This is a genomic window from Joostella sp. CR20 (assembly GCF_038433465.1).
Classification (GTDB): Bacteria; Bacteroidota; Bacteroidia; order Flavobacteriales; family Flavobacteriaceae; genus Galbibacter.
This window is the reverse complement of sequence record NZ_JAESVF010000001.1, coordinates 57207-114877: the sequence shown is the minus strand read 5'-3', so window position 1 is coordinate 114877 and position 57671 is coordinate 57207. Positions and strand designations below refer to the sequence as shown.

47 protein-coding genes (2 of these 47 cut by a window edge) are annotated in these 57671 nt (G+C 36.1%); 25 read left to right on the top strand and 22 right to left on the bottom strand.

Going from position 1 to position 57671, the window contains the following annotated elements; all coding sequences use genetic code 11:
* Positions 1-812: the final stretch of an outer membrane beta-barrel protein gene (locus JMA43_RS00545; protein ID WP_342153865.1), read on the top strand. Its footprint begins 1969 nt before the window's first position; 812 of the gene's 2781 nt are visible here — the last part of the coding sequence; its start codon lies off the left edge, out of view; the stop codon is at positions 810-812.
* Between the two features lie 80 nt (positions 813-892).
* On the opposite strand, the gene JMA43_RS00540 is transcribed toward JMA43_RS00545, so the two are convergent.
* The 5 genes from JMA43_RS00540 to JMA43_RS00520 form a co-directional block, all read right to left on the bottom strand.
* Positions 893-1717 (bottom strand): TPM domain-containing protein, encoded by an 825-nt coding sequence (locus JMA43_RS00540; protein ID WP_342153863.1) that lies wholly within the window; start codon positions 1715-1717, stop codon positions 893-895.
* Positions 1718-1723: 6 nt separating this feature from the next.
* A complete protein-coding gene (locus JMA43_RS00535; protein ID WP_342153861.1) occupies positions 1724-2167 on the bottom strand; it encodes a TPM domain-containing protein in 444 nt (147 codons plus the stop codon).
* A 113-nt stretch (positions 2168-2280) separates the two neighbouring features.
* Complete coding sequence (locus tag JMA43_RS00530) at positions 2281-2883, bottom strand: LemA family protein (RefSeq protein WP_342153859.1); 603 nt, start codon at positions 2881-2883, stop codon at positions 2281-2283.
* A 108-nt stretch (positions 2884-2991) separates the two neighbouring features.
* Positions 2992-3321, bottom strand: a complete 330-nt coding sequence (locus JMA43_RS00525; protein ID WP_342153856.1) for a MerR family transcriptional regulator — start codon at positions 3319-3321, stop codon at positions 2992-2994.
* Positions 3321-4298: a M23 family metallopeptidase gene (locus JMA43_RS00520; protein ID WP_342153854.1), complete on the bottom strand. Its 978-nt coding sequence runs from the start codon at positions 4296-4298 to the stop codon at positions 3321-3323. Before JMA43_RS00520 ends, JMA43_RS00525 begins: the two co-directional genes overlap by 1 nt.
* A 116-nt stretch (positions 4299-4414) precedes the next feature.
* On the opposite strand from JMA43_RS00520, the gene alaS reads away from it, so the two are divergent.
* The 4 genes from alaS (at position 4415) to JMA43_RS00500 (ending at position 9121) form a co-directional block, all read left to right on the top strand.
* The gene (gene alaS, locus JMA43_RS00515) at positions 4415-7030 is read left to right on the top strand and encodes an alanine--tRNA ligase (RefSeq protein ID WP_342155092.1); all 2616 of its coding nucleotides are present in this window, start codon (positions 4415-4417) and stop codon (positions 7028-7030) included.
* A 231-nt stretch (positions 7031-7261) separates the two neighbouring features.
* Positions 7262-7741, top strand: a complete 480-nt coding sequence (locus JMA43_RS00510; protein ID WP_342153852.1) for a hypothetical protein — start codon at positions 7262-7264, stop codon at positions 7739-7741.
* 93 nt (positions 7742-7834) lie between these two features.
* Positions 7835-8464: a hypothetical protein gene (locus tag JMA43_RS00505; RefSeq protein ID WP_342153850.1), complete on the top strand. Its 630-nt coding sequence runs from the start codon at positions 7835-7837 to the stop codon at positions 8462-8464.
* 102 nt (positions 8465-8566) lie between these two features.
* Positions 8567-9121, top strand: a complete 555-nt coding sequence (locus JMA43_RS00500) for a hypothetical protein (protein ID WP_342153848.1) — start codon at positions 8567-8569, stop codon at positions 9119-9121.
* A 78-nt stretch (positions 9122-9199) separates the two neighbouring features.
* On the opposite strand, the gene hemL is transcribed toward JMA43_RS00500, so the two are convergent.
* From hemL to JMA43_RS00475, 5 genes are all read right to left on the bottom strand, one after another.
* Positions 9200-10483, bottom strand: coding sequence for a glutamate-1-semialdehyde 2,1-aminomutase (hemL, locus tag JMA43_RS00495; protein WP_342153846.1), 1284 nt, complete (start codon positions 10481-10483; stop codon positions 9200-9202).
* Positions 10484-10493: 10 nt separating this feature from the next.
* The gene (locus JMA43_RS00490; protein ID WP_342153844.1) at positions 10494-11312 is read right to left on the bottom strand and encodes a glucosaminidase domain-containing protein; all 819 of its coding nucleotides are present in this window, start codon (positions 11310-11312) and stop codon (positions 10494-10496) included.
* Positions 11306-12205, bottom strand: a complete 900-nt coding sequence (locus JMA43_RS00485) for a 1-aminocyclopropane-1-carboxylate deaminase/D-cysteine desulfhydrase (RefSeq protein ID WP_342153841.1) — start codon at positions 12203-12205, stop codon at positions 11306-11308. The genes JMA43_RS00490 and JMA43_RS00485 overlap by 7 nt, the downstream gene beginning before the upstream one ends.
* 457 nt (positions 12206-12662) lie before the next feature.
* Positions 12663-13115 carry a hypothetical protein gene (locus JMA43_RS00480; protein ID WP_342153839.1) on the bottom strand — a complete coding sequence of 151 codons (453 nt, stop codon included), beginning with the start codon at positions 13113-13115 and terminating at the stop codon, positions 12663-12665.
* Positions 13116-13193: 78 nt separating this feature from the next.
* On the bottom strand, positions 13194-13529 hold the full coding sequence (locus JMA43_RS00475; RefSeq protein WP_342153837.1) for a hypothetical protein: 336 nt from the start codon (positions 13527-13529) through the stop codon (positions 13194-13196).
* Between the two features lie 146 nt (positions 13530-13675).
* Here JMA43_RS00475 and JMA43_RS00470 point away from each other — a divergent pair, with 146 nt between their 5' ends.
* The 5 genes from JMA43_RS00470 (at position 13676) to JMA43_RS00450 (ending at position 20076) form a co-directional block, all read left to right on the top strand.
* A complete protein-coding gene (locus tag JMA43_RS00470; protein ID WP_342153835.1) occupies positions 13676-13828 on the top strand; it encodes a DUF5522 domain-containing protein in 153 nt (50 codons plus the stop codon).
* 5 nt (positions 13829-13833) lie between these two features.
* Positions 13834-15864, top strand: coding sequence for a urocanate hydratase (locus tag JMA43_RS00465; protein WP_342153833.1), 2031 nt, complete (start codon positions 13834-13836; stop codon positions 15862-15864).
* 59 nt (positions 15865-15923) lie between these two features.
* On the top strand, positions 15924-16478 hold the full coding sequence (locus JMA43_RS00460; RefSeq protein ID WP_342153831.1) for a DUF4136 domain-containing protein: 555 nt from the start codon (positions 15924-15926) through the stop codon (positions 16476-16478).
* A 146-nt stretch (positions 16479-16624) separates the two neighbouring features.
* Positions 16625-18382, top strand: a complete 1758-nt coding sequence (locus tag JMA43_RS00455; RefSeq protein WP_342153829.1) for an aromatic amino acid hydroxylase — start codon at positions 16625-16627, stop codon at positions 18380-18382.
* Positions 18383-18399: 17 nt separating this feature from the next.
* Entirely contained in the window at positions 18400-20076 is a 1677-nt protein-coding gene (locus tag JMA43_RS00450; RefSeq protein ID WP_342153827.1) for an XAC2610-related protein, read from the top strand.
* Between the two features lie 6 nt (positions 20077-20082).
* Here JMA43_RS00450 and JMA43_RS00445 read toward each other — a convergent pair whose 3' ends face one another.
* The 5 genes from JMA43_RS00445 to JMA43_RS00425 all read right to left on the bottom strand — a co-directional run bounded on the left by JMA43_RS00445 (position 20083) and on the right by JMA43_RS00425 (position 25611).
* On the bottom strand, positions 20083-20697 hold the full coding sequence (locus JMA43_RS00445) for a DUF4230 domain-containing protein (protein WP_342153825.1): 615 nt from the start codon (positions 20695-20697) through the stop codon (positions 20083-20085).
* Position 20698: 1 nt separating this feature from the next.
* A complete protein-coding gene (locus tag JMA43_RS00440) occupies positions 20699-21646 on the bottom strand; it encodes a GSCFA domain-containing protein (RefSeq protein WP_342153823.1) in 948 nt (315 codons plus the stop codon).
* A 4-nt stretch (positions 21647-21650) separates the two neighbouring features.
* Positions 21651-23690 carry a M3 family metallopeptidase gene (locus JMA43_RS00435; RefSeq protein ID WP_342153821.1) on the bottom strand — a complete coding sequence of 680 codons (2040 nt, stop codon included), beginning with the start codon at positions 23688-23690 and terminating at the stop codon, positions 21651-21653.
* Positions 23691-23834: 144 nt separating this feature from the next.
* Positions 23835-24320, bottom strand: a complete 486-nt coding sequence (gene purE / locus JMA43_RS00430) for a 5-(carboxyamino)imidazole ribonucleotide mutase (protein ID WP_342153819.1) — start codon at positions 24318-24320, stop codon at positions 23835-23837.
* Between the two features lie 130 nt (positions 24321-24450).
* Positions 24451-25611 carry a 5-(carboxyamino)imidazole ribonucleotide synthase gene (locus JMA43_RS00425; RefSeq protein WP_342153817.1) on the bottom strand — a complete coding sequence of 387 codons (1161 nt, stop codon included), beginning with the start codon at positions 25609-25611 and terminating at the stop codon, positions 24451-24453.
* Positions 25612-25926: 315 nt separating this feature from the next.
* Between JMA43_RS00425 and hpt the strand changes: the two genes are divergently transcribed.
* From hpt to JMA43_RS00355, 14 genes are all read left to right on the top strand, one after another.
* Positions 25927-26457, top strand: a complete 531-nt coding sequence (gene hpt, locus JMA43_RS00420; protein ID WP_342153815.1) for a hypoxanthine phosphoribosyltransferase — start codon at positions 25927-25929, stop codon at positions 26455-26457.
* Positions 26458-26460: 3 nt separating this feature from the next.
* Entirely contained in the window at positions 26461-27033 is a 573-nt protein-coding gene (locus tag JMA43_RS00415) for an adenylate kinase (protein ID WP_342153814.1), read from the top strand.
* A 72-nt stretch (positions 27034-27105) separates the two neighbouring features.
* Positions 27106-27468, top strand: a complete 363-nt coding sequence (locus JMA43_RS00410; RefSeq protein WP_342155091.1) for a four helix bundle protein — start codon at positions 27106-27108, stop codon at positions 27466-27468.
* A gap of 73 nt (positions 27469-27541) precedes the next feature.
* Complete coding sequence (gene obgE / locus JMA43_RS00405) at positions 27542-28555, top strand: GTPase ObgE (protein WP_342153811.1); 1014 nt, start codon at positions 27542-27544, stop codon at positions 28553-28555.
* 71 nt (positions 28556-28626) lie between these two features.
* The gene (locus JMA43_RS00400) at positions 28627-29127 is read left to right on the top strand and encodes a GNAT family N-acetyltransferase (protein WP_342153809.1); all 501 of its coding nucleotides are present in this window, start codon (positions 28627-28629) and stop codon (positions 29125-29127) included.
* A 324-nt stretch (positions 29128-29451) separates the two neighbouring features.
* Positions 29452-29976 carry a DUF4136 domain-containing protein gene (locus JMA43_RS00395; RefSeq protein ID WP_342153807.1) on the top strand — a complete coding sequence of 175 codons (525 nt, stop codon included), beginning with the start codon at positions 29452-29454 and terminating at the stop codon, positions 29974-29976.
* Positions 29976-30887 carry a tetratricopeptide repeat protein gene (locus JMA43_RS00390; RefSeq protein WP_342153805.1) on the top strand — a complete coding sequence of 304 codons (912 nt, stop codon included), beginning with the start codon at positions 29976-29978 and terminating at the stop codon, positions 30885-30887. The genes JMA43_RS00395 and JMA43_RS00390 overlap by 1 nt, the downstream gene beginning before the upstream one ends.
* An 89-nt stretch (positions 30888-30976) precedes the next feature.
* Entirely contained in the window at positions 30977-32332 is a 1356-nt protein-coding gene (locus JMA43_RS00385) for a UDP-N-acetylmuramate--L-alanine ligase (protein ID WP_342153803.1), read from the top strand.
* A 103-nt stretch (positions 32333-32435) separates the two neighbouring features.
* The gene (gene radC, locus JMA43_RS00380; protein WP_342153801.1) at positions 32436-33134 is read left to right on the top strand and encodes a RadC family protein; all 699 of its coding nucleotides are present in this window, start codon (positions 32436-32438) and stop codon (positions 33132-33134) included.
* Positions 33135-33136: 2 nt separating this feature from the next.
* Positions 33137-34432, top strand: a complete 1296-nt coding sequence (locus JMA43_RS00375) for a polysaccharide deacetylase family protein (RefSeq protein ID WP_342153799.1) — start codon at positions 33137-33139, stop codon at positions 34430-34432.
* A gap of 1 nt (position 34433) precedes the next feature.
* The gene (locus JMA43_RS00370) at positions 34434-35123 is read left to right on the top strand and encodes a YjjG family noncanonical pyrimidine nucleotidase (protein WP_342153797.1); all 690 of its coding nucleotides are present in this window, start codon (positions 34434-34436) and stop codon (positions 35121-35123) included.
* A 36-nt stretch (positions 35124-35159) separates the two neighbouring features.
* On the top strand, positions 35160-35720 hold the full coding sequence (locus JMA43_RS00365) for a hypothetical protein (RefSeq protein ID WP_342153795.1): 561 nt from the start codon (positions 35160-35162) through the stop codon (positions 35718-35720).
* A 13-nt stretch (positions 35721-35733) separates the two neighbouring features.
* Positions 35734-37137 carry a DUF5723 family protein gene (locus JMA43_RS00360; protein WP_342153793.1) on the top strand — a complete coding sequence of 468 codons (1404 nt, stop codon included), beginning with the start codon at positions 35734-35736 and terminating at the stop codon, positions 37135-37137.
* Between the two features lie 138 nt (positions 37138-37275).
* Positions 37276-38094: a hypothetical protein gene (locus tag JMA43_RS00355; RefSeq protein WP_342153791.1), complete on the top strand. Its 819-nt coding sequence runs from the start codon at positions 37276-37278 to the stop codon at positions 38092-38094.
* Positions 38095-38203: 109 nt separating this feature from the next.
* Here the strand turns inward: JMA43_RS00355 and JMA43_RS00350 are convergent, their stop codons facing one another.
* Both JMA43_RS00350 and JMA43_RS00345 read right to left on the bottom strand, forming a co-directional pair.
* Positions 38204-45385 (bottom strand): Ig-like domain-containing protein, encoded by a 7182-nt coding sequence (locus JMA43_RS00350; RefSeq protein ID WP_342153789.1) that lies wholly within the window; start codon positions 45383-45385, stop codon positions 38204-38206.
* 141 nt (positions 45386-45526) lie between these two features.
* Positions 45527-46804 (bottom strand): replication-associated recombination protein A, encoded by a 1278-nt coding sequence (locus JMA43_RS00345; RefSeq protein ID WP_342153787.1) that lies wholly within the window; start codon positions 46802-46804, stop codon positions 45527-45529.
* A gap of 118 nt (positions 46805-46922) precedes the next feature.
* Between JMA43_RS00345 and JMA43_RS00340 the strand changes: the two genes are divergently transcribed.
* On the top strand, positions 46923-47666 hold the full coding sequence (locus JMA43_RS00340; protein WP_342153785.1) for a rhomboid family intramembrane serine protease: 744 nt from the start codon (positions 46923-46925) through the stop codon (positions 47664-47666).
* A gap of 73 nt (positions 47667-47739) precedes the next feature.
* Here JMA43_RS00340 and rlmB read toward each other — a convergent pair whose 3' ends face one another.
* The 5 genes from rlmB to JMA43_RS00315 all read right to left on the bottom strand — a co-directional run.
* Positions 47740-48474, bottom strand: coding sequence for a 23S rRNA (guanosine(2251)-2'-O)-methyltransferase RlmB (gene rlmB, locus JMA43_RS00335; RefSeq protein WP_342153783.1), 735 nt, complete (start codon positions 48472-48474; stop codon positions 47740-47742).
* Between the two features lie 66 nt (positions 48475-48540).
* Positions 48541-50004 (bottom strand): RagB/SusD family nutrient uptake outer membrane protein, encoded by a 1464-nt coding sequence (locus tag JMA43_RS00330; protein WP_342153781.1) that lies wholly within the window; start codon positions 50002-50004, stop codon positions 48541-48543.
* 16 nt (positions 50005-50020) lie between these two features.
* Complete coding sequence (locus tag JMA43_RS00325; protein WP_342153779.1) at positions 50021-53236, bottom strand: SusC/RagA family TonB-linked outer membrane protein; 3216 nt, start codon at positions 53234-53236, stop codon at positions 50021-50023.
* A 330-nt stretch (positions 53237-53566) separates the two neighbouring features.
* Complete coding sequence (locus JMA43_RS00320) at positions 53567-55012, bottom strand: SusD/RagB family nutrient-binding outer membrane lipoprotein (protein WP_342153777.1); 1446 nt, start codon at positions 55010-55012, stop codon at positions 53567-53569.
* Positions 55013-55022: 10 nt separating this feature from the next.
* Positions 55023-57671, bottom strand: partial view of a SusC/RagA family TonB-linked outer membrane protein gene (locus JMA43_RS00315; protein WP_342153775.1) — the 3' portion only. The gene runs 573 nt beyond the window's last position; 2649 of the gene's 3222 nt are visible here — the last part of the coding sequence; its start codon lies off the right edge, out of view; its stop codon occupies positions 55023-55025.

Sequence of the window (57671 nt, the reverse complement as noted above, 5' to 3'; positions counted from 1 at the left end):
TTTCTAAAACGCATCGACTGTCTTTAAACTTTAATAATTTCAATTGGCGTGAGCGTACCGGGATTTTTGTGTACGCAGGAGGAGAAATTCAAGATGATAAAGTGGTAAGTGTTACTACTACGGATGAAGATTTATTGAGAACAACTACTTTTACCAACGTTAACGGAAATTACAACGCATATTTAGGACTTGGATATACCAAGCAAATTAAAAAAGATACTACCTATACGGTGAAATTTAATTTCCGCCCGAATGTTAACTACAGTAGAGATGTAAGTTTTAATAACGGACAGGAGCTTGTTGCAAAACAATTTAGCGTTAGCCCGAGAATTAGTACAACTTTTAATTATTTAGAGTTGTTAGAAATCGAGCCAGGGTACAATATTTCGTACAACAATACCAAGTATAACATTGAGCGCTTTGAAGATATTGAGTTTATATCGCATACGGCTTCGTTAAGAACAACAACATATTGGCCAGAAAATGTGGTTTGGGGTAACGATATAAATTATAACTACAACGGGAATGTTTCCGATGACTTTGATAAAGATGCGCTGTTTTGGAATATGAGTTTAGGGTATCAGTTTTTGGATAAAAGAGCTACTTTTAAAGTCTTGGCATACGATTTATTAAATCAAAACAATAACGTATCAAGAACAACTGGAGCCGATTATATTCAAGATTACCAAAGTACGGTGTTAACACAATACTTTATGGCTAGTTTAAGTATAAAATTCGACCGATTTGGAGGAAAACCTGGTCCTGGAGGTCCTGGTGGTGGAAGAAGAAGACCGCCACCACCTAGAGGTTAAATTACATAAAAAAATCCGAAGTAAAATTTACTTCGGATTTTTTTATGTTATAAAATTTAATTTGAAAATGTTGTTTTAAATTACCAACTTCCTCCAGCACCGCCACCGCTAAAGCCACCACCGCCGAAGCCTCCACCAAATCCGCCTCCTCCGAAGCCACCTCCAGAAGAACCGCCAAAGCCACCGCCACCAAAGTTTCCGCCACCGCGCCCCATATTACTCAAAATAATCATATCGAGTAAATCTAAACCACCACCTTTACGAGTTCGGTTGCCACCATTTCCGCCACCACGGTTGTTCTTTGAAAATATGATAAGGATGATTATAAAAACGAAGAAAATAAAAATTATAGCTCCAAAACCACCACTGCCAGTAGAATTGTTTTTTCTTGCCTGTGGCGTTCCTTTGTATGTCCCAGCAAAAAGTTGAATTAAAGCATCTGTACCCTTATTGAGGCCACTATAATAGTTTCCCGTTTTAAATTCAGGAATAATAACATTTCTAATAATTTCTCCGTTTATACCTGCGGTAAGTTTCTGTTCGAGACCATATCCAGGAGCAATCCAAATTTTACGTTCTTGTTCTGTTAGGAGAATAAACACCCCGTTATCTTCTTTTGCCTGTCCAACGCCCCATTCGTGCGCCCATTTTGGAGCTAGCGTTCCAATATATTCCCCGTTAATTGTAGGTACTGTAGCAATTACAATTTGAGTACTTGTGGTATCGGCGTAATTAATCAGTTTTTGTTCTAAGGCTGTTTTTTCTGAACTCGAGAGAACATTTGCATAGTCGAATACACTGGTTTCGATATTCGGTTTTTTAGGAATATCAAATTGCGCATGTATCGATTGTAAAAAAATACATCCGAAGAGAAATAGTAGGAATACAATTTTTTGTTTTTGCATTAAAATTTAGCTTTTCGAGATTTGGTCTGGTAATTCGTTTACATCGTCGTGTTGCCAAGGAAAATGTTTTTGTAACTCTTCGCCAGCTTTTAAAATACCTTCTACAAGGCCGTCTTTAAAACGCTTGTTTCTAAAATGGTTTTGGATGATGTCTTTGGTGCTATTCCAAAAATCTTTTGGAACTACCTTGTCAATACCTTTGTCGCCGTAAATGGCAAATGTTTTATCGTTGGTAGCAACATAAATAAGCACTCCATTTTCATCTTTGGTGTTATCCATTTTTAGAAAATGAAATAACTCGTGCGCACGTTCTAAAGGTGTTTTTTTAGAAGTACCTTCAATGTGTACACGAATTTCTCCTGAAGTCTCTTTTTCTGCTTGCCTGATAGCGTTTACAACTTCGTTTTCTTCTTCGGAAGTTAAAAACGCCTCCACATTAGATGTTTTCATTTAAATGGAAAGTTGTTAGTTAAAAAGCTGCTTGAAGAATTGAATAAGTGTCATTCTGAATTTAGTTCAGTTTAACAAATAACGTTACCCTTCAAACAGCTTTTAAATGTATTTTATTCATCAAAATTAAAATCTACGTCAACAGGTTTTTCTGCACCTGCTTCTGCATCGAAATACGGTTTACCTTCAAAACCAAACCATCCAGCAAGAATGCTATTTGGAAATGTTTTTACGTGGTTGTTGTACGGTTTAATAGCCTCGTTATAGCGTACTCTGGCTGTTTGGATGCTGTTTTCTGTACTTGTAAGCTCGTCTTGTAATTTTAAGAAATTTTGATTTGCTTTAAGTTCTGGATAACGCTCAACGCTCACCAAAAGTCTGCTTAACGCACTACTTACACCCCCTTGCGCTTGGTTAAATTGCTCCAATTGCTCTGGTGTAATATTTTCTGGGTTGATGTTAACTTGTGTAGCTTTTGCACGTGCCTCGATAACATCTGTTAATGTTTTTCTTTCGAAGTCGGCTGCACCTTTAACTGTGTTTACAAGGTTCCCGATAAGGTCGTTTCTACGTTGGTAAGCTGTTTGTACATTTCCCCAAGCTTCCGAAACGTTTTCGTTTAATTGAACCGCTTTGTTGTTAAATCCTACAGCCCAATTGTAGAGCCCAAAACCAATAATTGCTAGGACAATTAAACCAATAATCCACTTTTTCATTTTACGTTACTTTTTTAAGTTGTTAATTTTTATTGTAGGTGGGGTGTGTTTTCGATTTAGAAAACTTTTTCAAAATTCAGTAATAAAATCGAAAATAGAGAAATAATTTTATAATTGATCTTTAATTTTGATCAATTCGGCTTTTACCCCTTCTAATTTACGAATTATCTCAAAATTAGAAAGTGCTTTTTGCTTTTGTTCTTTTAAATGAAGCTTTGCACCGTCGAGTGTAAACCCACGCTCTTTTACTAAATGGTAAATAAGGCTGAGGTTTTTTAAATCTTCTTGTGTAAACTTACGGTTGCCTTTTGCGTTTTTTTTAGGCTGAAGAATATCAAATTCCTTATCCCAGAAACGAATCAAAGAGGTGTTTACATCAAATGCTTTGGCAACTTCGCCAATACTGTAATATCGTTTTTCTGGAAGATTGATATGCATTAGTCAAGCGATTGGTTTTCTTGTGATGCAGCATGTAATAATGCTTCGTATTCTTCCGAAGATAAACTTCCGTAGTAGAAATTAATCGGGTTAATTCGGTTTCCGTCCTTCCAAACTTCGTAGTGGCAGTGTGGTGCTTGCGAGCGCCCAGTACTTCCAACCAAACCAATAAGGTCGCCTCTTTTTACTTTTTGCCCTTGGCGTACTTTGTATTTACTTAAATGTCCGTAAAGGCTCATATACCCAAAACCATGGTCTATACGGATATGCTCTCCATATCCCGAAGATTTATTGTCGGCACGGGTTACAACGCCATCGCCCGTAGCATAAACTGGAGTACCTCTAGGAGCGGTAAAGTCCATTCCGTAGTGCATTTTTCGAACCTTTGTAAATGGGTCGGAACGCCATCCATAACCAGAAGCCATACGTGTTAAATCTTCATTGCTTACAGGTTGAATAGCAGGGATAGCCGCCAAAAGTTTTTCTTTCTCTTTCGCGAGTTCGGTAATTTCATCAAGCGATTTCGACTGAATTACCATGCGCTTTTGAAGTTTTTCTAACTTTTTGGTAGCGTCTATAATTAAATCAGAATTGTTAAACCCTTCTAAGTTTTTATACCTGTTAATCCCTCCAAAACCCGCTGTTCGTTGTTCTTTAGGAATCGGACTCGCTTCAAAATACAGGCGGTAAATATTGTTGTCGCGATCTTCTATATTGGCAAGCACTTCTTCCATTTGCGCCATTTTGTTTTCCAATAACTCAAATTGAAACTCAAAGTTTTTTAATTCCCTCGCTTGCGATAGCTCTTTTGGAGTGTTCACCAAATTGGTGTTTAATAAAATAAGTAAGCAGATGCCGCCAAAAAGAAAAGCCGCCAAAATAAATAAGCTAATGTTTACAACCTTCTTACCTTTTTTAGGCTCAATCCTTCTATAAGATAAAGTTTCAGAATCGTAATAATATTTTACCTTCGCCATTAGTTTAAATATTCTATTTTTGCTACGTAAATTATTGTAGAGCTAATTGTGTAACGAGCAAATATATAAATTGTTTTTCAGTTAGTGTAATTTTTAGAAAAAGTTAAGATTTTATGATGAATTCCAAAGAGATAAGAAAGCAGTTTTTGAAGTTTTTTGAAGCTAAGGGTCACGAAATTGTCTCTTCTGCACCTATGGTAATTAAAGACGATCCAACACTGATGTTTACCAATGCAGGGATGAATCAGTTTAAAGAATATTTTTTAGGGAATAAAGTACCTAAAAATCCACGTGCAACCGACACCCAAAAGTGTTTGCGTGTAAGTGGAAAGCATAACGATTTGGAAGAAGTAGGGAAAGATACCTACCACCACACCATGTTTGAAATGCTCGGAAACTGGAGTTTTGGCGATTATTTTAAAAAAGAAGCCATACAGTGGGCGTGGGAATTGCTTACAGAAGTTTATAAAATAGACAAAGATATTTTATACGTTACTGTTTTTGAAGGTGAATCTTCGGAAGGGCTTCCGATTGACCAAGAAGCGTATGATTTTTGGAAAGAAATTATTCCTGAAGACCGAATTATCCTCGGAAATAAAAAAGATAATTTTTGGGAAATGGGTGACCAAGGACCATGCGGACCGTCGTCGGAAATTCATGTAGATATTCGTTCAGCAGAAGAAAAAGCAAAAATTTCTGGAGCTGAATTGGTAAATAAAGATCATCCGCAAGTTGTAGAGATTTGGAACTTGGTATTTATGGAATTTAACCGTAAAGCCGATGGTTCTCTCGAAAAATTACCTGCGCAACACGTAGATACGGGAATGGGATTTGAGCGTCTTTGTATGGTGCTTCAAGATAAAAAGAGTAATTACGACACCGATGTTTTTACCCCGCTTATTAGAGAGATAGAAACCATTACCAATTCTAAATATGCACAAACCGAAGAGGTTGATATTGCCATTCGTGTAATTGCCGACCACGTGCGAGCGGTTTCTTTTGCTATTGCCGATGGGCAGTTGCCAAGTAATACGGGTGCTGGTTATGTAATTAGAAGAATTTTGCGTCGTGCAATTCGCTACGGATTTACATTTTTAGATCAAAAAGAACCGTTTATCTACAAATTGGTAGATACACTTATCAAGCAAATGCATGAGTTCTTTCCGGAGTTACAAAAGGAAAAGAATATTATTATCAATGTAATTCGCGAAGAGGAAAACTCGTTTTTAAGAACTTTAGCACAAGGTTTGGTCTTGCTCGACAATATAATTGGAGCCAATAATGGTAAAACAATAGCAGGAAGCAAAGCTTTTGAGTTGTATGATACCTATGGTTTCCCAATCGATTTAACTGCGCTTATTCTTCAGGAAAAAGGATATCAGTTAGATGAAAAAGGATTTCAAGAAGAATTAGAAAAACAAAAAAATAGATCGAGAGCCGCTACCAAAGTCGAAACTGGCGATTGGGAAGTGTTAATCGACGACCCAATTGAAGAATTTGTTGGGTATGATACTTTAGAAACTCAAGTTCGTATTACGCGTTACCGAAAAGTAGAGAGTAAAAAAGATGGCGAGTTGTATCAGTTGGTGTTTAATATTACACCTTTTTATGCTGAAGGAGGAGGACAAGTAGGAGATAAAGGTTACTTGGAGTCTGCCAATGGCGATGTAGTGTATATCATCGACACCAAAAAAGAGAACAACTTAATTATCCACTTTTCTAAAAACTTACCTAAAAATCTAAACGATCCGTTTAGAGCGGTGGTCGATGAAAAACAACGTAGCCGTACAGCTGCAAATCATACCGCAACACATTTATTGCATCAGGCGTTGCGTAGTGTTTTAGGAACGCATGTAGAGCAAAAAGGAAGTATGGTCCATAGCGGATATTTGCGTTTTGATTTTTCGCATTTTGCAAAAGTTACTTCCGAAGAACTTACACATATTGAAGATTTTGTAAACGCTAGAATTCGCGAGCAATTGCCTTTACAAGAAAATAGACATATGCCATATCAAGAAGCAATCGATCAAGGAGCTATGGCTCTTTTTGGCGAAAAGTATGGCGATTTGGTGCGTGCCGTTAAGTTTGGTGAGAGTATGGAACTTTGTGGAGGAACGCATGTTGCAAATACTGGAGATATTTGGCATTTTATTATTACGAGTGAAGGCGCTGTAGCTGCTGGAGTTCGTAGAATTGAAGCAATATCTTTTGATGCTGCCAAAGAATATTTTGCAAAACAAACAGCTGCTTTTAATGAGGTGAAAGCGGTATTGAAAAATAATGCTACCGACCCAATAAAAGCGATTACTGCCTTGCAGGATGAAAACGCTGCGATGAAAAAACAAATCGAGCAGTTGTTAAAAGACAAAGCTAAAGGATTGAAAGGCGAACTAAAAGCAGAACTTGAAGAAATTAATGGTGTTAATTTCTTGGCTAAAAAAGTAGATTTAGACCAAGGAAGTATCAAAGATTTAGCATTCGAATTAGGAAGTGAGTTTAAAAACTTGTACTTGTTATTTGCTTCGGAAGCTGACGGAAAAGTGATGCTGACCTGTTATATTTCAAAAGAAATTGTAAAAGAGAAAGCACTCAACGCAGGGCAAATTGTTCGAGAATTAGGAAAGCTAATTCAAGGAGGTGGAGGTGGACAACCATTCTTCGCAACAGCTGGAGGAAGAAACCCAGAGGGAATTCCGCAGGTACTTGAAAATGCTAAAGGATATATTTCATAAAGTTGATAAATAATAGAGTGCGATAAAGGAGTTCGACTCGTTATCAATAAAATTAAGAGACTGTCTCAAAAGTTTAATTTAATGTCAAACTGAATTTGTTTTCAGAATGATGTATTAAATGCTTTTGAGGCAGTCTTTTTTTATTTTCCCTTTTGTTAAAATATTCTAAACAGTTAAACCTTTCTTCTAAAACAATGTCTTAGAGGTATAACAGTTTAAAATAATAAAAAGATGAAAAAGACACTAAGCTTATTATTACTAGTAATAATTACAGGAACAACATTTGCTCAAGACGGACCAAGAGAAAAACGTGGAGACGAAAATAGAAAAGAGCGTAGAGAAGATTTTAGAAAAGAATTTGCCGATTTATCTCCTGCACAAATAGCTACTTTACAGACTAAAAAAATGGCTTTGGAGTTAGACTTAACAGAGGCACAACAAAAAGATGTTTTGAGTTTGAATACGGAATTGGCAACAAGCCGTAAAGCGCAGATGGAAACAATGAAAGCTAAAAAAGAAAGCGGAGAGAAACCAACTTCTGATGAGCGCTACGCAATGATGAATAAAAGATTAGACGAGCAATTGGCGGTTCAAACCAAAATGAAAAAGATATTGAATGAAGATCAATACAAAATGTGGAAAAGAAACCAGCATAAAAAAGGTGGTAAAAAGCCAATGGGAAGAAAAGAAGGCATGCATGCTAGAAAATAATAGTTTGATTTGCTCACCACAGTGAGTTATAATAAACAAAACCCTCAAGATTCTATTTTGAGGGTTTTGTGTTTATAAGTTAATATAGAATTTATGAGAATTAACAATTTGAATGCTAAATATTTTCATGAATTTCCTTTAATTTATATAAACCAAAACCTTGTTATGATGATAAAAAACAACCTACTTCCAATTTTCTTAATGTTCTTTTTTATTGTATTTAGTTGTAGCAACGATGATGATACAGCTCCCCCTATTACTGCCGAAAATACATTTTCATGCAAAATAAATGGTAAGCTTTTTATTCCCAAAGATCACGGAGGATTTCCTGTAATATTAGATGGAACGAGTGTTAATTTAGCTCAGAATAATTCATGGCGATTCATCTTTGGAAATAGATCTACGGATGTTTACATCTATTTGCATGAAGTTGAAAAGACTGGTAGCTATTCATTGAGTACTTCAGAAGGGCGAGGGGATTTTTTTCAAAAGAATGAAAATCTTATAGAATTAGATTTAAGTCCATGGGACAGCAATATAGAACATATTTCTACACTGGAATCAGGAGAAATAGAAGTTTTGGAGCTAGAGGTTAATAAGCGTATAGTATTGGAGTTCGATAAGATAACTTTGGTTAATAAAGACGACGCTAGTGATAAGGTAGTTCTTACCGAAGGGAAGTTGAATATAAACCTAGAAACACTCTATGGTGAGAAGAATTAAATAGTGTAATTATATTGTTAATTTATTTTATAGTCTTGTTTTTTGGTTAAGAATTCCTTTATAAGAATTCCTTTAATTTATATAAACCAAAATCTTATTATAATGAAAAAAAATAGCCTACTTCCAATTTTCTTAATGTTCTTTTTTATTGTATTTAGTTGTAGCAACGATGATGATACAGCTCCCCCTATTACTGCCGAGAATACATTTTCATGCAAAATAAATGGTAAGCTTTTTATTCCCAAAGATCACGGAGGATTTCCTGTAATACAAGAAGGGATTTATTCTTTTGCTGATAATGATGGATCTTGGTTTTTTGAATTTGGGAATAGATCCGCAGATGTATATATTTATTTAGTAGAGGTTAATAAAACAGGAAGTTATACTTTAGGGTTGTCTGAAGGTAGAGCGCATTTTTATCAAAAAACAGAAAATCTTATGGAGGTTGATCTAGACAATGTCACTGGTTCTACCCATATTTCTACAATGCAATCAGGAGAAATAGAAGTTTTGGAGCTAGAGGTTAATAAGCGTATAGTATTGGAGTTCGATAAGATAACTTTGGTTAATAAAGACGATGCTAGCGATAAGGTAGTCCTTACCGACGGGAAGTTAAATATAAACCTAGAAACGCTCTATGGCGAAGAAAATAACTAGTTAAGCTTATGGATGATAATATCAAAAAAATATTTAAAACCTCTCTCAAATTTTACATTTTTAAGAGAGGTTTTTATGCTATAAACTCTTAACCACTTTGGCGGCAGCTTCAATGGTTTTGTCTAAATCTTCATAAGTTAATGCGTCATTTAAAAACCAGCTTTCAAAGGCGCTAGGCGGAAGGTAAATACCTTCGTTTAACATTCCGTGGAAAAACTTTTTAAAGTATTCGTTATTTCCTTTTGCTGAAGTTTCAAAATCGTATACTTCGTCTGTAAAGTGGACAGAAATCATCGATCCTAAGCGGTTAATGCAATAGGTAAGTTCTGTTTCTTCAAATACTTTTTCCAAACCTTTGTGTAGGTATGCCGTTTTATCGTCTAAGCTTTTGTAAATATCTTCATGTTCCGATAAGGCTTGAAGCATGGTAAGTCCGGCTGCCATAGCAAGTGGATTTCCGCTTAAAGTTCCGGCTTGGTACACAGGGCCAAGTGGCGCCAAATGGTTCATTATTTCATTTTTTGCAGCAAAAGCACCCACTGGTAAGCCGCCACCAATAACCTTTCCGAAGGTAACAATATCGGCTTTTATATTTAAGCGTTCTTGCGCACCACCTTTGGCAAGTCGGAAACCAGTCATTACTTCATCAAAAATAAGTAAAGTGTTATGGGCATCGCACAATTTGCGTAAACCTTCTAAAAAGCCTTTGTTAGGAATGATGCATCCCATGTTTCCGGCAACAGGTTCAATAATAATTGCTGCAACTTCATTTTTATTAGCTTCAAGAAGTGCTTTTACATTTTCTAAATCGTTGTAATTGGCGAGTAAAGTGTCTTTGGCAGTACCTTGCGTAACACCAGGACTATTTGGACTTCCGAAGGTGACAGCACCACTTCCTGCCTGAATTAAAAACGAATCTGAATGTCCGTGGTAGCAACCCGCAAATTTGATGATTTTATCTCTTCCGGTATAGCCTCGAGCCAATCTTACTGCACTCATACATGCTTCGGTTCCGCTATTTACAAATCGAATTTTATCGATGTTTGGCACCATAGCAACTGCAAGTTTAGCAATTTCGGTTTCTATTTCGGTTGGCATTCCGAAGGAAGTACCAAGTTCAGTTTTTTCGATAACAGCATTAACAACAGGTTGAAAGGCATGCCCTAAAATCATAGGTCCCCAAGATGCAATGTAGTCTATTAATTTATTTCCGTCCTCATCATATAGATAGGCGCCCTTTGCTTGTTTTACAAAAATTGGATCTCCGCCAACAGCATTAAATGCTCTTACAGGAGAATTTACACCGCCAGGGATGTATTTTTTAGCTTCAGCAAAAAGTGCACTACTTCTTTTGTATAACATGTGTTTTGTTTTAGTTAAGATATAATATTTGTCCGATTTGAATATTATTATCTTTTAATCCGTTTTTTCTTTTGATAGCATCGACAGATACATTGTAGCGTTTGGAAATAGAGTAAAGTGTATCTCCTTTTGAAACCCGATAAGTTTGTTCAGCTACTTGTTTTACACGTGCAGGGTTGGTACCCAGAACGGCAGCGTCGTATTTGTAAAGTTCGTATTTTTCTATTAAACTGATGAGTTTTTCAGGATATCGTCTGTCAGTTGCATAACCTGCATTTCGAAGTCCTTTTGCCCATCCTCGGTAATCGTCTTTGTCTAAATCAAACAAAAATGCATACCTACTTCGGGTTGTTAAAAACTCGGAGTGATCTTGATAGGAAAGTTCTGGGTATTTGTATTTTCTAAAACATTCGCCTCTTTCATCGTCGTCGTGATACGCCCGTTCGCCTGTCCATCCTGTGTGGCATTTTATTCCGAAGTGATTATTAGCTTTTCTTACCAATTCACCTTTTCCTGCACCACTTTCTAAAATTCCTTGTGATAAAATAATACTTGCTGGAATGCCGTAATTGCGCATTTGGCGTTGTGCAATCGGACTAAAAACATCGATATATTCTTCAACAGTGGCCGTATAAACAGTTGTTCTAGAAGTAGATTCTAGAGTTTCGGTATGATTGTAAGTAGGTTCTGTAGTTCGGTCTGTAGGTTTTGTACGCGTGTGGGTAGTGTGTTTTCTAGGGTGTTTTTTGGTAGCAACAGCTTTTTTTTTACTGTCGCAGCTAGCTAACGAAATTATAAGGAAAATAAAAATGAGGCGTTTTATTAGCATTGTATTAATGGTAAATTCTTTTGTTTTAAATGGCTATTCATCCCTGCGATTCCTTGTAGGCCGCCTGTATGAATGGCGAGTATTTGTGTGTTTTCTTCAAAATAACCTTTTTTTATCAGATCAATAATTCCGAAGAGCATTTTCCCAGTATAAATTGGGTCTAGCGGAATTGCGGTTCTTTCTTTGAAATGATTTATAAATTCAACCAAATCAGTATTTATTTTGGCATAACCACCAAAATGATAATCTGTAATAAGTTTCCAGTTACTCTGTGTGGCAAATTTACATATTTCTGTTTGTAAAAAATCACCTTTTAAGGCCGGAAAGCCCAAAACTTGTTGACGTAGTCGTGAACAATTTATAAGTCCAGCAATGGTGCCGCCTGTGCCAACTGCTGAGCAGACATAATCGAAATTGAAATCGGAGGTTTCTAAAATTTCTTCGCAACCTTTTACCGCATGCTTGTTGGTGCCACCTTCGGGTACTAAATAAAAATTGCCAAAAGTATTTTGTAGCGATTTTATAAAGTTCGAATCTTCTTTATTTCTGTAGTCTTCTCGGCTTACAAACTTAAATTCCATCCCGTGTTTTTGCGCAAAAGTGAGGGTTGGATTTTCATTGATTTTCGAAGCGATTTCTTCGCCTCTAATAATTCCAATAGTTTTATAACCTTGTTCAAATCCTGCGTAAGCGGTTGCAGCAATGTGGTTTGAAAAAGCACCTCCAAAAGTGAGTAGCGTAGTTTGATTTTGCTTTTTTGCTTCTTCAAGATTGTATTTTAATTTTCTGAATTTATTCCCAGAAATAAACGGATGAATAAGATCTTCTCTTTTGATAAAAAGTCGAACTTTCGCCTTTGTAGTTTCTTCTAAAATAACTTCTTGATTGTGCACAGCTATAGTGTTCTAAAAACAAAGATACAACAAACCAGTTATAGAAAAGCTGAACGATAAATTTTGAAAAAAAGCTGTTTGAAAAATTTAATTTTTTGTAAAACCGTGTTTAATTCGGTTACTCATTCTGCTAAAAACTAATATGATGAGTAAATGATAAAATTGACCTATTTAAAAAGCATGTGAAAATCAAGGAAGCAGCGTGGGCTGTTAGATAAAAAGCTGTTTGAGCGTAGCGAGTTCTTTTTATCTGTGGCGGTTGTTTCCGTAGATTTCTCATGCTTTTTTAATCAGTCTTGACTTTTTTGTTTCGTTTTTGTGTCAAGACAAAAATGAAAGTATTAATAAATAACTGAAATACAAATACTTAAATGTATCTATGTTGATATTTATATCGAACTGAGGTTAAGTATGAATGTTAATTTTTAAATACTTTTCAAACAGCCTTTTTTGCATTTTAGAGTTTTTGAGCTCCTTTTTGGTTGTTGAATTTTTGAAAATAAAGTTGCTGAAGCGAATCTGCCATTCGCATCATTTGTTGCATTTGTTTTTTAGGGTCTAAAAATTCATTTTGAAAGATTCTGTCATGAGAAAATGGCATTTGAAAAATAGTATCATTGTCAAAACTCATAAAGTCATCAAACAAATTAGCTGAAAACTTGCTCTGAAAACCTTGCATGATACTGTCCATTTGTTTGTCAGTAAAGTGCGAGTCGTTTGATGAGTACGACCATACATAAGTAGAATCCATACGGATAACATTACCATTTTCATCAACTTCTTTGTTTACTGTCCAACGTTCGTTGGGTTTGTTTTTAGAGATTTCTTCTGAAGAAGTTTCGTTATTTTTTTCTTGTGCAGTGCAAGAAATCATCATTAATAACGAACAAAATAAAACTGTTTTTTTCATGATATTTCGAAATTAATTAAACGTTTTAATAGCACAAAAATTCAGAAAAAAACAAGCAAAATAAATGCCAATTTGATGTTAAGAAGCGTTAAAAATATACCTAACAAAACTCCATAACCTACGGTTTTCGATGTAATCTAACCGATGTTCGTTTTGATATGCTTCTCTTTCAAAACTTATATTTCTATAGGCTTTGTGAAAACTTTTATAACGAATAAAACCAACAATCCATTCAAAAAAATACAAAATGTAAAAAGGGAGAATTAGCAGTTCTAATTGCTGCTGAAGGTGGATGCGCTCGTGATTAATCAAAATTTCATCGTGTTTTAAATTTTGTTCTTTCAAGATAATTACTGGCCATAATGTGAGCCCGATATATCTTTTGGGAAATATGTATTTAAAAATTAGAATCATAAAAACACTTGCTGGCAGAGCCGTAGTTTTCTGTTATCTTTGTAAAGATAGAAGGATTTGTTGTTGTAAAAATTTATTTCAAAAGTTTTTAAACAGAAATTATTAACAGCGTAAAATTAACACCCTTTTATTGAGTATATTATAAAATGAAGAAGATATTAAAACCAGAAGAAGGCGATTATTATTTGTCTCCACAAGGATACCGAGTTTTTACCGAACAATACCATTTAAAACGTGGTTATTGTTGCGAAAATGGTTGTAAACATTGCCCATATGGTTTTAAAAAGAACAAAAAATAATACAAATGATAACTACACAAAATACATTTTCGAGCGATATTTTAGAAGGAATTCCAACTAAATTACCACCAAAAAAAACGTATGATACGAGTGTAAATCATGCACCAAAACGCAAAGACATTTTAACTGCTGAAGAGAAAAAATTAGCGCTTAAAAATGCTTTGCGATATTTTGATAAAGAGTTTCATGCTGAATTATTACCGGAATTTAAAGAAGAATTAGAAACCTACGGACGTATTTATATGTATCGTTTGCGTCCAGATTACGATATGTATGCGCGACCAATTGACGCATATCCTGCAAAGTCTAAGCAAGCTGCCGCGATTATGCTGATGATTATGAATAATCTCGACCCAAAAGTGGCACAACATCCGCATGAATTAATTACCTACGGTGGTAATGGGGCTGTTTTTCAAAACTGGGCGCAATACCGTTTAACGATGCAATATTTGGCAACTATGAACGACGAACAAACATTGGTGATGTATAGCGGACATCCAATGGGGTTGTTTCCATCTCATAAAAATGCACCGCGTGTAGTGGTTACCAACGGGATGATGATACCTAATTATTCTAAGCAAGACGACTGGGAAAAGTTTAATGCTTTGGGAGTTACGCAATACGGACAAATGACTGCGGGAAGTTATATGTACATCGGTCCGCAAGGAATTGTTCATGGAACCACTATTACTGTTTTAAACGGATTTAGAAAGATTGGAAAAGACCCAAAGGGAAGTGTTTTTGTAACTTCTGGTTTAGGTGGAATGAGTGGAGCACAACCAAAAGCAGGAAACATTGCAGGTTGTATTACAGTTTGTGCTGAGGTCAATCCGAAAGCTATAGAAACACGTCATTCTCAAGGTTGGGTAGATGAAGTTATTACTGATGTTGATACCTTGGTAACTCGTGTGAAAAAAGCAAAAGCTGATAAAGAAACCGTTTCTATTGCTTACCAAGGAAATGTGGTTGAAGTATGGGAAGCATTTGATAAAGAAGAAATTCATATCGATTTAGGTTCCGACCAAACATCGTTACACAATCCTTGGGCTGGAGGGTATTATCCTGTGGATGTAAGTTTTGAAAACGCTCAAAAAATGATGGCTTCGGATGTTGAAACTTTCAAACTAAAAGTACAAGAAAGTTTACGCCGACAAGCTTCAGCAATAAATAAACACACGCAAAAGGGGACATACTTTTTCGATTACGGAAATGCCTTTTTGTTGGAAGCTTCTCGTGCTGGTGCCAAAATATATAAAAATGAGAATGGAGAGTTTGTAGACTCCTCTTCCCTTCGGGAAGGGGATGGGGGATGGGCTTATCCGAGTTATGTGCAAGATATCATGGGGCCAATGTGTTTTGATTATGGATTTGGACCTTTCAGATGGGTATGCGCAAGTGGTAATCAAGAAGATTTAAAAAAGACCGATGCCATAGCTTGTGAGGTTTTAGAGCGCATCAAATTAAACGCTCCAAAAGAAATTCAGCAGCAATTAGCCGACAATATTCAGTGGATAAAAGCAGCACAAGAAAATAAATTGGTGGTGGGGTCGCAAGCACGAATTTTATATGCCGATGCCGAAGGTAGAATTGAAATTGCTAAAGCTTTCAACAAAGCCATTTCAGAAAATAAAATAGGAGAAGTAATCTTAGGGCGCGACCATCACGATGTTAGTGGTACCGATTCTCCGTACAGAGAAACTTCAAATATTTACGACGGTTCTAGCTTTACAGCAGACATGGCTATTCATAATGTAATTGGCGATAGTTTTAGAGGAGCAACGTGGGTAAGCATACACAATGGTGGTGGTGTAGGTTGGGGCGAAGTAATAAATGGTGGTTTTGGTATGGTTCTTGATGGTACTGAAGAAGCAGCTAAACGTTTGCAATCCATGTTGTTTTGGGATGTGAATAACGGAATTGCTAGAAGAAGTTGGGCAAGGAATGAAGAAGCCGTTTTTGCAATAAAACGTGCCATGCAAAACGAACCGAATTTAAAAGTTACGTTGCCTAATTTTGTAGATGAAGAGCTGTTGTAAGATTTAAAACCAAATGCTTCGGCAAACACTAATACTATAAATTTTTAAAAGGAAACGATATGAAAACATTTAAACTATTCGCTGGAATATTGCTCTTAACTTTATTGATGAGCGCTTGTGCTTCAATAAATGTCTCAAGCGATTACGATCGTCAAGTAGATTTTAGTCAGTATAAAACTTTTGCATTTTACAAACCAGGTATTGATAAAGCAGGGATTTCTGATTTAGATAAGAAAAGAATTTTAAAAGCTATTCAATACGAATTACAAAACAGAGGCTACCGTTTATCGGAAAATCCAGATGTTTTGGTTAGTATTTTTACCAAAGAAGTAGATAGAGTAAATGTGTACAACAACGTTGGTTGGGGCTGGGGTTGGTATGGAAACCCTTATTGGGGAGGTGGTTATAACTCTGTTACCACAGAAACTGAAGGGTCTTTATATATCGATTTGATTGATGCTGGTAAAAAAGAATTAGTTTGGCAAGGAAAAGGTACAGGAAACCTTGTAACCAACGGAAACTTAGCAAAAAAAGAAGAGCGTATTTCTGAGTTTGTAAAAGAAATTTTAGCCCAATTCCCTCCAATGACAACACAAGTTGCAATGGCGAAATAAACGTTTGCCATTTATAATATGGTTTTAAACAATGAATAAAATAATGTGTTGATTTGTAAAATCTTCACTTAAGTTTTAAAAGCTACTTTTTTTAAGGTAGCTTTTTTTCTAGGTTTTTGTATTTTTAAAACATAAATGAAAAGTATATGGAAACTGCTTATAAAAGTAATCCCCTTTTAGATCGATTACCAGCGCATCTAAAACAGTTTATTAAGCCGCAAAATTACGATGATTACACATCAATTAATCAGGCGGTGTGGCGTTATGTAATGCGAAAAAATGTAGACTATTTGAGTAGAGTTGCACACGAATCGTATACTGAAGGATTACAAAAAACAGGGATTTCCATAAACAACATTCCGAGTATGTACGGAATGAATCGTATTTTAAAAAATATTGGTTGGGCAGCTGTTGCTGTGGATGGATTTATTCCACCAAATGCTTTTATGGAGTTTCAAGCGTACAATGTTTTGGTGATTGCTTCAGACATTCGTCAACTAGAAAATATAGAATACACTCCAGCTCCCGATATTATTCATGAAGGTGCTGGACATGCACCCATCATTGCAAATCCAGAGTATGCTGAGTATTTGAGACGTTTTGGTGAAATAGGTTGTAAAGCAATTTCGAGTGCTAAAGATTATGAAATGTATGAGGCTATTCGTCATTTGTCTATTATCAAAGAAGCCGAGGGAACGTCAGCTTCAGCAATAAAAGATGCCGAAGAAAAAGTAGCTTTCTTGCAAGAAAATATGGGGCAACCTAGCGAAATGGCATTGATTCGGAATTTACATTGGTGGACGGTAGAATACGGACTCATAGGAACGGTTGAAAACCCTAAAATATACGGCGCAGGATTATTGTCGTCTATCGGGGAAAGTAAGTGGTGTATGACCGATGAGGTGAAAAAAATACCGTATTCTTTAGATGCTGCTTATCAAGATTTTGATATTACCAAGCCGCAACCACAGCTATTTGTAACCCCCGATTTTGCGCATTTAAGTTTGATTTTAGAAGAATTTGCCAATACCATGGCATTGAGAAAAGGCGGATTGTCTGGACTTGAAAAACTTATAGAGTCGAAAGCTTTAGGGACTTTAGAGTTGAGTACAGGGATACAAATTTCTGGAGTTTTTAATAGAGTAATTGCTGCTGAAGGAAAACCAATTTATTTTCAAACTAGCGGGAAAACGGCACTTTCGTATAAAGATAAAGAGCTTGTTGGTCATGGAACTATTCAACATTCACAAGGTTTTGGTAGCCCTGTTGGGAAATTAAAAGGGATTAATCTTGCGATTGAAGATATGAGTCCGCGCGATTTAAAAGCGTATAATATTTATGAAGGGCACCAAGTAAATTTGGAGTTTGAAGGAGGTGTTACAGTTTCGGGAACCATCATTACAGGAACTCGAAACTTAATGGGGAAAATTATTCTGATAAGTTTTAAAGATTGTACGGTAACTTATAGGAATGAGGTTTTGTTTCAGCCGTCAAACGATATTTACAATATGGCGGTTGGGAAAGAGGCTATCTCGGCTTATAGTGGTCCTGCCGACATACAAAGTTTCGATTTAATTACGCATGTGCCTTCAGAAAAAACAATAAAACAAACCAAAACCGATACTACCAAAAAGTTAGAGGCGTTATACTTACAAGTGCGTGAATTTAGAGAGGGCAAAAACAGAACAATTTCAAGGCACAAAGTGTTTGAGCAAATACAAGAATTTTTTCCTGAAGATTGGTTGCTTTCGGTTGAATTATACGAGTTGGCACGAATGAGTGGAGACGATGAGTTTTCAGCAGAAATAAAAGCGCATTTAGAAACAGTGAAGCAAAATAAACCACGCGTAGGTCATTTAATAGATGACGGAATTTTGTTGGTTGACGGTGCTTTTGTTCAATAAAAATAAGAGAATTACAATTGAAAAAATATATATTTATTCTAGGGTTTATCTTGGCTCAGGTTGCGTGTAAAAACGACGATGTGCAAACTACAAAACTCACAACCGACGCCGATTCGCTACGTTTACAACAACGAAAAGAAAAGGTGCTTACAGACGAACAGCATATTAAAAATATGCTTCGTAAAAAGAACAATCAACTACAAACTAAAGATTCTGTTTTTTACACAGCTACCATAAAACGCCCTGTAGATTCTTCTTTTATTGTGATGAATTTATACGGAAAAGCCAAGCGTCAAGGAAAGTTGCAAGAGTTTAAAAAAACGGCAATTATTAAAGACGGAAAAACAATTACTTCTGAAATTTCAGGGAGTGTTTTCAGAATCGATAACGTAGCCAAAAATCAGTATAAAATATATACTCACGATGCTTCACAGCACAGTTATGCTGCATTTGATGTAGACTTTGATGAAGAGCCAGTAAGTATTAAAAAAGCGACAAAAACAGCCAATTTTTACTATAATTTACTTCCGAAGAAAACATTTACATATTCTATTGATAATAAAGATAAATTCTTCTCGATTCGGAAAGATAAGTTAGTTCTTAACGACACTATTTTGGATACATTGGCAAATGGCGGAAAAGTTTATAAGTCGGTTGCGTTACTGGATTCGCAAGAAGCTGCAGGCTTAAATACGTACTATTTTGTAGACAGTGTGAGTGTTTTGGAGAAACTCATTATTAGAGATACTGCGCGCGTTTTAACCAATATTACTTTAAGCGGAAAGCGTTTTGATGGAGTTTCTACTACCAACTACAGCAGTGCATTTGTCAACGATTCTATTTTTCAAAGTTATGAAGTAACCGAAAAGCAGACTAAAAACTCAGCGCATGTAGTAGCGTACGCAACCGATTCTGTTGTTCGGAATTATCGATACAATAAGAATTTTAATTTTTCGCTTCTCAACACCAACGCATACCAATCGGAGCAATCGTATCCGCAGTTTTACAAAGCGTTAATCGATTCTACTTTTTACGTGTATAGCAAGCCTTTTGCAATGAATAAACAAGAGCTTCGTTGGCGTTATTCGGTGCGATATACGCGAAAAACAGTTGCCAATCCTATGCCGATAGAAGTTTCAGTTTCTAAAAAAGAGTTGATAAAAAATGTGGATAGTAGTTTTGTTTTTGAAGCGCCTTTACAGCCGATAAAGAAACCAATTAAAATAGAAACTTTGTCGGAGCAAAATTATAAAGTATCCGATTTTGATATCAATTTTGATGGATATACTGATTTTAGTTTCCCTGAAGGCTTTGACTTAAACCAAAATGCTACTTACGCGGTGTATTTATATCGCCCAGAGAAGCAAACTTTTATTAAAAATAACACTTTTACAGGGCCATCTATGGCGCCGTATATTCTGATTGACAAGGACAATAAATCGGCTATTTACACTTCAAAAATTGGGAATAACAACTATAGCGCCCGAATTGTAAAAATAGGAGACGATGGTAAAGTGCTGTACAAAGAAACTTATTGGAGCACTCAAACAGGAGGGAAGATTAAAATTCATTATCAAAAAAGTCAAGGGAATGCCGTTGTTGAAAAGCAAAACGATATTGCCAAGTCTAAAAATTGGAATGCTAAAGATTTTAAAAATGAGTTTTTGAATTGGGTGAAGGAGCGAACACAGTAGCTTTTATTAGTCTTTTAAAAGCTGAATTTCTTTAGCTTGTTCAATAGTTTTTTGGTTATACACCAATTTCCAACCCATAGTATTGGTAAGAATATAAAATCGAGAAAGCTCTGTGATAAGTCGGTTTTCGGCGTTTTCTTCAAGCTTAGATTCTTTTATTTTTTTCTTTATCGCAATATTTACTTGGTCTTTTATCTTGTTAAAGTCGTTGGCGTTAAACGGATTTAAATAATCTCCAGAAACATCGTAATATTTTAAATCTGGAAAAATCTTCACTTCGGGTTCTGGAATATCAGTAATGTATAAGGTTTTGTTAGCCTCATCAACTTTAAAAGTTACTTTACTGAGGTCGTAAGCTATCGTTACATCTGCATTTGCGATAACCAAAGCTTTTTTTTCCGTAGTAAGTAAATTGGCAAAAATCTTTTCTGACTGTTGGTAATTAAACACCTGAGAAAAATGCCCTTCGGTAACTACTAATTTGCGAACATTTTTTATTTCTTGCTGAAGTAATGCCGTGTTTTCTTTTAAAAATTGCGCACGGTCGTCGTATCTTTTATAAACTTGATATGCCCATAAAATGAGCAAAGTAATGATAATCCCGAAAAGTACTTTTCGCATCTTAAAAAGTTATATGTGGATGTTTTTCTGAAAGATACATAATTTTCTGTTGAAGTTTTTCTTGAAACTTTTTAAACTCATCACTTTCAGTATTAAATGGTCGATGCTGAAGTCCGTTTTGAATTTTTTCAACATCTTTCATAGTAGTTTCAGCTTTAGAAGAAATCCAAATCTGCTGAAACTTCTCCCAGATATACGAAATAGCAGTTTTGTTTGGGTGAATCATGTCTTCAGCGTAAAAACGATAATCGCGTAATTCGTCCATCATAATCTCGTATGCAGGGAAATAATTAAACTTCGAACTTTTAGTAATGGTGCTTTGAACAGCCGAGATTAAATGCGCTTTACTGTGTTGGTTTTCCGTAAATCCATCTTTTAAATGGCGAACTGGAGAAACCGTAAAAATAATTTCTGCCTTCGGATTTAGTTGCTCGATAAGAGCAGTGATATTTGCTAAAGATGTTTCAGTTTCGGAAACCGAAAGCAACTGTTTCGAGAATTTGGTTTGTGGTACTTTATGGCAATTCGCAACCAATTTTTGAGTTTCTAAATGTTTATAACCCCAAGCGGTTCCTAGTGTAAAAACGATATGAGTGGCACTTTGAATGGATTTTAAAGTAGCTTCGAGCGCACTGTTGAGATTGTTTAGAAAAGCTTCTTTGTTTGGATTGCTTAATGCTGAATGAACTTCGAAACTATGCCAGCGTTCATTGAGGAAGAAAATATCGTTTTCGGTAAACTCTTTTTGTGTGACAATTCGCTCAATGTTATTTTCTAAAGCTTTCGGATGAAATAAAATTCCAAACGGATTTACAAGTGTTTGAAGCTTATAAAAATTAAGTTTCTCGCCTATGTTTTCCACAAAACAAGAGCCCATTAACAACACTTTAGATGTATAATCTATTTGATTGTTTGCTGTCGTTAACGGGACTTGTGTTTGTAGTTTCATCTGGTTACTTTTTTTCAATCAATCCTGCGCGTCTCAATAAAGCTTCTGGTTGAGGTTCTTTCCCTCTAAAGCGTTTGTACAATTCCATTGGGTTTTCGGTACCCCCTTGAGAAAGTACGTTGTCTTTAAATTTTTGCGCTACTTCTTTGCTGAAAATTCCTTTTTCTTTGAAAAATTCAAAAGCATCGGCATCGAGTACTTCTGCCCATTTATAACTGTAGTATCCTGCGGAATAACCTCCTTGGAAAATATGAGAAAACGCAACACTCATACAAGTTTCTGGAGTTTCAGGGTAAAGCCGTGTAGCATCAAAAACTTTACTTTCATGATTTTTTACATCTTCAATATGCGTTGGATTTATTCCGTGCCAACTCATATCGAGCATTCCAAAACTTAGCTGGCGTAAGGTTTGCATTCCTTCCATAAAGGTAGCCGACTCTTTTATTTTTTCGACATATTCCATTGGGATGACTTCTCCTGTTTGGTAGTGTTTTGCAAAAATCTCGAGTGCTTCTTTCTCGTAGCACCAATTTTCTAAAACCTGACTCGGAAGCTCTACAAAATCCCAATAAACACTCGTTCCGCTTAAACTTGGGTAAGTGGTATTGGCAAGCATTCCGTGTAGTGCATGTCCGAATTCGTGAAACAAAGTAGTAACTTCGTTAAAAGTTAATAACGATGGTTTTGAGCTCGTAGGCTTAGTGAAATTACAAACAATAGAAATATGCGGACGCGAATTTTCGCCGTCTTTTTTGTATTGCGATTTGTAACTCGTCATCCAAGCGCCATTTCTTTTTCCTTTTCGCGGATGGAAATCAGCATAAAAAACCGCGATAAAATTATTGTTCTCGTCAACTACTTTGTAGGTTTTTACATCTGAATGATACTTGTCTATTTCGGTAGTTTCTTCAAATTTTAAACCGTATAATTTTTCAGCAATGGTGAAAACCCCATTAATTACATTTTCTAATTTGAAGTATGGTTTAAGTTTTTCGTCATCTAAATCAAAAAGTTTTTGCTTTAGTTTTTCAGTATAAAACGAACCATCCCATTTTTGAAGTTGCTCGATATCATCTTCTTCTTTAGCAAAATTACTAAGCTGCTTAAACTCTTGTTCTGCTGCAGGTTTTGCTTTTTCAAGTAATTCAGCTAAAAACGAATTTACAGTTTCTGGAGTTTTAGCCATGCGCTCTTCGAGTACAAAATGTGCATGCGTTTTATAACCTAAGAGTTCGGCACGTTGCTGGCGTAAGCGTACAATTTGTTTTACATTTTCTCGGTTATCGTGGTCGTTTCCTTGAAAAGCTTTGCTTCCAAAGGCAAGCGACATTTTTTTGCGCAGGTCTCTGTTTTCAGCATACGTCATTAAAGGTAAATAACTTGGGTAGTTTAGCGTGAAAATCCAACCTTCCTTTTCGCGAGATTTAGCTTCATCGGCAGCGGCTTCTAAAGTACTTTCTGGAAGTCCTTTTAGTTCTTCGATATTTGTAATATGTAGTTCAAAAGCATTGGTTTCGGCTAAAACATTTTCGCCAAATTTCAAGCTCAACTGCGATAATTGCTTGTCGATACCTCTTAAAATTGCCTTTTTATCTTCTGGGAGATTTGCTCCATTTCTAGCAAAACCTTTATAGGTTTTATCCAAAAGCATTTTTTGTTCTTTAGTGAGCGAAAGTGTGTCTTTTGCTTCCCAAACGGTTTTAACACGCTTAAACAAAGCTTCATTTAAACGAATGTCGTTTCCGAATTCTGAAAGCAAAGGCGAAATTTGCTGTGCTAACTTCTGAATTTCTTCATTGGTTTCGGCACTATTTAAATTGAAAAAAATAGAGGTAATTCTGTCTAATTGTGCGCCTGAAAATTCTAGCGCTTCAATTGTATTTTCAAAAGTAGCAGCATCAGTATTTGAAGTAATCGCATCGATTTCAGCTTTAGTTTTATTTATTTCCTCTTGAATTGCAGGAAGGAAATCTTCATTTTTTATTGCTGAAAAGGGAGCCGTTTGAAAAGGCGTTGTAAAAGTATGATTAAGCAAATTTGCCATATTGTTTTAATTTATTCGAATTGTTTTACAAAGTAAAAAACTTTCGCCAAAAAAGAGAAAGCGCTTAAAGAATGATTAACATTTTAAACGCTTTTTAATTGATGTATTCTTACTGCGTTGCAATAAGATATTGGTTTTAAAGGATTATTGCTTTACGCTTTCAGCACCTTTGATAACCTTTTCTTTTAAAGATTCTTTGTAAGAAATAATATTGTTTTGCACAGCTTTGTCTGATGCGCCGATAATTTGCGCTGCAAGAATTCCTGCATTTTTTGCGCCATTTAAAGCTACCGTTGCAACAGGAACACCGCCTGGCATTTGAAGAATGGAAAGTACAGAATCCCAACCATCGATAGAATTACTACTTTTTACGGGCACCCCAATAACTGGAAGTGGCGATAAAGAAGCAACCATACCTGGTAAATGCGCCGCTCCACCTGCACCTGCAATTATTACAGAAATTCCGTTGGTGTGTGCGTTTTTTCCAAAGTCGTACATTTTTTCTGGAGTACGGTGTGCCGATACGATGTCTACAGTGGTTTCAACTCCTAATTCTTTTAAAACATCGATTGCGTCTTGCATTACTGGGAGGTCGCTAGTGCTCCCCATGATAACTGCTACTTTTGCCATTTTTTGTATTCGTTTTTAAAAGTGTAAAGGTACAAAGAAGCAAAAAGAAAGTCTATAATTAGTTGTAGGAATCTTTTTTCCATTTAAAAACCCCCAAGGTTTAAAAAACCTTGGGGGTTTTAAGCGTTGGTTATTTTTCTTCAGCAATAACCTTAATACTTTTCTTAACCTGCTCGGCAATTTCTCTTGCTTTTGCAATGTCTTCATTAACAATGGTTACGTGTCCCATTTTTCGAAACGGACGTGTTTCGCGCTTTCCGTAAATGTGTGGAGTTACGCCTTCCATCGCCATAATGTTTTCAATGTTTTTATACACTACGGGTCCTGTGTAATCTTCATCACCAACCAAATTCACCATAATACCAGCTACTTTGCTTTCGGTATTTCCTAGCGGAAGTCCTAAAATAGCACGTACTTGTTGTTCGAATTGATTGGTGTAACTAGCTTCGATACTGTAATGACCACTATTGTGAGGGCGTGGCGCTACTTCGTTTACTAAAATTTCGTCGTTTTCTGTTTGGAACATTTCAACAGCCAATAACCCAACGTGTTGGTAAGCTTGCGATACTTTTAGGGCAACCAACTGTGCTTTTTCAGCTACTTTTTTGTCGATTCGCGCAGGGCAAATTACATACTCAACTTGGTTGGCTTCTGGGTGAAACTCCATTTCAACAACAGGGTATGTTTTTACGTTTCCTTTGGTGTCGCGCGCTACAATTACCGCCAATTCGTTTTTAAAAGGAATCATTTTCTCCGCAATACATTCTCCTTCTGGTAACCCTTCCAAATCGGAATAAGTACGCACCACCTTTACCCCTTGACCGTCGTACCCAAAACGCGCACTTTTCCAAACAAAAGGAAAAGTAAGGGCTTCGTTTTTAACGGCATTAAGCATTTCTTCAGGGTAGGCAAAACGTGTAAACTCGGCCGTAGGAATATTGTTGTCAACATAGAACAACTTCTGTGTTGCTTTGTTGTTGATTGTTTTTAATGTTTTAGCTGAAGGAAATACAGTTTTTCCTTCTTTTTCAAGCTGTTCCAAAGCCTCAACATTAACATTCTCAATTTCAAAAGTAAGTACATCTACTTTTTTTCCGAAGTTATAAACGGTATCATAATCCATTAAATCTCCTTGGAAAAACTCATTGCAAGCTATTTTGCATGGAGCTTCATTGCTTGGGTCGAGTACAAGGGTTTGAATGTCAAACTTTCGAGTTTCGTACAGCATCATTTTACCGAGTTGTCCGCCTCCTAAAATACCTAATTTAAAATCAGAAGAAAAGTAGTTCATCTTGAAATTGTGTTTTAACTGAATGTTTCTAAACTTGATTTTGCAAAAGTATAGCTAAATATGAAATCTACATAATTTAGACGATGGCGAAGTTTATTTAAGCGAGAAATAGAATGAATTAAACGGTATCTAGATAATAAAGAATCTGAAAGAAGCAACAAAAGTAAAGCCAGCGTTTTGGTAACTATTTGTTTGTTAGGGCGCGAAAGCTATATTTTTTTGTGAAAAATCTGTAAATATTAACGAAAACAATTAAATTTAAAGGGAAAACAAAAATCTAAATGATATCTTTGCAACTTTATAATTTTTAGAAAATTGATTAAGCTTCACGATAAATATTTTGAGCCTTTTATTTCTGCGGAAGAAATTGATGTAGCCATTAAAAAAATGGTCGAAAAGGTAAAAGCCGATTTTAAAGACGAAACACCCATTTTTGTGTGCGTGCTTAATGGTGCTTTTATGTTTGCATCAGATTTTATGAAGCATTACGACCAAGATTGCGAAATTACGTTTGTAAAATTAAGTTCGTATCGCGGAATGTCTTCTACCGGAATTGTAAAAACACTTTTGGATGTTCCAGACACCGTAGAAAACAGAAGTGTTGTGATTTTAGAAGACGTTATAGACACCGGAAACACTGTAAAGGAGTTGGTGAATATGTTTTCTCAGATAAACGTAAAAAGGTTTAAAATTGCATCCATGTTTTACAAACCCGAAATGTATAGTGGCGAGTATAATATTGATTATGTAGGATTGGAAATTCCAGATGAATTTATTGTGGGATATGGGCTTGATTACGACGAGTTAGGAAGAAATTTACCAGAAGTATATAAAATAAAAGAATAACATATGATTAATTTAGTACTGTTCGGGAAACCAGGAGCAGGTAAAGGTACACAAGCTAATTTTTTAAAAGAGAAATACAATTTAAAGCACATATCTACCGGCGACGTTTTTAGGTTTAATATTAAAAACGGTACTGAATTAGGTACACTAGCAAAATCTTATATCGATAAAGGAGAATTGGTTCCAGACGAGGTAACTATTAACATGTTACGCGACGAAGTTGAGAAAAATCCTGATGCAAACGGATTTATTTTTGACGGTTTTCCAAGAACAAATGCGCAAGCAAAAGCTTTGGATAACTTGATGACCGATAAAAACATGAAGATTGATGCTACGATTGCTTTAGAAGCTGATGATGAAGTGCTAATTCAACGTTTGTTAGAGCGCGGAAAAGTAAGCGGAAGAAGCGATGACCAAGACGAAAATAAAATTAGAAACCGATTTGAAGAATACGCTGAAAAAACAGCTCCTTTAATCGAGTTTTACCAAGAACAAGGAAAGTTTCATAGTGTAAACGGAATTGGTTCTATCGAAGAAATTACAGAGCGTTTAAGTAAAGTTATAGCTACTTTGTAAAACTGTTAAATCGTTGAATTGTTTATACGAAGAACTGTTTACTTATCTGCTTTTTAAAAATAAGTAATAGTGATGTATAAACATTCTTTCGAAAAGCTTGAAGTGTGGAATGACGCTGTAGATTTAGTTGAATTAATTTATAAATTAACAGAAGGATTTCCAGATAGTGAGAAGTTCGGGTTGGTAAGTCAAATGAAGCGATGCTCTATATCAATATCTTCAAATTTAGCGGAAGGAACTTCAAGAAATTCAAAAAAAGATAAAGCTCACTTTTCAAATATTGCTTTTAGCTCGTGTATGGAGCTATTGAATCAATTAATCATTTCTTTTAGGTTAAACTTTATAGTTGAAAAGCAGTATTTAGAAATTAGAAATCAAATAATGAAGGTTTCTAATAAAGTTAATGCGCTTCGAAAATCTCAATTAAACAATTAACCGAATAAACGATTAACCAATTTAACATTTCAACAGCTCAACGATTCAACAATAAGAATAAAACATATTTAAAATGACAGAAGGAAATTTTACAGATTATGTAAAGATAAAAGTGGTATCTGGTAAAGGCGGACAAGGGTCGGCGCATTTACGCAGAGAAAAATATGTAGCTTATGGAGGTCCCGATGGTGGTGATGGAGGTCGAGGCGGACACATAATTATTAAAGGAAACAAAAACTTATGGACCTTGTTTCACTTTAAATTTAAAAGGAGTTTCCAAGCCGGTCATGGAGAACACGGGAGTAAACAAACCAGTACAGGAGCCGACGGTAGCGATGTTTTTATTGAAGTGCCGTTAGGAACGCAGGTAAAAGATGCGGAAACCAACGAAATCTTGTTTGAGATTACTGAAGATGGCGAAGAAAAAATCATAGCAAAAGGAGGAAAAGGTGGTTTAGGAAATAATCATTTCAAATCGGCTACCAATCAAACGCCTCGTTATGCACAACCTGGTCTTCCTGGCGAAGAAAAAGAGGTTTTATTAGAGCTTAAATTACTTGCCGATGTAGGTTTGGTTGGGTTTCCAAATGCAGGAAAATCAACATTACTTTCGGTAATTACCTCTGCAAAACCAAAAATTGCCGATTACGAGTTTACAACACTAAAACCAAACTTAGGAATTGTTCAATATCGCGACTATCGTACGTTTGTAATGGCCGATATCCCTGGGATTATCGAAGGAGCTTCTGAAGGGAAAGGACTTGGTTATTACTTTTTACGTCACATTGAACGTAACTCTACGCTGTTGTTTTTAATTCCTGCTGATGCAAAAGATATCTATAAGGAATACGAAATTCTTTTAAATGAACTGAAAAAATACAATCCGGAGTTACTCGATAAAGAGCGTTTGGTAGCCATTTCTAAGTCGGATATGTTGGATGAAGAATTGAAAGAAGAGTTAAAAGAAGAACTAGATAAAAGCTTTAAAGACACAAAATACATGTTTATTTCTTCCGTGGCGCAACAAGGAATTCAGCAATTAAAAGATAGGTTGTGGGAGATGATGAATAAAGATGAAACAGCATAGTTTCTTGTCATTTTTGTACACTTCAGCAGAAAAAAATATTTAGTTTTTTCAGAATATGAAAATAGAGATTGATGAAATTTCAGTTTAAAAAAATAGAAAAAGAAAATCTACCCCAGGTTTTACAACTATTTAAAGAAACTGCTGAGAAAATCGGGAAAATGAATGTTGACCATTGGCAGTATTGGAAAAATCCGCCAGAGGAGAAAATCACATGGGTAGCAGATGGTATCCAAAATGGCGAGTTTTTTTTCGTGACAGAACAAAGCGGAGAAACAATTGGCATGGTTCGGATTTTAACTGAAGATTTACTTTATTGGGGTGTTCAGCAAGAAAAAGCTACGTATGTACACTCTTTGGTGGTGAAAGAAAAATACAATGGGAAGGGAGTTGGAACTGAAATTTTACACGAAATTGCAAAAAACGCAAAGTCTGCCGGAAGTGTTTATTTAAGGTTGGATGCAGATGCTAAAAACCCAAAACTTTGTAGTTATTACGAAAAGATGGGTTTTGAAAAAGTAGGTGTAAAACAATTGTCTTTGTCGAACTACAATCTTTATCAAAAAGAAGTGTAGGTGCACCGCCTTAAGTTTTGTTTAAGACTAATAATGTTTTATTTCGACCTGCTTAAAAAAGTTTTAAAAATCAAGGAAGCAGCGTGGGGTGATAGATAAAAAGCTGTTTGAGCGTAGCGAGTTCTTTTTATCTGTGGAGGATGGTTCCGTAGATTTTTTATACTTTTTTCAGTTAGTCTTGACTTTTTTGTTTCGTTTTTGTGTCAAGACAAAAATGAAAGCTAACTTAATTTATATGGTATTTACAAGAATTAAGTTATTCCTTAAAATCATAGCTTCTATTTTGATATCGGTTTTTTTGTGTAATTTTAACTAAAAAAGAAGATGTACTTTAGATATTTAGCATTGCTTTGTTGTTTGTTTTTTTATGCCTGTGGAAGCGTGCAAGTAGCCTACGACTACGATAAAAAAACAGATTTCTCTCAGTTTAAAAGTTACGATTACTATCCAAATATGGAAAGCGGATTAAGCGAATTAGACAATAAAAGGTTGTTTAGGCACCTCGATAGTTTGTTGCAAACTCGCGGTTACGAATATTCTACTACACCAGATATTTACATCAATATAAAAACATCAAACAGACCAAAACCTAGTAATAGTTCGGTTGGAATTGGAATTGGTGGAACCGGTAGAAATATAGGCGGAGGCGTTTCGGTTGGAGTGCCTTTGGGTGGTAACGAGCAATATCGAGAAATTGTTTTTGACATTGTAAATGCTACCGAAGACGAACTTATCTGGCAAGCAGTGAGCGAAGGAACAATTTCCGAACAAATGACACCAGAAATTCGCGATGCAAAGCTAAAAGCAGTAGTCGATAAGGTGTTTTCTAATTATCCTCCAAAACAATAATGTTTCAAGTTGTTTATAAAAGTAAGTTGGTTGTAGCCATGTTGTTTTGCATGGTGTTTTATCCGTTAGCTGGGCAACAAAATGTGGTATTGGACCGTGCAAATCAGCTTATAAAAACGAATAAAATTTCCGAAGCAAAGAAAGTATTGTTACAAGCCTACAAAAAAAATGATACGCCAGCATTAACCGAACGTTTGGGAGATGTGTATGGTATTGAAAAGGCTTGGGATTCAGCTTCATTTTATTATAAAAAATTGGTGGATGCAAATCCGAAAAACGCTACATATCATTATAAATATGGTGGTGTTTTAGGTGTTATTTCGTTAGAAAATAAAATGAAAGCACTTACGCTTTTAGGCGATGTAAAAGAGCATTTTAAATTGGCATGCGAGCTTGATGATGAAAATTTAGATGCACGTTGGGCTTCGATTGATTTGTATTTAAAACTTCCAGGTATTTTGGGCGGAAGTAACGAAAAGGCATATCAATATGCGGAAGAACTTTATGCTATTGTTCCTATTGAGGGTTATATGTCGAAGTCGTATATCGAAGCGGAACGCAAAAATAAAGAATTAGCAGTAGTGTATGCGAAGCGAGCTTTGGATGTTGTGGCCAAAAATGATATTCCAGATGCTTCTTATAAACGTGAAGAAACACATTATCAAATAGGCGTTTTGGCTTCAACTTATAACTATCAGTTAAAAGCGGGAGTAAAACATTTGCTGATTTTTGAAAAGCTGTATACGCCTGAGTCTATCATTCCGCTGTCGGATGTTTATTACCAGTTAGCAAAGTTGTATCGCCTTCAGCAGGAAAAAGAAAAAGCAACAACTTATATTGAAAAGGCAGTAAAGTTGATGCCGAATTCCAAAGAAATTTTATCAGAAAAAAAAGAAATTCAAAAACTGTAAAAATAAACCGAGTAATATGTTTTACGGAAGTTTGGCTTTCGCAAGCGGAGATTTTATCTTTACAGTCTCAATAGTTTAAAAAGTACACATTGAATATACATTTTATCGCCATCGGAGGGAGTGCCATGCACAATTTAGCATTGGCTTTGCATTATAAAGGATACAAAATTACTGGGAGCGACGACGTTATTTTTGAGCCTTCAAAATCGCGTTTATCTGCGCAAGGTTTGTGTCCAGATACATTTGGTTGGTTTCCAGAAAAAATCACTACAGATCTTGATGCTGTAATTTTAGGGATGCATGCAAAACCCGACAATCCAGAATTGGCTAAGGCGAAGGAATTGGGCGTTAAAATTTATTCGTATCCAGAGTTTATCTACGAGCAAAGTAAGTTTAAGACCCGTGTAGTTATTGGTGGAAGTCACGGTAAAACAACGATTACTTCCATGATTTTACATGTGTTGCATTATCATGATATTGATGTAGATTATATGGTGGGTGCGCAATTGGAAGGGTTTGATACGATGGTGAAACTTACCGAAGACAATGACTTTATTGTACTTGAAGGAGATGAGTATTTGTCATCGCCAATAGATCGTCGTCCGAAGTTTCATTTATACCGACCAAATATTGCTTTGTTAAGCGGAATTGCTTGGGATCACATCAATGTATTTCCAACTTTTGAGAACTATGTAGAGCAATTTAAAATTTTCACCGATTCGATTGTTGAGGGTGGAAGTATTACCTATAATGAAGAAGATAAAGTTGTTGCTGAAGTGGTAGAGGCTTCTGAAAATCAGATTAGGAAAATTCCATACCAAACCCCAGCGTTTACTGTGGAAGATGGTGTAACGTATTTAGAAACGCCAGAAGGTGCTATGCCAATTGAAGTTTTTGGTCGTCATAATTTGAATAACTTGGCTGGAGCAAAATGGATTTGCCAACACATGGGTGTAGATGAAGACGACTTTTACGAAGCAATTGCTAGTTTTAAAGGTGCTTCGAAGCGTTTGGATAAATTAGCAGAAAAAAATAATAGTGTAATTTACAAAGACTTTGCCCATGCGCCAAGCAAGGTAAATGCCACTTTAACCGCAGTAAGAGAACAGTTTCCTACGCGCAAAGTTATAGCGTGTTTGGAACTTCATACCTATAGTAGTTTAAATGCTACATTTTTAAAAGAATACCAAAACACACTCGATAATACCGATGTTGCTGTTGTTTTCTTTTCTCCTGAAGCGGTTAAAATTAAGCAACTCGATACAGTTACAGCCGCACAAATCGAAGAAGCTTTTAACCGAAAAGATTTAATAGTTTTTACAAGTCCTGAAGAATTTAAAGCTTATCTATTCAATTTAAACCTCGAAAATACTGCACTACTTTTAATGAGTAGTGGTAATTATGGTGGTTTAGATTTTGAAGAGGTTAAAACGCTCGTAAAATAGTTTTAAAGAGAGCTTTTGTTATTGTTGTAATGAAGTTTTGAAGTAGCAACACTTTAATTTTTAAAAGTTTATAATGTATGTTGTTATTTCTTATCTTTATTATATGAAAGAAAAATCAACTTCTTTTTCGATTAAAAACTGGAGTATTCACGACCGTCCGCGAGAGAAACTGCTTGCAACGGGAAAGCAGTCATTAACCGATGCCGAGCTTATTGCAATACTTATTGGTAGCGGAAGTCGGAATGAAAGTGCTGTGCAACTCTCCAAACGAATTTTAGCTTCCGTAGATAATAATCTAAACGAGTTAGGGAAGTTAAGCGTACATCAATTAACCAAATTTAAAGGGATTGGGGAAGCCAAAGCGGTAACCATTGTAGCTTCTTTAGAATTGGGACGGAGAAGAAGAGGCGAGGAGTCTAATAAAATTCAGCAGATAAAAAGTAGTAAACATGTATTTGAAGTAATGCAACCAAAGTTGGGCGATTTACCACATGAAGAATTTTGGATTTTATACTTGAGCAATTCCAATTCCATTTTACAAATGTTACAGTTGAGCAAAGGAGGAATTACAGGTACTTTGGTAGATGTTCGGTTGGCGCTTAAACGCGCTTTGGAAGTAAATGCAATAGCTATGATTTTGGTACACAACCATCCGTCGGGGACTTTAAAACCAAGTGAAGCCGATAAAAACATCACCCAAAAAATAAAAAATGCAGGCGAAGGAATGGATATAAAACTGTTAGACCACCTTATTGTAACTGAAAAGTCTTACTTTAGCTTTGCAGACGAAGGACTTTTATAATTATGCTACTCGTATACACCTATAAAGTAACACCACGACTAACTTATATCATGCGACACATTTTTACACAAATGTTGCATATTGATATTAGTATTACTACAAAAGTGGAAGATTTTATAGCACATAAAGGTCCGAAAATTACCTATACCAAACAGCCATTACAAAACGAGTTTTTCATTAAAAGTAATGATTTGTTGTTTGAGCAAGGTATCTCTGATGTAGAAATTACGATGCACAAATGGGGCGAAGTACCGTGTTTTTTTCCTACTACCGACAAGTGTGCTATTCCGTTTGATATTTTTGCGGCAAGCTTCTATTTGTTAAGTAGATATGAAGAGTACCTACCGCATGTAAAAGACGAACATGGAAGGTTTCCTGTGGAAGAAAGTTTAGCATTTCAGCAGAAATTTTTAGAGATTCCAGTTGTAGATGTTTGGGTGAAAAAATTGAAAACAGCATTACAAGAGCGCTTTCCTGAGATAGAATTTCCGAAGCGAAGTTATAAGCAAACTTCTATTATGGATATTTCGGTGGCGTATGCTTATCTAAAAAAGGGATTTATTCGAACCCTTGGAGGAACACTTATCGATTTGTTTAATTTAAGGTTGAAGCGAATTGTAGAGCGTTATTTAGTGCTGTTACGCTTTCGTCACGATCCTTTTGATTTTTTCGATCAAGTAACAGAGTTGCATAAAAAATACAATGTACCAGCTATTTTTTTCTTTCTGATGGCCGATTATTCTGCTTACGATAAAAATATTTCTGTTATAAATCCTACGTTTCGATCGCTGGTAAAATCGGTTGCCGATTACAGTATCGTTTCGCTAATGGCTTCTTATAAATCTTTAACAGATGTAACAACCTTGAAGAAAGAGCGTAAACGTTTAATCGATTTTATCAATAGGCCTGTGAAGAGAGTTCGCCAGCGGTACAATCGGTTAAATATTCCAGATGCTTACCGTTTAATGGTCGATGCAGGTTTTAATGAAGATTACACCATGGGCTATACAAGTGAAACAGGTTTTAGAGCAGGAACTTGTACGCCATTTTACTTTTATGATATTAGTTTTGAAGAGCAAATACCTATTTTAATAAATTCGTTTTGTGTTCAATATACAGCCTTGTATAAATATAAAAGTTTGGACCAAGTGAAAGAAAAAATAAAACAATTGGCAAATAGTGTAAAGGCTGTTGATGGTGATTTTAATATTGTTTTTTCAAATGAAGTATTAGACCTACAACATCGAAATGCATGGAAAAAATTGTATATCGATTATTTAAAAATGAGTTTAGACTAGCATGCAACATAAAGATATTACAGATGTATTTTTTGATTTAGATCATACGTTGTGGGATTTTGAAAAGAATTCGGCACTTACATATCAAAAAATATTTTCTGACCATGAAATAGGAATTAATCTCTCTGACTTTTTAACGGAATATGTGCCGTATAATCAGGAGTTATGGAAGCTTTATCAAGAAGATAAAGTTTCAAAAGAAGACCTTCGATATAAGCGATTGAAGGTTACTTTCGATCGACTTGGACTCAAGGTAAATGATGCCAAAATCTTTCAGCTAAGCGATGATTATATAACTTATTTATCTAGTTTTAATCATCTTTTTAGCGACACTATTGAAACTTTAGATTATTTAGCGCCCAAGTATAAATTGCACATTATTACAAACGGCTTTGCCGAGGTTCAGTTAGGGAAATTAAAGAATTCTAAAATCTATCATTATTTTAATGTGATTATGGATTCTGAAACAGCAGGCGTAAAAAAACCGAATCCGTTAATATTTCAAACCGCATTACAACAGGCAAATGTAAAAGCTGAAAATTCAATGATGATAGGCGATAGTTACGATGCCGATATCATTGGAGCGCAAGGTGTAGGGATGCATACACTGTTTTATGCGCCAACAGAAGATTATCTAAATGTTAATACTGAGAAAGTTGCCGAATTAAAGCAAATAAAACAGTATCTTTAAGACACAATACTTTGTTCGTTTTAACGTTTGTAGAACATGCCACTACTCATCAAAAAATACAACACTATCTTACTTCTTATTTTGAGTAGTTTTTTGATGTTTTCTTGTGTGAAAGATGTAGATTTTGATCAAGCAGAAACACTCACTATTGAACCTGTTATTGATGCAAGTCTTTTTTATTTTGAATTATCAGCCTCTAGTGTCGGAAATGCTCCGAACAATGATATAACACCGCTGTCAGTTCAAGACACTACAAAAATGGATGTGTTTTCAAAACCTTTTTTTAAGGAGAATTTACAAGAAGCAGCATTTATATTTGAATTTGAAAATACTAGTCAGCGTGAGTTTAATGCCAAAATTGTTTTTTATGATGTGGCTTATAATCAGCTTGATGAAATTGATATTCTAATCAACGGACCTACAATTTCAAGAACTCATCGTTATGCTCCATCAGAAATAGATAAAATTACAAATACCGAGTATTTAAAATTGGAGTTGGAATTACTCCCGGGAACTCCATTGCTTGATCCAAATTCTACAGGAGCACTTTCGCTAAAATCTTCAGGAACTTTTTTTATGAATATCGATGCGGATTAAAACAATCCACTTAGTGATAATTCTTTTCTTTGGCTTTTTTGTAAATGCCCAAAATAAGCAGTTACTCTACAATTTTACCGATATTCCGCAGTCGTTAATGGTAAATCCTGGAGCCACAATTCAAAACAATGCTTTTTTTGGTATTCCTGCTTTGTCAGGTATTTATGCAGGTGTTGGAACAAGCGAAGTTTCACTTTACGACCTTTTTGCCGACGACGGAGTTGATTTTAATACAAAAGTTAGAAATGCCGTTTACAGCATAAATACAAACGATGTTCAGCGAATAAACGAACAATTAGAACTGTTTAATGTAGGCATTAAAATAGGCGGACTTTTCAGTAAAAATTATATAAGCTTTGGAATTTATCAAGAGTTAAACGCATTTAATTATTGGCCTGAAGATTTAGCAATTTTGGCGTACGAAGGGAATTCTTCAAATATCGGGCGGGCATTTAATTTGTCACACTTAAATGCAAAAGGCGAATTGTTAACCGTTTTTCATGTTGGATTTCATAGAAAAGTAAATGAGCAGTTTAGTTACGGTGTTCGTGCAAAACTTTACTCTGGAATTATCGATATTTCTTCAACAAAAAATAAAGGGAGTTTTCTTACGTCTCTTGGGGTTGATAACACCTATATTCACACTTTAATTTCAGATGTTGAGGTTCGTACTTCTGGTGTTGCCGAACTTCGAGAAGAAGATGTTGAAGGAGACGATGTTTTCAATATACTTAAAAATAGAGCGCTTTTAGGAGGCAATATTGGCGCTGGTGTAGATTTTGGAGTTACTTATAACGCAAACGATCGTTGGACTTATACGGCTAGCTTGCAAGACTTTGGTTTTATACACAATAAAACGGATATCGAAACTTATACGCTAAAAGGTGAATACGCATTGGAAGGGGTTGAAATTCCTTTTGATGATATTGTAAATGGCGGAAGTGTGTCGGCAGATTGGCAGGAAATAGTTGATGAAATTGAAGAAGCTTTTCCTCGCGATACCCTCAGAGATGCCTATACAACAATGCGTCCATTAAAGTTAAATGGCGCAGTTATTTATCGTTTTGGGAGAAAAAATAAAAAGGTTTTAGATGAATGTAATTGTACTTCTGAAGTAAATAACGGTTACCCAAGTTCGATGGGGGCACAACTTTTTGCTGAAACACATTCTCGATATCCGCAATTGGCTTTAACGCTTTTTTATTACAGGAGGTTAAGCAATTTTTTCAGATTAAAAACCACGTATACCATTGATAAATTTTCGAAAACAAATATTGGACTTGGAATATCTTCGCATTTTGCTAACTTTAACTTCTATTTGTTGGCCGATAATTTGTTAGAATATTATAATATATCGAATGCAAATAGCGCATCTTTGCAATTCGGATTTAATTATATTTTTCCGAAGAAAGATTAACTTTTTACTTTTCAAATAAAGTAATCAACACGAGTTTAATATATAATGTACGTGTTAAAAAAGTATTTTACTTTAGAGAAATACTTACTTTTAGCATCAAAGGTTATATCAACATTAAAAAACGATAAAAGTACACCCATGAAGAAGTTTTTATTTTTAGGATTGTTTTTAGCATCTGTGACTGCTTTTGCACAGCAAAGCGTAAACAATTATAAGTATGTAGTAGTTCCAAAAAAGTTTGATTTTTTAAAGCAAGAAAATCAGTATCGTGTAAATACATTTACAAAGTTTTTGTTTGATAAAGGAGGTTATAATGTAGTGTATGAAGACCAAAAACCTGCCGATTTACAAGCGAATCCGTGTTTGGGATTAAATGCAGAAATTGTAGACGACTCTAATTTGTTTACTACCAAATTGCGAGTATCACTGGAAAACTGTCAAGGAACAATTGTTTATACTTCGGAAGAAGGAAGAAGCAAAGAAAAGGACTATGAAGATGCGTATCAAGAGGCTATTCAAAATGCGTTTGTTTCGGTGAATGGATTAAATTATAAATACGAGCCAGTTGCAAATAGCATGCAAGCGCAAATTCCTGCGCAAACACAAACTGTAGCGGTGCCAGCAGTAGCTACGACTTCAGTAGCAGTAACACCGCCATCAACGCCTGTGTCTGCGGTAGTAGAAGCTCCTGCTCCTGTACAAGTTCAATCAGTAAAAATAGTAACAGGAACCAATTCAACAGATGCTCAGACTTTGTTTGCACAGCCAACAGCTACAGGTTTCCAATTAGTTGACATGACTCCTAAGGTGGTTTTTAAAATTACTAAAACAACCCAACCAAATTATTTTCTTATAAAAGATAAAAACGGATTTTTATATCAAAAAGACGGAAAGTGGATTGCTGAGTATTATGAAGGTGAAACTCTTAAACAAGAAACTTTAAATATTAAGTTTTAATTTTTAAACTGAATATGATATAAAAAAGAGGCTGTTAGTAGCCTCTTTTTTTATGTGTTTTTCTGAAGTTTTATTTCTGAAAACTCAGCTATTAGATGAGTTGAAAATATTATTTCTTGATAACTCTATACGATTTAACTCTGTCTCCATTTTCAAGAATATCGATGATATAGGTACCTCTTGCAACATTGAAAATGAAGCTGTATATCTCCGATTTTATTCCAGATTTAGAGTGTACTAATCTTCCTGATTCATCATAAATATTAACCAATAGTGGAGCGGTATGTTCTCCTAAATAAATATTCAAGTTTCCTTCAGTTGGGTTCGGGTATACAAGAATACGGTCATATAAATCTCCGATAGAAGAGCCATCCTCAACTGTAAATTCAATGCAATTTGAAGTTTGCGAACAACCATTTAGAGTTACTTGTAGCGCATAGGTTCCACTTTCTTCAGGAATAAAAGTTTGATTTGTAGCTCCTGGAATTGGGTTTCCGCCATTAGCACAATTAATCCATTGATAGGTAGCATTATTCATATTTGCTGTAATCGATGTGTCAGTAACGGTAAAGCTAGTGTCTAAAGTTTCAGCAATCGTTATTTGAAAATCTGCAGCAGTGCTACAATCACCTGTTGGAGTATAGGTGATGGTGTAATTTCCAGCCTGAGAATTTGCAATATTAATAACTCCTGTTGATGAGTTTATGACTAACCCAGAAGGGGTGGCTGTAAAACTTCCATTTTGAATACCAGAAATTGTTGGGGAAGCATTTTCTGCATCTGCACAGAAATAATTTGTACTATAATTGATAGTTGTAGTTTCTGAACCACCAATCATAACGCTTACCGCAAGTCTGCTTTCACTTTCGCAAGTTCCATCATTTTGTGTTGCGTAGTAAATGCTTCCGTCGACTAACTGCGTATTTGTTGGAAGTTCATTTCCGTCTGTTGCGGCATCATACCAAACAATATCAGTTTCATTCACTTCTAAATCAGCGATGGTAGCTGCTGAGCAGAACGATTGTGTTTCATTTCCAGTCGGAGTCAATAATTCGCCAATAGTAACAGTAACTGCAAGTCTGCTTTCACTTTCACAAGTACCATCATTTTGCGCTGCGTAGTAGATGCTTCCGTCGACTAACTGCGTATTTGTTGGAAGTTCATTTCCGTCTGTTGCGGCATCGTACCAAACAATATCAGTTTCATTTACTTCTAAATCGGCAATGGTTGCTGCTGAGCAGAAGGATTGTGATTCATTTCCAGTCGGAGTTAACAATTCGCCAATAGTCACAGTAATTGCAAGTCTGCTTTCACTTTCGCAAGTTCCATCATTTTGCGCTGCGTAGTAGATGCTTCCGTCGACTAACTGCGTATTTGTTGGAAGTTCGTTTCCGTCTGTTGCGGCATCATACCAAACAATTTCAGTTTCATTAACTTCTAAATCGGCAATAGTAGCCGCTGAACAGAACGATTGTGATTCATTTCCAGTAGGAGTCAATAATTTTCCAATAGTCACAGTAACTGCAAGTCTGCTTTCACTTTCACAAGTACCATCATTTTGCGCTGCGTAGTAGATGCTTCCGTCGACTAACTGAGTATTTGTTGGAAGTTCATTTCCGTCTGTTGCGGCATCGTACCAAACAATATCAGTTTCATTTACTTCTAAATCGGCAATGGTTGCTGCTGAGCAGAAGGATTGTGATTCATTTCCAGTCGGAGTTAACAATTCGCCAATAGTCACAGTAATTGCAAGTCTGCTTTCACTTTCGCAAGTTCCATCATTTTGTGCTGCGTAGTAGATACTTCCGTCGACTAACTGTGTGTTTGTTGGAAGTTCGTTTCCGTCTGTTGCGGCATCGTACCAAACAATGTCAGTTTCGTTCACTTCTAAATCAGCAATGGTTGCCGCTGTGCAGAAGGATTGTGTTTCATTCCCAGTAGGAGTCAATAATTCTCCAATAGTAACAGTGATTGCAAGTCTGCTTTCGCTTTCGCAAGTTCCCTCATTTTGCGCTGCGTAGTAGGTGCTTCCGTCAACTAATTGTGTATTTGTTGGAAGTTCGTTTCCGTCCGTAGCGGCATCATACCAAACGATGTCAGTTTCATTCACTTCTAAATCGGCAATGGTTGCAGTTGAGCAGAACGATTGCATTTCATTTCCAGTCGGCGTTAACAATTCGCCAATAGTAACAGTAATTGCAAGTCTGCTTTCACTTTCGCAAGTTCCATCATTTTGCGCTGCGTAGTAGATACTTCCATCAACTAACTGCGTATTTGTTGGGAGTTCATTTCCATCCGTAGCGGCGTCATACCAAACGATGTCAGTTTCGTTCACTTCTAAATCAGCGATGGTAGCCGCTGAACAGAATGATTGTGATTCATTTCCAGTAGGAGTCATTAAACCGCCTACCATTACAGTAATTGCAAGTCTGCTTTCACTCTCACAAGTCCCATCGTTTTGTGCTGCGTAGTAGATACTTCCGTCAACTAATTGCGTATTTGTAGGAAGTTCGTTTCCGTCTGTTGCAGTATCATACCAAACAATATCAGTTTCATTCACTTCTAAATCGGCAATGGTTGCAGTTGAGCAGAACGATTGTGATTCGTTTCCAGTCGGAGTCAATAATTCTCCAATAGTCACAGTAATAGCAAGTCTGTTTTCACTCTCGCAAGTTCCGTCGTTTTGCGCTGCGTAGTAGATACTTCTGTCGACTAACTGTGTGTTTGTTGGAAGTTCGTTTCCGTCCGTAGCGGCGTCATACCAAACGATGTCAGTTTCATTCACTTCTAAATCGGCGATGGTAGCTTCTGAGCAGAATGACTGTGTTTCATTTCCAGTCGGCGTTAACAATTCTCCAATAGTCACAGTAATTGCCAATCTGTTTTCACTCTCGCAAGTCCCATCGTTTTGTGCTGCGTAGTAGATACTTCCATCAACTAATTGTGTGTTTGTAGGAAGTTCGTTTCCGTCTGTAGCGGCGTCATACCAAACAATGTCAGTTTCATTAACTTCTAAATCGGCAATGGTTGCAGCTGAGCAGAATGATTGTGTTTCATTCCCAGTTGGAGTCAATAATTCTCCAATAGTCACAGTAATAGCAAGTCTGCTTTCACTTTCACAAGTTCCATCATTTTGCGCTGCGTAGTAAATGTTTCCGTCAACTAACTGCGTATTTGTTGGAAGTTCGTTTCCTTCTGTAGCGGCGTCATACCAAACTATGTCAGTTTCGTTCACTTCTAAATCGGCAATTGTAGCTGCTGAACAGAATGATTGTGTTTCATTTCCAGTCGGCGTTAACAATTCTCCAATAGTAACAGTAACAGCAAGTCTGCTTTCGCTTTCGCAAGTTCCATCATTTTGAGCAGCGTAGTAAATGTTTCCGTCGACTAACTGCGTATTTGTTGGAAGTTCGTTTCCGTCCGTTGCGGCATCATACCAAATAATATCAGTTTCATTTACTTCTAAATCGGCAATGGTAGCCGCTGAGCAGAATGATTGCGTTTCATTTCCAGTTGGAGTCATTAAACCACCTACCATCACAGTAACTGCAAGTCTGCTTTCGCTTTCACAAGTTCCATCATTTTGTGCTGCGTAGTAGATACTTCCGTCGACTAACTGCGTATTTGTTGGAAGTTCGTTTCCTTCTGTTGCGGCGTCATACCAAACGATGTCAGTTTCATTCACTTCTAAATCGGCAATGGTTGCATTAACATCACAAAAAGATTGTTCGGTTTCTCCAGTTGGAGTTCTAAGAGTACCCAACGTAATTGCAACAGATAGTCTTTCGTTACTTTCATGTTCAGAAATAGTTTGAGAAGCATGATAAATAGTTTCGTTTTCTAAGACTGTGTCTGGTGTTAAAACATTTCCGTTTACTGCGGCGTCATACCAGATAATATCTGTACCTACAACTTCGATATCTTCAATTGTTGCACCTTCACAAAACGATTGAAAGTTATTTCCGGTAGGAGCAGGCGTTTCACTATCGATAACAATATTGTCGACAGCTATATCATTTCTTGAAGTATCACCTTTTATAGCTCTAAATCTAATGGTTACGATTTGCCCATCATATGCAGAAAGATCGATAGTTTCATCTAAGAAATCTCCTCTTGGATCGATAGGTTCTTCATAAGCAATTAATTCGGTATAAGTAGTCCCTGAGTCGGTGCTTATTTCTACATGTAGACTACCAAAATTTGAAGTAGTACTATGGATGTGGTATTTAAAGGAAAGGGTTGCATTGATTCCTAGTTTGATGCACGGCGAAATTAATGAAGTTTCATCTCCTTCAGGATAAGAAACACTTCCTCCAGCTTCAGTATAAACATAATTAGCAGTATCGCTACCATCTCCATCTACAACTGGACCAGTTCCGGAGCTTGAAGTTCCTCCAAAATGCGCTAACCAAGTATATCCATTTGGAGAAGGCACTGTTGTCCATCCGTCTTCATTTACTTCTACGTCTGAGGTAAAATCAGTAAAATCTTGTGAATATGCAATTTGTTTTTCACCCCCAATAGTAATAGGAGTTTCTGTAAATGTTTTTGATAATGATTCTGAACTATTCGAAACAGTCAGAGTTACATTAAAAGTTCCTTCCTGGGTAAATTCATAACTAGGATTTTCTTCTGTACTGTCAACTGTTCCGTCACTATCAAAATCCCATGCCCATGCCGTGATAGGGCCTGAAACAAGTGAACTTTCATCTGTAAAATTAATAGTTGCGGTAGATTGACAGTTAGAGCTGTACGTATCTGCGGAGAAATGTATTTCAGAGCCACTTTTAAATATAATGTTATCTACTGCAATATCATTTCGCGATGTATTTCCCTTAATTGCTCTAAATCTAATATTTACTATTTGATTGTCGTATGCTGAGAGGTCAATTTCTTCGTCAATAAAATCACCTAATGTTGTGACAGGATCTTCATAGGAAATAATTTCTGTGTATGAAACACCATTATCAATACTTATATCAACATGTAGACTTCCAAAACTACTGGAGGTGCTAAAAATGTGATATTTGTAAAGTAGTTTTGAATTGAGCCCCAATTTAACACAAGGCGAAATTAATGAAGTTTCATCTCCTTCAGGATATGAAATACTTCCTCCGGCTTCAGTATAAGCGTAATTGGCAGTAGTGCTTCCGTCTCCATCTGAGGTAGGCCCCGTGTTGTTACTTGATGTTCCACCTACGTTTGTTAACCATGTATAACCATTGGATGAAGGGATTGTTGTCCATCCATTTTCATTTATTTCAACCCCTGTAGTAAAATCTGTGAACTTTTCTTCGTAAGGAGCAGTTTTTTCCGCACCAATAATAATTGGTTTTTCAGTAAATGTTTTAGACAGACTCTCCGTACTATTAGATGCAGTAAGCGTTACTGTAAAAGTTCCTGCTTCAGTAAAATTATAAGTCGGATTTTGAGCAGTGCTATCGGTTGTTCCATCTCCATCTAAATCCCAAGCCCATGAAGTAACGGGGCCCGAAAGAAGGTAACTTTCGTCAGTGAAATTTATAGTTGCAGTTGCTTGACAATCGGATGAGTATGTACTTGCTTCAAACTTAACTTCAGATTCATCTTGAATTATAATATTATCAATAGCAATATCCGATTGGTAACTAGCATACACAGCTCTAAATCGATATTTTACAACTTGACCTGCGTAATCAGAAAGATCGACTCTTGCAGTTTTATAAGCGTCGCTTTGATTTTCTTGCTGAACCCCAATAATTGGATCCATTACATCTTCAATATAAGTTGCGCCATTATCTGTGGTGACGTCAACATGTAAACTTCCCATTCTAGGAAGGTCTGTAGCATACATATGATATTGAAAAGTTAAAATAGAATGTTCTCCTAAAGTTGTACATGGAGAAAGAAGTGTTGCTTCATCTCCAGAACTGTAACTTTCTCCGTCGGATGCTGAAGCTTCGGTGTAAAAGTATGTTCCACTGGCATCAGCATCGGCTAATGGTCCTGTACCAGAAGAAGGAGTTCCACCAGTATTCGATAACCATTTAAATCCAGATGAAGCTGGTACAGATTGCCATCCACTATCATTTGCAGAAGTATAACTGTTTAAGTTGTCATCTACAGGTAAAGTGTTTTGTACACCTACGCTAATAGGGATGCTATAAAATGTTTTAGAAATGGTTTGTGTTCCGTTTGAAATGGTAAGTGAAGGAAAAAATGTTCCTTCAGAATACGTATAACTAGGGTTTTGATCGTTACTATCAACTGTACCATCGGTATCGAAATCCCACGCCCATGTAGTTGCATTTGTACTATTGTCTGTAAAGTTTACAGTGAGAGAATTTTCACAAGTAGATAATACATCTGCACTTGCGTCAATACTAATATCTGGACAAACAAAGTCTCCTCTTGAAGTTTTTAAAACTGCATACACTCTTGCCTGTTGCTCAAGGCTAAATTTATTTCTACAGTCTCTTCTCCCGTACGACATTAAATTGGTTACATCTGGAGCGTAGAAATCTCCATTTGGATCTTGTACAGTACCTGTATATTCACAATCTGAATTTACCAATCCACTAATATCTGGGTCTGCTGGGGTGTCGCAAAAGGTGTCTCCAGCAATAGCACAATTGGATCCATCTACCAATTCTATCATATCTTCTCCTTCGGAGCCATCTGCTGCATTGTGCGTATGTTGTAGTCCGTAAAAGTGTCCCATTTCATGGGAAATTGTTGTTCCGTTAGTAGAAACAGAATTACGCATTACTATTAAGTCTTTCCCTCCAGGATAATAAGCATAACCATTTAACGGTTGCAGGTTAGTGAAAACAATGTTTACGATATTTTCTTGGATGTAACCACCATCGTATAGCAAATCTTCGTCGTCATCGCCAGCATCGGTTTCCGCTTTACTTCGGAAAATATATAAATCGTCGTCTTCGATAGTTGGAGCAATCGAACAAATGAAAAACTCGATATTCATATCACCAAAAAATGAATTCATCGAATTGATAGCAATTTCAATATCGGCATCACTCAATCTTCCTGTACCATCTGTACGAGCTATTGGAATGGCATGTATAGGAATTGAAGTTTTCTCATTTGTATTCCTACCTGCACTTCTGGTTTTTTTAAGCTGAAAAAATTCTTGCTCATAAGCTTCTATAGTCTCTCTATTCTCTCTGAGGAAATTATCATATTCTTCAGTTTTAACAGCACCACATTCTTGAATTTCTTGCGCAGAAACTATTGAGCTACATAAAATAAGTATCAGGAAAAAGATTCCTTGTATATAGTAATTTATCTTCATACACTGTAGGAATTTGTATTAAATATACGATTTTTGATTGTAAAAATGTCAGTTTAATTTCTTGTAAATCAAACTTTTTTACAAAGATATGATTATAATCAGTACTACAGTAGTATTTATTTTCTAAATTTTATACTATTTTTAATAATTATACTTGTTTTCCCATCTGTTTTTTAGGAAATCTCTAAGCGCATTCTCTCTTTGATTGTTTCCTGGGGTGTAAAAAGTTTTATTTTGAAGTTCGTCTGGAAGGAATTCTTGCTGAACAAAATTGTTAGGATAGGCGTGTGAATATTTATAATCTTCGCCATACCCCAAATCTTTCATAAGTTTGGTTGGAGCATTTCTTAGATGAATAGGAACCGATAAATCTCCAGTTTGTTTAACAGTGCTAATTGCAGTATTGATAGCCTCGTAGGAAGCATTACTTTTTGCTGATGTTGCCAAATAGATTGCACACTGACTCAAAATGATTCGAGCTTCAGGATACCCAATAGTGGTAACTGCCTGAAAAGTGTTGTTGGCAATTACAAGCGCTGTTGGATTTGCATTCCCGATGTCTTCCGAAGCTGAAATAATCATACGGCGGGCTATAAATTTTACATCCTCGCCACCTTCAATCATTCTTGCCAACCAATAAACCGCACCATTTGGGTCGCTTCCTCGTATCGACTTTATAAATGCAGAAATGATATCGTAATGTTGTTCACCAGTTTTATCATAAAGCACCGTGTTTTTTTGCACCTTTTTCATTACCAAATCGTTGGTAATAATTACGCTTTCGGTGTTTTCTGAATTAATAACAAGCTCAAAAATATTCAGTAATTTTCTACCATCTCCTCCCGAAAGTCTAAGTAAAGCTTCGGTTTCTTTAAGGGTAATATTCTTCTTAGAAAGTATGCTATCTTCTTTTAAAGCTCTATGTAAAAGGGCTTCTAAATCATCTTTATCAAAAGCATTTAAAATGTAAACTTGACATCTAGAAAGTAGTGCTGGAATAACCTCAAAACTCGGGTTTTCTGTGGTGGCGCCAACCAAAGTAATCCATCCCTTTTCAACAGCGGCCAATAAAGAATCTTGTTGCGATTTGCTAAATCTATGAATCTCATCGATAAACAAAATAGGGTTTTTGGTTGTAAAAAGTCCGCCACTTTGCTTTGCTTTTTCAATGACTTCACGAATGTCTTTTACGCCACTATTAATTGCACTTAAAGTATAAAACGGACGTTTACTTTCCGTAGCAATAATGTTTGCAAGTGTCGTTTTACCTGTGCCTGGAGGTCCCCATAAAATTAAGGAGGGGATGTTGCCAGTTTGTATCTGGGCTGTCAACGAGCCATCGTTTCCGACAAGGTGTTTCTGACTTATGTATTGCGCTAAATTTTTAGGGCGGATGCGTTCTGCTAAAGGTTCATTCATACTCCAAAATTACAAAATTTATACGGTGTGCAGCTTCAATTTTGTATAAGTTCAAGTTGTTTGTTCTGCCAAAATATCAGTAAATTTAGTTTGGATTTAATTTTGATATAGTTGTTGTATGCAACAAAAAAGTACGCTACATTTTTCGCTCTGGATACTTATTTATCCGCTTTTCTTCGGACTTACCATCTGGACTGTGTATTGGTTTGAGCTTACTTTTGGTCACGATTTTAGGGAATTTGGTATTTATCCACGAACACTAAGGGGTTTAAAAGGAATCATTTTTAGTCCGTTTATACACAGTTCGGTAGAACACCTTTATAGTAACACGCTTCCGTTAATGATATTAAGCGCTACGCTGTTTTATTTTTATCAGAAGATAAGTTGGAAAGTATTGTTATTTGGTATTCTTCTTAGTGGTTTTTTTACATGGCTTATCGGGAGGCCAGCTTATCATATTGGCGCTAGCGGACTCATATATGTGTTGGTGAGTTTTATATTTTTTAAAGGAATTTTTACGAAGACAAGAAGGTTGGTAGCACTTTCGTTAGTAGTCGTTTTTGTCTACGGAAGTATGTTTTGGTTTATTTTTCCGGTGGAAGATAAAGTTTCATGGGAAGGACATCTTTCTGGTTTTATAGTAGGATTGATGTTCGCTTTGCTTTTTAAAACGGAAACATTTCAGAAAGAAAAGTATGATTGGGAGCGAGCCGATTTTAATGAAGCCGACGATCCTTTTTTAAAACATTTTGATGCTGATGGGAATTTCATTGAAAATATTGAAGAAATCACTCAAGAACCTCAAAATCCTCCGTTAGAGGTGATTTATCATTATAAAAATACAAATAACTCAGTTGGCTAGGTATAATATATAGGTGAGTATATTTTTAGATAAAATCAACCTATTTAAAAGTCAAAACTCGTAAATCAACAACCTACAATCGCTGTCTTACAGCTTCATATAAAAACGCACCACATGCTACTGATACGTTAAGCGATTGAATTTCGCCAAGTAACGGAAGTTTTGCTTTTTGATCGGCAATTTTTAATATAGAAGGAGATATTCCAACATCTTCAGCACCCATAATAATTGCAGTCGGTAATGTAAAGTTGGCGTCGTAAAGGGTGTCGTTAGTTTTTTCGGTGGCAGCCACTACTTGAATACCCGATGCTTGCATATGGAAAACAGCATCTTTAATATGGTCAACTTTGCAAATAGGCACTTTAAAAGCAGCTCCCGCTGATGTTTTTACAGTATCGGCATTTATTGGTGCAGCTCCTTTTTTCTGAATGATAATTCCGTGTACGCCTGTACATTCTGCAGTACGAATAATAGCTCCGAAATTTCGAACATCTGAGAGTTGATCTAACAATAAAAATAGGGGAGTAACACCCGATTCTATTGTTTGTAGAATAAGGTTTTCTATATCGTGAAATTCGATTGGAGAAATATTGGCAACTACCCCTTGGTGATTACTTTTAGTAAGTCTATTCAACTTTTCTACAGGAACATACGAAGTATTGATTTGTTCTTTTCTGATAAGGGTTTCTAGTTCTTGAAAAAGACTTCCTTTTAATCCTTTTTGAATAAAAATTTTATCAATAGTTTTTCCTGCTTGAATAGCTTCAATAATAGCTCTAATTCCAAATATTTGGTAGTTGTTTTCCATGTGACAAATGTACATAAAAAAACCACCTCTTTTGGAGGTGGTTTATGTTTTATAATATCAATTAAATTAGTTGATATTTGGATTGTTTTGAATTTCCAATTGAGGAATTTCTAAACTTAATCTATCATCGTCATAAGAGAATGATTGATTTGGGAACGACAAGTGGTTTGGACCTCTTGTGATTGTAGCTTTGTTACGTTTCATAGCTAAGTAGCTTTTTCCTTCACCCCAAAGTTCAATTCTTGTTTGTAGGTAAATTTCGTCTAATAAAGCTTGACCTGATAATCCATCTAAGTAAGAAGAATCGTCAACTCTTTCGTCCATTAATACTTTAAGCATTGCAATTGCATTTGCTTCATCTCCTGTTTTAGCAGAAACTTCAGCATTTAATAAATACATTTCAGCAATTCTCATATACACATAATCTGTTTCGATGTAACGTTGTCCACCGATAACTCTAGCAGGATCATAGAATTTGTTGATTGGCGCTTTTTGCCCTATTTCGTATACATCTACAAACTGTTCTTTACGAACATCATCTTCTGGGATTGCATCATACAAACCATCATCGATAGATTTTACGTCTCCAACCCAAGCATAGCTATAGGTAAACACGTCAACTTGTCCCCACCAAGAAACTAGGTCAAGACCGTTGTCTAATGTTAAATCGATTCCCCACATCCATCCTGGTTGTGTAACGCTGTTGAAACCTCCTAAAGCTTCATCGGCAGTTGCGATTTGGAATCTTCCACCGTCGATAATTTCTTTAGTAAGTGTTTTAGCTTCAGCATTGTTTCCGATAGCAGCATGTGCGTATGCCAACAATCCTTTTGCTACGTCTTGATCAATTTCACTTTTATCTGTACGAGAAAAAGTACTTAGTAAACTTACAGCATCTTCTAAGTCGCTAATAATTAAATCGTACACATCTGAAGCAGGAGATAATGGTTGGTTTGGTGCTTCAGTATCAGTATAAATTGGTAAAATAGGAGTAGAAGCGTCATATCCTTCAGAAAAAAGGTTTGCTAGGTAAAAGTATGCATATGCACGCATAGCTTTAGCTTGCCCCATGAAGTGTTTTGCTTCATCAGTTTCTGGAGTTGCATCATTACCTCCAAATGCTCCAATAACGTTGTTCGCTCCGAAGATAATTCTGTAGTAATATCTCCAAGGCTTGTAGTTGTCAGTATCAGTAAAGTCGATTGTTGATTGTAACTGAGAGATTCCAGAATACCAACCGTAGTTTAAAGCTCCTAAAACCATATCTCCAGATAATAAATCTGAATAGATATCGTATCCTTTTTGTCCGAAATCATCATGGTCTAAGTTTGTACCTCCAGAACCAGTAATGTACATCGTTGAATAAAGTCCAGAGACGTTTGCTGCTTGTAACCCTGGGTTTAGCTCAGAAGCGTCTGCGATTTGATCTGCAGAGATGAACTCTGTAGGCTCAGTCTCCAAGAAATCGTCGCTACAACTTGCAAAAGTTAGAGCTCCTGCAAGTGCTGTTAAAAATATTTTAGATTTCATCTTTGTCATTTTTTAATTAAAATTTAGCTCTTATACCAAATGTGATTGTAGATAGTGGTGCATATTGGTACCATCCTGTAGTACCTGCTTCACTTGCAGTTGGATTAAATCCATCACGCTCAGAGAATAAAAATAAGTTATCTCCACTTACCCAAAATTCCATATCTGCAAGTCCAATTTGCTCGATGTAATTTTTAGGGATTTGGTATCCAAAACGGATGTTATTTAAGCTTAAATAATCAGCTTTTGTTAAGAATCTAGTTGAAGCGGAAGAGAAGTTTGTATCTCCATCAGCGTTACTAGATAATCTAGGAACATTTGTAATGTCTCCTGGTTGTTGCCATCTGTCAAGAATATCTACGTGGTAGTTAGCGTTACCTACTTGGTCGTTACTCATTAATTGAGCGTAAACAAAGTCGTAAGAATATCCACCAATTCCGTATAAGAATTGAGCGCTTAAGCTAAATCCTTTGTACCCTGTTGATAAACGGAAAGCTCCACGTACATCTGGAATAGCAGATTTACCAACATATTTTTGAGTAGCTTCTTGATAAACAGTTGTAGTTGTTTGTCCGATTGCATTTGCACGCTCTGGATTTGCAGCTAAATAATCTGTCATAGAAGAAATTGCATCTTCATCAGCTTGACGTTGACCATCACCATTAGCATCGTAATAGTATTGGTTCCACATTGCAGATCCTGTAGCAGAATCTACACCAGCCCACTCTCTTAAGTAGAAATCGTAGATAGAATGTCCTTGAGATTGCCCGAAGTATCCATCAATGTTTAATACTTTTTCTTCACCTGTTGCTGGATCGATTGGCATTTGAGTTAACTCATTTGTTAAAACCTCTCCGTTTACTCCAAAGTCTAAGTAGAAATCTTTAGTTTGAACGATGTGTGCTTGTACATCAAATTCTAAACCACTGTTTCTTAATTGACCATCGTTTACTTTGATTGTTGCATATCCTAAAGATGGACCAACTCTTCTGTCAAAAATTAAATCGTCTGTATTTTTAACGTAGTAGTCAACAGCAACATCAAGGAAGTTTCCGATTCCCATTTCAACTCCTGTTTGGAACATTTTTGATGTTTCCCAAGTTAAATCTGGGTTACCTTTAGAATCAAATGCTAAAGAGATGTTTCCGTTTAAGTTACTAGACTCGTATAAATCGTAACCAGGGTAGTAACCAACACCACCTTGCTCACCAATAATACCGTAACTAGCTTTAAGCTTTAAGTTGTTGAAGATATTTTGGCTTTGCATAAAGTCTTCGTTTGAAATAACCCATGCAGCACCTAACGATCCGAAAGTTCCCCATTTATCATTTAAGAATCTTGAAGATCCATCACGACGAATAGTTCCTGAAATAAAGTATTTTTTATCGAAATCGTAGTTGATTTGTCCGAAGTAACTCTCTAATGTATAATCATTAGTGTAAGATGTTGGAGGGTTAGACCCAACAGCATTGTTAAACTCAGTTCCGTCTGGATCTACTAAGTTAAATTTAGAAGCAGAAAGGTATTTTTGCTCCCAAGAGTTAGCCTCGTGTGCTACTAAAGCTTCAAAACTGTGGTTGCCCCATTGGTTTTTGTAGCGTAATAAGTTTAAGATATTGTAGCTGAAAAGTTCAGTTTTAGATTTAAAAATAGATCCATTTTGACTAGCGCTAGATCCGTAGAATGGATTTCCTTGGCTATCATAACTGTTGTTGTAATACTGAAGACCTATACGGTTTTCAAAAGTTAAATGATCTGAAAATTTAAAATCTAAGTTTGCACTACCATTAATTTCATGGCGTTTTGCATTACTAGTGCTGTAGTATGAATCTGCAATTGCATTTGTCAATGCACCAAATCCACGTCCGTTTTCACCGTAGTCGTATTGAGGACCACCATAAATTGGATCTTCAACAATGTTTCCATTTGCATCTCTTAAGTATAAAGGATAGATAGAAGGAATGTTATCTACAAACCAGAAAACACTTCCAGAATCTGAAGACTGACCATTGTTGTTTGTATCAGAAATAGCATATCCTAAGTTAACAGAACCAGTTAACCAATCTTTAACTTGGTGATTTAAATTTAAACGTGTAGAAATACGCTCAAAGTCAGAATTGATTGAGTATCCGTTATCTTTTAAATATCCAAATGAAGTATAGTAACTTGTTTTTTCGTTACCACCACCAATTTTTAAGTTAGCTTCCGTACGGTTTGCTGGTTGGAACGCGTAGTCTTCCCAGTTTTCAGGTGTGTACTTTCTTGTTACACCTTCTCTTACTTGACGTGTAGCAGGATCGATTAATTCACCTCCGTTTGCTACATTCCACATATTGTAGAATGAAGAAATACCGTTATTGCTAAAAAGGTTAGCGTTAGCATATGCTTCAGGATCTTGTCCGTTGATGTTACCTTTGTTGTAAAGACCTTCCCATGCAAGTGCGATGTATTGCTCTGGAGATTTGATAGTCTTTGCACGAGGAATTAAACTCATGTTCTGACCAGTTTTTGTCTCTACTTCAATGTAAGCCTCTTGACCTCTACCATTTTTAGTAGTAATTACAACAACCCCATTTGCTCCACGTGCACCATAAATAGCTGTTGCAGATGCATCTTTTAAGATGGTAGTCGATTTAATATCCGCAGGGTTTAATGAACTGATGTTTCCTACAAAAGGAACTCCATCAACAATGTAAAGTGGGTCTCTGTTTCCGTTTACAGAACCATAACCACGAATACGGATTGTAGCTGCTTGTCCAGGCTGCCCAGTAGTGTTAATAACACGTACCCCAGCTGCTTCCCCAGCTAAAGCTTGAGAAATGTTTGAAACACTTTTCTTGTCAATAGCTTCAGCATCTACAGTTGTAGCTGTACCTGTGAATGATTCTTTTGTTGCAGTACCATAACCAACAACAATTACTTCGTCAAGCGCTTGTGCGTCTTGTGCTAGAGAAATACTAATTGTATTTGAAGCACCAACTGAACGCTCTTCTGTTTTTTGTCCAACGAAAGAAAAAACTAAAACGTCTCCAGTGTTGGCATTGATAGAATAGTTTCCATCAAAATCTGTTTGCGTACCGTTTGTGGTACCTTTAATTACAACGCTCGCTCCAGGTAATGGTAGACCATCTTGGTCTGTAACAACACCTGTTACGGCTTTTTGTTGTGCAAAAGTTAATTGCACAATCAACGCTAGGATTAGCGTCAAAAATCCACTAAACTTTGATCTCATTTTATAAATTTATTTGAATTAGCTCGCACGAAAGTGGTAATTATATGTTAAACAAACAAAGCCAGATGAGAATATAGGCTATATGTGTTTATTTTCTATTTTGCGAATTATTCTCTTTTAATTATGAAATATTAAATATTTCTCATGAGATTTGTTAATTACATTTTTTTAGAGTTCACAAATTATGTTAATTGGTGTTTTTAATTTTATTGTGTTAAATATGATTTTTAAATGTTAAATTTTTAAGATTGTTGTTTTGTTTGGTGTTTATCCATAAAAAAAACCACCTCTTTTGGAGGTGGTTTTTAGATATTCTAAAATAAATTAGAATTATTCATTAACTGGAGCATCTGTAGTGTCCCAGAAAAGTTTTGTTGTTTGTTCGTCTCCACCGATTGCTTCGGCAGCAGCCTCCCAACTAGTTCCGTTTAATGTTAATTCATTAATTGGGTATGTGTATCTAGTAGGAACTGGGTTTCCAGTATCAGCAGGAAGGTTGAATGTAGGAGTGTCATATTTTCTCCAAACTGTCCAAGCTTCAAAACCTCTGTTGTACATAGCTAACCAAAATTGATTTCCAATTTTTTCTTTCCAGTCTGCACCGGTTGCAGTAGCGTATGCTACTTCTGGTTTTGCTAAATACTCATCAACTCCGTCAACTCCCCAATATTCAAAAGAAGCTGTAATTCCGTTGTTGTAGTTTTCTTCAACTGTTCCTGTTACTGAGTATGATCTAGCAGCTGCTTCAGCTAAATAGAATGATACTTCAGAGAAATCTAATAATACTCCAGGGAATGTAGGCTCGTGTAAGCTTGGTCCGATGTGAGTAAAGTTAGAGAAAGTGTTACTGTCTCCGTAAATACCACCTACGTAAGTATCTTCTCCCATATTGCTATCAAAATAAACAGCTCTACGAGGATCTTCAAGGTCGTTCATAAAATCTACTAAAGTATTAGCAGGAACGAAATCTGACCTTCCAGATTGTACTAAATCTACCCATAATGGGTTGGTGTTTGGTGTAGCTCCTTGGTATTCGTAAACTGCATTATCGCTATTTGAAGTGAAAACTCCAGCGGCTACAGCAGATTCAACAGTTGATTGCGCTAAAGTAGCGTTTACGTCTGTTAAACGGATACCTAATCTTAATTTTACAGAGTTAGCAAACTTTTTCCAAGCAGCCATATTTCCTCCGTAAAGATTGTCGATTCCGAATCCAGTTCCAGTAAGGTTTGGAATAGCAGCATCGATTCTTGTGATTAAATCTGAATAGATTGTAGCAGCGTCATCGTAAGCTGGTAACGGGAATTGCTCTGCGTCTAAAGCTTCAGTATAAGGAATGTTTCCGTAAGTATCTACTAATTGTTGGTAAGTATATACCATTAATACTTCTGCTTGTGCTACTCTCGCAGCTTTTTCAGCAGCAGATAATTCAACGTTTGCTTCTGCAACTTCTTTAGCTGTTTCTAGATCTAACAATACGTCTCTGTACATTTCAGACCAGTGGCTCTGAGGAATGTTTCTGTTTGTTAAATCGTAGTTAGCCTCATCTATGTATGTAGTTTCAGTCCAATGCTGACCTAATAATCTAAATACATTTAAGTTAACGTTTGTACTTGTCATTTGGTCAACTAAGCTCTTTTGAGCATTGTTGAACAAGAAGTCTGAATCTACTTGCGTAGGATTCTTTGGGTCTCTGTTGTAGTTCTCGTACTTGTCGTCTGACTGACAAGAAATTAGAGTTACTAGAGATATAATTGTTAATGCTATTTTTTTCATAATTATTTTTTTAGAACTGTAATTTAAGACTTGCTCCTATTTCTCTAATACTTGGGTATGCACCTGATTGGTATCCTTGGATATTACCAGAACTTAAACCAGCCTCAGGATCTGCAAATGGAACGTTTTTGTCAATGATCCATAAGTTTCTTCCGATTAAAGAGAATGATGCAGCTGTAAATGGAAGTTTATCTAGCATTTTATCGCTGAAGCTATAAGTAATGTTAGCCTCACGTAATTTAATGTATCCAGCGTCATATACGTGTGCAGAGTTTGTAGCTCTAGCATAACCCCATGGGTTTGCGTATGTTGATGCGTTTGCTCTAATATCGTTTGGAGTACCATCTTCTTTAACACCTGGTAAAATTACACCACCACTAGTAGCGTCATTTGTTACAGGGTTTCTTACAGGGTTTCCTAAGTCGTTTGTTCCAGCAGTGAAGTCATAAAGACCTGTTGCGTAACCATACCATGTGTCAAGAGAGAAGATATCTCCACCTTTTTGCATGTCGATTAAGAATCCTAAACTAATGTTTTTGTAAGAGAAAGTGTTGTATAAACCAGCTTTCCAGTCTGGGTTGATATCTCCAATAATAGAGTTACTAGCAGATTTTAAGTAGTATCCGTTGCTTCCTACAACACGGTTTCCGTTATCGTCATATACGTAATCTGTACCTCTAATAACACCCATTGGCTCTCCAACTGCAGCGTTAATAGAAACCCCTCCTTGTAAAGAAGCTAATTGTAAGTTCTCGATTCCGTCAGCTAAAGATAATACTTCACTTTTGTTTTTAGACCAGTTTAAGATCATGTTCCATCTAAAGTTTTCGCTTTGGATTGGAGTCAAGTTTAACTGTACCTCAAAACCTTTATTTTGAATTGTACCAGCGTTTAATAATGCTGCTGCATATCCTGTAGAGTTTGATACAGGAACACTAGTAATTTGATCTTTGTTTTTAGTATCGTAGTAAGATACGTCGAATCCAACACGTCTGTTAAACATAAACATTTCAAGACCAACCTCCCAGTTTTCTTGCTCTTCTGGTCTTAAGTTAAGGTTTTGTTTAGTTGAGTTGTTTGATGCTAAACCTCCGTTAAATGGAGTTCCAACTGTGTATGTGTTAAATACTCTGTATGGGTCTGTATCAGAACCTACAGTTGCGTAGTTAGCTCTTACTTTACCGAAAGATAACCAGTTGCTTTCGATTAATTCAGAGAAGATTAAGTTTCCTGTTACAGACCAGTAGAAATATCTGTTGTCTGATTTTGGAAGCGCAGAAGAACGGTCTGTTCTTGCTGTACCTTCAATATAAACTGTGTTGTCGTACCCTAAACTTGCTCTAGCATATAAACCATCTACCATTTTAGTAGCGTCATATTCAGTTGGAGCTTCTAGTGGACTTACACTGTTTGATAAGCTGTAAAGACCTGCAAGGTTTAATCCTCCATTTGTTTGAGCGTAGATTGAGCTCCAGTCGTTTCTTCTTAAGTTAAAACCAACGTTACCGTCTAAGTTTAATTTTTCAGTTAAATCTTTGTTTACGTTTAACATTAAGTCGTAGTTGTATTCAGAAACATTGTTGTTGTATCTGCTGTATTTAGATACATCTGCACTTCCTACGTTAATTCTTTCTTCTTGTAAACTAGCAGAAGTATCATACGTAAATCTACCTAAAACACTTAACCAATCATTAATTTGGTAATCTAAAGTTACGTTTCCGTAGAATCTATTACGTGTATCTGTCTCGTAGTTTTCGAAGAATGTCCAATATGGGTTATCAGAATAAATTGGAGATAAATCGCTAGGAGAGTTTGGATTCCAAGTGATGTTTTCTCCAGTTGCGAAATAAGCTTCTTTTTGCTCTTTAACGTCTACGTTAGTTTGGAACCATTGTCTAAACTGTTGCATTACGTTTAATGAAGAGTATCCTGTTCCGTAGCGTCCTTTACCGTCTGTTTTAGCAAAGTTAAAAGTAGTTGTTGCTGTTAACTTGTCTGTTAAGTTTAATGATCCAGTAAAGTTTAACGTGTTTCTTTTAATTTCACTATTTGGAAGGTTACCTTCTTGGTTTAGGTTTGTGTAACCTAATCTGAAAGATCCTTTGTCAGATCCACCGTCAAGAGAAACAGAGTTTACCATAGTTCCAGCCGCACTCCAAATGTAGTTTGGATCGTTTTCAGCAGCAACCCATGGCGTAGCTTTTTGGTAAGTATCTCCAAGTTGTGGGTAGATACTGTTCCATTGGTATACCATTTTATTAGGATCGAAAGCAGCACCGTAAGATGCATCTTCAGTAAATGGAGTTGTTAAATCGTCAATACCATCTCCATTGATATCGTCTAATAAGAAGTATCCGTCAGCAGAGTCATAATATGGACCATATCCAGCTCCATATTTTTTCTGATACGTTGGAAGTGTAGTTTTGTCAGCAGTACCCATAGTAAAACTTGAGCTTACTGTAACTCCAATTCCTTTTTGTTTTCTACCTTTTTTAGTAGTAATCATTACAACCCCGTTTGAAGCTCTAGATCCGTAAAGCGCTGTTGCAGCAGCACCTTTAAGAACGTTGATACTTTCAATGTCGTCTGGGTTAATGTCTGATGCTCCGTTACCGTAGTCATAACCACCTCTACCACTTTGTTGGTCAGATGTGTTAGT

What these genes read in the sequence shown, in the direction of transcription:
- JMA43_RS00540 (WP_342153863.1), bottom strand. Translation starts at nt 1,717, where the DNA reads ATGCAAAAACAAAAAATTGTATTCCTACTATTTCTCTTCGGATGTATT.
- JMA43_RS00535 (WP_342153861.1), bottom strand. Translation starts at nt 2,167, where the DNA reads ATGAAAACATCTAATGTGGAGGCGTTTTTAACTTCCGAAGAAGAAAAC.
- JMA43_RS00530 (WP_342153859.1), bottom strand. Translation starts at nt 2,883, where the DNA reads ATGAAAAAGTGGATTATTGGTTTAATTGTCCTAGCAATTATTGGTTTT.
- JMA43_RS00525 (WP_342153856.1), bottom strand. Translation starts at nt 3,321, where the DNA reads ATGCATATCAATCTTCCAGAAAAACGATATTACAGTATTGGCGAAGTT.
- JMA43_RS00520 (WP_342153854.1), bottom strand. Translation starts at nt 4,298, where the DNA reads ATGGCGAAGGTAAAATATTATTACGATTCTGAAACTTTATCTTATAGA.
- alaS (WP_342155092.1), top strand. Translation starts at nt 4,415, where the DNA reads ATGAATTCCAAAGAGATAAGAAAGCAGTTTTTGAAGTTTTTTGAAGCT.
- JMA43_RS00510 (WP_342153852.1), top strand. Translation starts at nt 7,262, where the DNA reads ATGAAAAAGACACTAAGCTTATTATTACTAGTAATAATTACAGGAACA.
- JMA43_RS00505 (WP_342153850.1), top strand. Translation starts at nt 7,835, where the DNA reads ATGAGAATTAACAATTTGAATGCTAAATATTTTCATGAATTTCCTTTA.
- JMA43_RS00500 (WP_342153848.1), top strand. Translation starts at nt 8,567, where the DNA reads ATGAAAAAAAATAGCCTACTTCCAATTTTCTTAATGTTCTTTTTTATT.
- hemL (WP_342153846.1), bottom strand. Translation starts at nt 10,483, where the DNA reads ATGTTATACAAAAGAAGTAGTGCACTTTTTGCTGAAGCTAAAAAATAC.
- JMA43_RS00490 (WP_342153844.1), bottom strand. Translation starts at nt 11,312, where the DNA reads ATGCTAATAAAACGCCTCATTTTTATTTTCCTTATAATTTCGTTAGCT.
- JMA43_RS00480 (WP_342153839.1), bottom strand. Translation starts at nt 13,115, where the DNA reads ATGAAAAAAACAGTTTTATTTTGTTCGTTATTAATGATGATTTCTTGC.
- JMA43_RS00475 (WP_342153837.1), bottom strand. Translation starts at nt 13,529, where the DNA reads ATGATTCTAATTTTTAAATACATATTTCCCAAAAGATATATCGGGCTC.
- JMA43_RS00470 (WP_342153835.1), top strand. Translation starts at nt 13,676, where the DNA reads ATGAAGAAGATATTAAAACCAGAAGAAGGCGATTATTATTTGTCTCCA.
- JMA43_RS00465 (WP_342153833.1), top strand. Translation starts at nt 13,834, where the DNA reads ATGATAACTACACAAAATACATTTTCGAGCGATATTTTAGAAGGAATT.
- JMA43_RS00460 (WP_342153831.1), top strand. Translation starts at nt 15,924, where the DNA reads ATGAAAACATTTAAACTATTCGCTGGAATATTGCTCTTAACTTTATTG.
- JMA43_RS00455 (WP_342153829.1), top strand. Translation starts at nt 16,625, where the DNA reads ATGGAAACTGCTTATAAAAGTAATCCCCTTTTAGATCGATTACCAGCG.
- JMA43_RS00445 (WP_342153825.1), bottom strand. Translation starts at nt 20,697, where the DNA reads ATGCGAAAAGTACTTTTCGGGATTATCATTACTTTGCTCATTTTATGG.
- JMA43_RS00440 (WP_342153823.1), bottom strand. Translation starts at nt 21,646, where the DNA reads ATGAAACTACAAACACAAGTCCCGTTAACGACAGCAAACAATCAAATA.
- JMA43_RS00435 (WP_342153821.1), bottom strand. Translation starts at nt 23,690, where the DNA reads ATGGCAAATTTGCTTAATCATACTTTTACAACGCCTTTTCAAACGGCT.
- purE (WP_342153819.1), bottom strand. Translation starts at nt 24,320, where the DNA reads ATGGCAAAAGTAGCAGTTATCATGGGGAGCACTAGCGACCTCCCAGTA.
- JMA43_RS00425 (WP_342153817.1), bottom strand. Translation starts at nt 25,611, where the DNA reads ATGAACTACTTTTCTTCTGATTTTAAATTAGGTATTTTAGGAGGCGGA.
- JMA43_RS00415 (WP_342153814.1), top strand. Translation starts at nt 26,461, where the DNA reads ATGATTAATTTAGTACTGTTCGGGAAACCAGGAGCAGGTAAAGGTACA.
- JMA43_RS00410 (WP_342155091.1), top strand. Translation starts at nt 27,106, where the DNA reads ATGTATAAACATTCTTTCGAAAAGCTTGAAGTGTGGAATGACGCTGTA.
- obgE (WP_342153811.1), top strand. Translation starts at nt 27,542, where the DNA reads ATGACAGAAGGAAATTTTACAGATTATGTAAAGATAAAAGTGGTATCT.
- JMA43_RS00400 (WP_342153809.1), top strand. Translation starts at nt 28,627, where the DNA reads ATGAAATTTCAGTTTAAAAAAATAGAAAAAGAAAATCTACCCCAGGTT.
- JMA43_RS00395 (WP_342153807.1), top strand. Translation starts at nt 29,452, where the DNA reads ATGTACTTTAGATATTTAGCATTGCTTTGTTGTTTGTTTTTTTATGCC.
- JMA43_RS00390 (WP_342153805.1), top strand. Translation starts at nt 29,976, where the DNA reads ATGTTTCAAGTTGTTTATAAAAGTAAGTTGGTTGTAGCCATGTTGTTT.
- radC (WP_342153801.1), top strand. Translation starts at nt 32,436, where the DNA reads ATGAAAGAAAAATCAACTTCTTTTTCGATTAAAAACTGGAGTATTCAC.
- JMA43_RS00375 (WP_342153799.1), top strand. Translation starts at nt 33,137, where the DNA reads ATGCTACTCGTATACACCTATAAAGTAACACCACGACTAACTTATATC.
- JMA43_RS00370 (WP_342153797.1), top strand. Translation starts at nt 34,434, where the DNA reads ATGCAACATAAAGATATTACAGATGTATTTTTTGATTTAGATCATACG.
- JMA43_RS00365 (WP_342153795.1), top strand. Translation starts at nt 35,160, where the DNA reads ATGCCACTACTCATCAAAAAATACAACACTATCTTACTTCTTATTTTG.
- JMA43_RS00355 (WP_342153791.1), top strand. Translation starts at nt 37,276, where the DNA reads ATGAAGAAGTTTTTATTTTTAGGATTGTTTTTAGCATCTGTGACTGCT.
- JMA43_RS00350 (WP_342153789.1), bottom strand. Translation starts at nt 45,385, where the DNA reads ATGAAGATAAATTACTATATACAAGGAATCTTTTTCCTGATACTTATT.
- JMA43_RS00345 (WP_342153787.1), bottom strand. Translation starts at nt 46,804, where the DNA reads ATGAATGAACCTTTAGCAGAACGCATCCGCCCTAAAAATTTAGCGCAA.
- JMA43_RS00340 (WP_342153785.1), top strand. Translation starts at nt 46,923, where the DNA reads ATGCAACAAAAAAGTACGCTACATTTTTCGCTCTGGATACTTATTTAT.
- rlmB (WP_342153783.1), bottom strand. Translation starts at nt 48,474, where the DNA reads ATGGAAAACAACTACCAAATATTTGGAATTAGAGCTATTATTGAAGCT.
- JMA43_RS00330 (WP_342153781.1), bottom strand. Translation starts at nt 50,004, where the DNA reads ATGAAATCTAAAATATTTTTAACAGCACTTGCAGGAGCTCTAACTTTT.
- JMA43_RS00325 (WP_342153779.1), bottom strand. Translation starts at nt 53,236, where the DNA reads ATGAGATCAAAGTTTAGTGGATTTTTGACGCTAATCCTAGCGTTGATT.
- JMA43_RS00320 (WP_342153777.1), bottom strand. Translation starts at nt 55,012, where the DNA reads ATGAAAAAAATAGCATTAACAATTATATCTCTAGTAACTCTAATTTCT.